Origin of the sequence: Citrobacter rodentium NBRC 105723 = DSM 16636, assembly GCF_021278985.1 — a bacterium.
GTDB lineage: Bacteria > Pseudomonadota > Gammaproteobacteria > Enterobacterales > Enterobacteriaceae > Citrobacter_A > Citrobacter_A rodentium.
Genome location: NZ_CP082833.1, coordinates 461,374 through 519,044, shown reverse-complemented (window position 1 = coordinate 519,044; position 57,671 = coordinate 461,374). Strand labels below are relative to the sequence as shown.

The following is a 57,671-nucleotide window of genomic DNA, read 5'->3' as shown; positions in this document are numbered from 1 at the left end:
ACCGCACCCCGGTGCTGAACGGTACGCTGGCGACTGCCCTGCAGACCGGCGAACAGGTGCGCATTTACAGCGCGGACGGAACGCTGCTCGGCGAAGCGGACGTCAACGGCACGGACTGGAGCTATCAACTGAACGTGCCGCTGGTCGATGGCGATAAAGGGGAGTTCTACGCGGTAGTCGTCGATGCCGCCGGCAATGAAGGCGCACATTCGCCGGTGTTTGATTTCACCGTTGATCTGAAAATGTATGCCGATGCCCAGAATACGCTGGATACCACGCCGATCGTCACCGGTCGCGTGGACTTTGAAATCCTGCCGGGCGAATACGTCGAAGTAACGATCAATAACGTGGTCTACAGCTCGCGTAACGGCGCGGTGGTTATCGACCCGAAAAACAGCACCTGGTATGTGCAGATCCCGGACAGCGATGCGCTGGCGCTGGGAACTTATGAAGTGAAAGCCGTCCTGTATAAAGCCGATGGTACCGAAATCACTCGTGACGACACCACCGGCGAGCTGACAGTGTCGCCGACGCCGTCCATTACCTTTACCTCAACCGCGGCATCGTCGGAAGATACCGGCACCGCGCTGACGCTGGGTGAAGACGGTACGTGGCGTATCCTCAGCAACTCGACGGTGTTCACCCAGAACGCCACCGATTCCACCACCCTCGGGTCGTTTAACTCGGTGGCGATTAGCGGTCCGGACAAACAGCAGCAGTCGTCGTTTATCGATTTCGACCGCGATGGCCTGATGGATATTCTCGGCGCCGACACCAGCTATGCCAACGGTCAGCAGTCGTTCAAATACAACGCCGACGGAACTTATACCTCTTTCCAGGTGGGCGCTTACGGCGTGTCGGGGCAGACTAACGATCCAAACGGCAACGTCTACGGCTGGTACGGCGGCGCGATGGGGATCGATATCAACGGCGACGGCTATGTTGATATGGTCTATGGCGACGAAACGCCAAACGACTCTGAAGGCCGGGGCGGCTATGACAGCGGCTTTGTGCTCAATACTGATGGCACCATCGTCGGCTTTGATAAGACCGGCTCCTATGTCTATACCAGTAACTCGCAGGACGGCGTGGCGTCGACCAACAGCGGCAACCCGACGCCGGACCGTGAAGTGTCGGGCGTTGACCTGAACAACGACGGTTACGTGGATATTACTTATCACGGCACCTCCGGTACCAACACCACGGCAGGGGGCGGCTCCAGCAGCTCAAGTTCTCGTCTGGCGGTGGTCACTAACGGCGTGGACGCCAACGGCAATATGACGTTGACCAACACCCAGATTGTGACGGACGTGTTTAACGGCGATAACGCCTCTGATAACCACTACACCACCCTGACCTGGGCCGATCTGAACGGCGACGGCTATATGGATCTGTTTGTCGCCGGGTTGACCGCCAAAGGCGACGCCACCAGCGCCATCTTCTATAACGACGGCACCGGTAAGCTCACCACGGCGGCCAATGGCGCGGGCACAGGGTCAAATGTGCAGACGCTGGGCGACAGCGTTAACAGTATGTCCTCGCTGGCGGTGGACTGGAACGGCGATGGTCGGATGGATCTAATCGAAATCGCTGGCGCGGCGGGTTCGACCACCGCGACCAACACCAGCAACGTGGGGCTGCTGTGGACCAACAACGGCGTGAACGGCAGCAACCAGGTTGACTGGTCTTCCCGGACGCTGTTAACCGGCGCCAACCAGGGCAGCAGCAACATCACCACCGGCGCGCTGACGCTGGATCTGGATTATGACGGTGACAAGGATCTGGTGGTATTCCGCGCCGCAGGCGGTAAAACGGAGTACATCGAGAACACCAGCTCCATCAGCAACGGCACCAGCATCATCCTGCGTATTTCGGATGCGAACGGCGTGAACACCTTCTACGGCAACACCGTGCTGCTCATTGATGAGAGTACCGGCAAGGTGGTCAGCTCGCAGGTGATCAACCCGCAGGGCGGGGTGAACATGAACGACTCGTCTGGCCTGGTTTACTTCTACGGTCTGGACGCCAGCAAGTCGTACAGCGCGGTGCTGCTGGCGAACGGTCAGGACTACGGCGGCGTGTCGTCGGTGACGTTTGACTCCTCCGGCGTGGTGAACACGGTTGAGAACGTCAACGCCTCCTGGGGCGGCCTGATGGCGGTGGAGAAGAACCATGCGTATAACCTGACGGCGGAAGACGGGGCATCGGCGGCGAACAGCGCGCTGGCGGCCAGCGACGGCAGTAATACCGTGGGGATTGTCGGTACCGGCTACAACGACACCCTGAACGCCACCGCAGGCAGCCACATCTACAACGGCGGCGGCGGTAGCCGCGTGGTGTCGGATGTTGACGTCTGGAGCGCGCAGGGCGGGATGGATATCGTCGACTACAAGCTGGCGGGCAGCACCGCGCTGAACATCGACCTCAGCAACGGCGCTATGCAGAGCACCGGCTTTGGCAATGCGCAGTTTGTTAACGTTGAAGGGATCGCGGGCGGCAACGGTAACGACACCTTTACCGGCAGCAGCACCGAGAACTTCTTCGAAGGGCGCGGCGGTAATGACACCTTCAATATTGGCAACGGCGGTCAGGATACCCTGCTGTACAAGCTGATCAACGCCTCTGACGCCACCGGCGGCAACGGCAGCGATGTGGTCAACGGCTTTACCGTCGGCACCTAGGAAGGGACGGCGGACACCGACCGTATCGACCTGCGCGAACTGCTGTCCGGCAGTGGCTACACCGGCAGCGGCTCAGCCACCTACGTCAACAGCGTGGCGACGCTGGATGCCCAGGCAGGGAATATTGAAGACTACGTCCGCGTGGTTCAGAACGGCAGCAACACCGAAATTCATGTGGATCTCGACGGTGCGGGCGGGGCTTCCGGCTCCACCACCGTGGTCACCCTGAACGGCGTGCAGACCGATCTGGCCACCCTGCTGGCAAACCATCAGTTAGTGATTATGTAATACCCACGTCCGGGGGAATCGCTTCCCCCGGCACACCTCGCGTCAAATACGCACTAGACTAAAAAATGAACAGCGCAGAGCGGGTAACGCGTTTATCTTTCTGCGGCAGAAAAGAGTATGAGCACACAATCCGTTATTGATAACGCCATTCCGTTACGGCGCCATGTCGCACAACAGGAACCCAACTCTATGAACACGCAGTCGCAATACGAACCCTGGTTACAGGCAATGATCGGTGTGGCGCAGCATTATCGTCTCGACTTCTCGGCGGAGCATGTTCGGGTGGCGGTAAATTATGAAAGCGACTCTCCGCGCGAGCTGGTGTTAAAAGATATGGCGCGTCAGCTGGGGCTGGGGCTGCGCAGCGTCGCCGCGAAAGTCTCGCATCTCGATCCGTGGCGTCTGCCGCTGATTGCCGAGTTCAGCGAAGGGCAAATCGCCGTCATTAACCGGATGGACAGCGAAGGCAACATCAGCCTGCAGTTCAGCGGCGACGAAGGCCTGGAAACGGTATTAACCCGCGATGAAGTCAGTACGCGTATTAAAACGTTATATGTTTTGCGTCCGCTGGAATCCACTCCCGACGCCCGCGTCGACGATTATATTAAGCCGTACAAAAAAAACTGGTTCTGGCGGCTGGCGTTAAAAGACTGGCACCGGTATATCGATATTATGGTGGTTGCGCTGGTGGCGAACGTGCTGGCGCTTTCCGGCATGATCTTCTCCATGCAGGTGTATGACCGCGTGGTGCCGTCGCAGTCTGAAACTACCCTGTGGGTGCTGTTTGGCGGGGTGATGCTGGCGATCCTGTTTGAATTTATTATGCGAATGCTGCGCGTCTATATCTCCGACGTGGTGGGTAAGCGCGCTGATTTGCGGATCTCGGAGCGCATCTTCGCCCATGCCCTGCGGATTAAAAACGGCGCGCGTTCGAAATCCACCGGCTCGTTTATCGCCCAGATCCGCGAGCTGGAGTCAGTGCGTGAGCTGATTACCTCCACCACTATCGCCGCGCTCTCCGACCTGCCGTTCTTCCTGCTGTTTGTATTTATTCTGTGGATGACAGGCGGCCCGCTGGTGCTGGTGGTGCTGATGGCGGTTCCGCTGCTGCTGATCCCCGGCCTGCTGGTACAGCGTCCGCTGGGGCGGCTCTCCACGGAAGGGATGCGCGAGTCGGCTATCCGTAACGCCACGCTGGTCGAGGCGGTGCAGGGCATTGAGGACATTAAGCTGATGCGCGCCGAACAGCGTTTTCAGAACCAGTGGAATAACACCAACTTTGTCGCCGCCGGGGTCGGGATGCGCCAGCGCTGGCTGACCAGTCTGCTGCTCACCTGGACCCAGGAAGTGCAGTCGATCGTCTATGCCGTGGTGCTGCTGATTGGCTGCTATCTGGTGATTAACGGCGATATGACCACCGGCGCGCTGGTCGGGACCTCGATCCTCGCCTCGCGCACCATCGCGCCGCTGTCGCAAATTTCCGGCGTCCTGTCGCGCTGGCAGTCGGCGAAGGTGGCGTTACAGGGGCTGGACGACCTGATGCAGCGCCCGATCGACGAACCGCTACAGGGTAAGAAGGTGCATAAAGCGCATCTGCGCGGCCATTATCAGCTGGAGAACGTCACCTTCTATTATGACGAGGAAGAGAAAGTCAACGTCCTGACGGTGCTGGCGCTGAACATCAAAGCCGGGGAGCGCGTGGCGCTGCTCGGACGCAATGGCTCCGGGAAAAGTACCTTGTTACAGGTACTGGCGGGAATGCAGGAGCCGCAGCAGGGATCGGTGCTGCTCGACAACATCGCGCTTAACCATCTCGATCCGGCGGATCTGCGTCGCGATATGCAGCTGCTGAGCCAGCAGGCGCGCCTGTTCTTTGGCTCCATTCACGACAATATTACGCTCGGCAACCCCACGGCGACCGATGACGATATCCAGCAGGCGCTGGCCATCAGCGGCGCGCTCGAATTTGTGCGCAAGCAGAAAACCGGGCTGAACTATGTGATCAGCGAAGGAGGCGCCGGACTGTCCGGCGGCCAGCGTCAGGCGCTGCTGCTGGCGCGCGCGCTGCTGACCTCGCCGACGATACTGCTGCTCGACGAACCGACCGCCTGGCTGGATGAAATTGGCGAACAACAGCTTATCCGCCAGTTAAAAAACTGGCTGGGCAACCAGCGCACGATGGTGGTGGCGACGCACCGCCTGCCGATCCTCGAACTGGTGGATCGCATTATCGTGCTGGATAACGGACGTATTGTGATGGACGGTCCGCGTGACGCCATTCTGCATAAACACGGCATGACGCAGCCGACGGCGGCGCAAAGCAACGTGTCACACCTCAACACGCCGCCGTCGAACCACTCAGGGAGATCGTGAAATGCGCGATATCAACCGTTTTAACAGTCGCCTCAGCGAGCCGAAGCTCCCGCGCTCTTCACTGGTCGCCTGGTTTCTGTTTGCCCTGCTGGCGGCATTTGTCGGCTGGGCGAGCTACTTTCATCTTGATGAAGTGACCACCGGCAGCGGCAAAGTGGTGCCCTCGTCCCATGAGCAGGAGATCCAGTCGCTGGAGGGGGGAATTATTTACAAACTGCACGTCCGCGAAGGCGATATCGTGGAAAAAGGCCAGGTGCTGGCGCAGCTGGACCGGACGAAAACCGAGTCCGGCGTGCAGGAGAGCGAATCAAAACTGCACGCGGCGTTAGCCACCGCCGCGCGGCTGACCGCCGAAGTGAACGGCGGCGAGCCGGTGTTTCCGTCGGAGCTGAATAACGAGACGGCGCTGGTTAGTCAGGAGCGCGCGCTGTTCCAGTCCCGCCGCGAAAGCCTCGAGAAAGGCGTGGCGGGGCTACGGCAGGGGATTGCGCTGATCGAAGGCGAACTGGCGATGACGCAGCCGCTGATCAAGCAGGGCGCCGCCAGCCAGGTGGAAGTGCTGCGCCTGCGTCGGCAAAAGAATGAGATGGAAAACAAGATCGCCGAGCTGCAAACCCAGTACTACGTGCGCGCCCGTGAAGAGCTGGCGAAAGCCAATGCCGAAATCGAAACCGAGCGTTCGGTGATGCGCGGGCGGGAAGATTCGCTGACGCGTCTGACCTTCACCGCCCCGGTACGCGGCATTGTCAAAGATATCGACGTGACCACTGTCGGCGGCGTTATCGCCCCCGGCGGCAAACTGATGAGCCTGGTGCCGTTAGACGATCAGATCCTGATTGAAACAAAAATCCTGCCGCGCGACGTTGCGTTTATTCATCCGGGGCAGGAGGCGATGGTGAAGATTACCGCTTACGATTACTCGATTTACGGCGGCATCAACGGCGTGGTGACGCTGATCTCGCCGGATACCATTCAGGATGAGGTCAAACGCGATCTCTACTATTACCGGGTCTATATCCGTACCGACAGCAATCAGTTAGTCAACAAGCAGAAAAAAGCCTTTCCGGTATTTCCCGGCATGATCGCCACGGTGGATATTAAGACCGGCAATAAAACGGTGCTTCAGTATCTGCTTAAGCCGTTGAACAAGGCCAAAGAGGCGATGCGCGAACGGTAATTTATTTTACGCGGCAGGATAATAAGCGCCGCTGCTTACAGAGCTGCGCGGCGCTGATGAACGCGGCGATAAACAACGCCAGCGCGCCGCACAGGGTGGCGTCGGTAATAGCCTGCGTTCCGCTTCCCAGCAAAGAGGTGAGCAGCGGACCGAGGATCTGTCCAATGCCATAGGTCAGGGTGACAAATCCCAGCAGGTTCAGACTTCCCGGTACGCTCAGCTGGCGGGCGAGGGTCATGACCAGCGACGTGGCGCCCATAAAGGTCGCGCCGAAGCCTGCGCTGCTCAATACCAGCAGCAGCGGGGAGTCGCTGGCGAGGGTGAGCAGCACGCAGACGCCCTGAATCGCCAGGTTCGCCGTCAGACAGGGCAAAACGCTCCAGCGTTTTGCCGCCCACAGCCAGCCGAAGCAGCCCGGCACTACCGACAGGCCGACCAGCGTCCACAGATGCGCCGACAGCAGCGGCGAACCGGCGTTTTTCGCCATCAGCGGCAGATAGGTGGCGACAATGATGTAGCCAAATCCCGCCAGCCCGTAGAGGATCGCCAGCAGCCACCAGCGCATTGGCTGGCGCTCTGCTTTCGCCAGCGGCGCGGGAGGCGCGGCGTGAGCGCGCGCAGGCATCAGTAACGCCAGCAGAATCACCAGCCCCCCGGAAAACGCGGCCGCCCAGGTCCATAACGCCTGCGAAGAGAGCGCCAGGCGTATCCCGGCGATGACGTACTCGTTGCCCAGCGCGATGCCGACGCCGACGCCGGAAAACAGCGCGGCCGCGACAAACGGATGGCGGGTGTGTTGCAGGATCAGCGTCGAGCCAAAGATCAGCATCCCGGCGCTGGCGATCCCCGCCAGAAAACGCACCAGCATCACCACCGCCGGATGAGCGAACAGCGCCATGGCGAGGATCAGCATGCCGGTGGCGACCGCCGACGTCAGCAGCAGCGGGCGTAGCCGGGAAGGCAGATGAAAAAGAGCAAAGGAGAACAGCAGGCTACCGGCCAGATAGCCCGCATAGTTGACGCTGGCGATCCAGGAGAGTTCGCTGAAGGTGAAGCGCCCCTCAGCGAGTAAAACCGGCAGCATTGGCGTATATAAAAAGCGGCCAATTCCCATGCCGAGCGCCAGCACCATCATGCCAAAAAGCGCGGTGCTCAGCGAAAAACGATCGGTGACGTTATGCGGTTGCTGGCTCATGCCGAACCCTGATTGTTACATAATTAAAACTCACAATAACAAATTTGCAACAATCAGGTAAGGGTTATCGTCGAATTATTCTCCGCCGTCGGGCGTAAAGCGGTAAAACAGGTTAGGCTCCGCGACGATAAAAATGGTCCCCTGGTCATCCATGGCGATGCCCTCAGGCTGACGGATATCTTTCGCCAGCCCGTGGCGGCCTTTTTTCAGCGACAGCGTGCCGATAATCTCGCCGTCCCGGGTGACCTCCTGCAGTCGCTGCGATTCATGGGAAAGGATCAGCAGGGTATTGCTGCGCGGGTTAAACTCCGCGCCGGAAATGTCCTTAATATGCAGATGGCGCTGCAGCGTGGCGTCTTTGCTGATCGACAGGTCATCATTGCGTAAAAGCCCGCGCACCTGGTAAATCTCAATGGGTTTCCACTCTTTAAAAAACCAGAACGTGCGATCGTGGCGTGACCAGGCCAGCCCTTCAAACCCGCTGTTGGTGGGCGTGTCCTGCAAAGCGAATTTTACCTTTTTGACAATATTCACCTGCGACTGCGCATCCAGCGTAATAACGTAAATGGTGTAGTCGCTCTCGTCGCTGACCACAAAGGTGTCGTTGCCAACGTATTCAATCGTTTCCATATCACGCACAAAATCGACTGGGATGGCGCGCAGCAGTTCACCCTCTTTGGTCAGTTCAAGAATGGTGGCGGGTTTGTTCACGGTGCTGAAAAGCGTATCGCTTTTTTCCGACCACGTCAGCGAGGAGATATTTTTCGTGACGCCGGCAATCGCCTTGCCGTCCAGCGTGACGCGGTAGTGGCGCAGAGAAGAGTCTGCCCGCTCACGGTCCGCCATCGCCCCGGCGAGCAGCGTACAGCCCACGCCAGCCAGCAGGAGAATGAGCATGGTCATCCCGACCAGCGGGCGCTTTAAAGTGCTGATAATCCTTTTCATTAACATTCCATTTTATAACCCTGATGATTTTGTGGGCAGTATATAAATGAATCTTAACAAATGCTTAAACCCTTCAAAAACCGATTGCATTTATTGAGGAGATCGTGCTGTCCGTACGCACAGCTTTCTTATTCTGTGATATCTATAGCCGCGTTAACTGAAGGGGCAGGAGCAAGAGAATGTGGCAGACGCGCGCGCTGGAGCTGAATAATCAGGCTTACTGGAACTGGGAAAAAGCCTGCGAGCTGGTGGCGTGGGCGGTGAGCCATGACTTTAACACGGTGATTGTTGGTCAGGCGGATCTGTTCGATATGCTGGTTTCGCCGAAAGGTTATACCCCGCATCAGTATAACGACCGCCTCTCCAGCCAGCAGCGCGCCCGCTGCGTCCACCTCAACCGGCTGGGGCTGTTATGCCAGCAAAAAGGGCTGCGTTTTTATCTGCAGGCGAAAGAGTTCAACTTCCCGACCGATCTGCTGCTGGCGCATCCGCATCTGTTCGAAGCGGGGCGCAGCGTCCGTTTTGACGTCGATTTCTGGTGCGGCTATCTGGCGGATAAAGTTTCGCTGATCTGCCAGCGCATTCCGGCGCTGAGCGGTCTGCTGATTGCTATCTCCAACACCGACGGCCTGCTGCCGGTTTCGCGGCCAAACTGGGAGCTACCGGCGCCGGAGCAGCCCCTCCAGCCCCAGCGCGACGAGCGCAGTTTCGCCATTTACAGCCGCTGTTTTAATACCCTTTCGCGGGTGATGCAGCAGGAAAATAAGCATCTGGTGCTGCGGGTGTTTCCGGCGGGCAATCACGATCTCGGCAACGTGCTGGAAGCCATTCGTCCGCTGCCGGAGAGCGTCGGCGTCTCCATTAAGCTTACGCCGGAGCGCTTCTGGCCGTCGTTTCCCAATAATCCGGCGCTGCTGGAAGTTCGCGAGCGCGAGGTGTGGGCGGATATCGATCTGGTGGGGGAAGAGGTCGGCTGGGGCGTCTTTCCTTTCCTGCGCGTGGATGAACTACAGGGACGGCTGCTGTGGTGTCGCCGTAACCCGGCGATTCGCGGCGCGGTATGTAAAGCGAGCTGGGAAGGGGTGGATAATCATTGGGTTATCGGCACGCTCAGCGCCTGTAATCTGGTGGCCTGTAGCCGTATGTTGACCGCCGACAGCGTCCCGCAGACTCAGAACCAGCTGATCCGCTACTGGCTTAATGAAACCTGGGGCTGGCTACCCGACGACGCGACGCTGACGACCTTTTGCTCGCTGCTGGAGCAGGCCGCTCAGACCCTCTACTGCGCTATCTACGTGCGCGACCATGTATTCCACCGCCACAGTCAGGTGCCGGAAAGCTACGGCCAGGCGGTGTGGAGCCTCTACGGGCAGCTCAATCGCAACCACTGGCTGCCGGGGTCCGAGCGGGACATCAGCTTTAGCCGCAGCGACATTGAACGCTCTGCCGCCAGCCTGTCGCGGATCGCCAGCGAAAAAGATGAAGCGGGCGTGGCATCGGTGGCTCTGTGCGAAGAGGCGCTGCGCTTTGCGCAACGCGCGGCGTTTCCCTTTGCGCTCAAAGCGCGCTGGCTGGAGGAGTGGCAGGGCTTTGCGCTTTACTGCCGTCTTTTCCTGCACGCCCAGAAGGCGTTTTTCACCCTGCGCTTCGCCCATGAGGCGGAAAACAGCTGGAGCATCCGCGAGATTTGCCAGATCAATATTCAGGAGCTCTACCGCTGCGCGTTTGAACTTGACGATTATTGTGCAAAACATCCGCAGGCCTCGCCGGGCCTGCACGTGCTCTTTGACGCCTCCCGGGTACGCGCGCTGGCCGACAGCCTGAGCGCGGAGCTGAAGGGGTTAAAAGGGTGATGCATCTCACATAAAATGTGCCAGTGAGCAAGATTGTGTGATGAATATCACGATGAGACGATTTTTACCGCAATCGAAAGTGATCTTCATCACACTAAAAAGCCCGCCGTCGCCCGGATTGTGAGTTGCCGGGCATATCCCCTTTTTCCTTAACCTCGCGCGCTCGCTCCCTCCGGCGAATCCCCGGATGATCGCCGCATCACGCAATCAGGCGAAGGTGGAAAAAGAATGTCACAGAGTGATCAACAGCTAACGCAGGGTGATGCCATCCGGCGTTTTTTGTTTTCAGCGATAAAGAAAGCGCGGTTCGCCGAGTTTTATACCGGCGAGGGGGCAGAAGAGGGCAAGGAAAGCGCCTTCTGCCGACGCACTTTTTACCGGACGATGGCGCTGCGGGAGGTGGACCCGTCGCAGGCGCTGCCCTGTCATTCGCTTGCGCACGCCGACGAGCGGGGCATCGTCGCTTTTACGGCGTTTGGCGCCCTGCCGTTTCATTTGCAGCGCTGGCTGCGGGTCGATCTGATAGCCGGGCAGAGCGGCGAATTTCCTTTTCAACTCGGCGTTTGCGGCGGCGTGCGTCTCTGGTGTGAGGGGAAAAACGTCGCGCAGTTTACCCCGTTTACCCGCAATCAGATGCAATACTGCCAGGCGCGCCTCCCGCTACAGAGGGGAAAAAACAGCCTGCTGATCCATCTGGATGAGCTGGCCGAGCGCGAAACGCGCTGGGGGCTACGGATGACATATTCCGGTACGCAAACTCTCGCCGCGGCGTTGCCGAATGAGCGAATTGACGAAGAGTATCATGGCGATCCTCACTCCCCGCTAACGCCTTCGCATAATGACAGCGCCCGCCAGCTGCTGGCGCTGATGCAGCGGCGGGAATACGGCGCGCAGGCTGACGCCCTGTTAGTCAGCGCGTTACGCCACGTCAGCGCGCGCGAAGCCGGCTCGGTTTTCTCGCTACTGCCGCTGCTGCAACTCTGGCAGGCGCATCAGGGTGAATACTTTCCATTACCGCTCTGGCGGCGGGTGAGATCGACGCTGCTCGGCTATCGCTACGGCGCGGATGAGCGCGGCTGCGACGCGATGTGTTTTGACGATGAACGGCACGCGCGGGAATTTTGCCAGGCGCAGTATCTGGCAGGGCAGCTCTTTCCGGACGCGCTGTTTGTCGCCTCTGGCCGCAGGGGCCGCGAGCAGCAGGCGCTGGCCCGAATGAAGCTTCTAAAAAACGGATGGACAACGGAGGCGCTGCATGACGCGAAATGATCTGATGAGCACCCTGGACCGCGTGGTGCGCGGCTTCTGTCGGCTGAAAAACCTTGATGAAGTCGGCGCCAGCGACGGGTTCGCCATCCATTTTGAAGAGTGGGAGTGGGAAATTGGCGTCGGGCTGTATGGCTTCTGGCGTTTTGCTGATTTTCAACAGGACGCTGCGCTACAACGGTCGATCCTCAACTGGTACGACGCGCAGATCCGTAAGGGGCTGCCGGAAATACAGATCAACACCACCGCGCCGATGATCGCGCTGGCGCTGGTGGCCGGGAAGCAGCGGCGTGCGGATCTGCTTAGCGTGGTGAATGACTGGGCGGACGCGCTGCTGCGCGATCTGCCAAAAACCGAGGAGGGCGGTTTTCAGCACGTGGTGAAAGAGCAGGCCAACACTGGCCAGCTCTGGGATGACACGCTGTTTATGACCTGTCTGTTTCTCGGCGTGGCCGGGCGCGTGCTGAAACGACAGGAGCTGATCGCCGAGGCCAGCTATCAGTTTCTGCTGCATACCCGCTATCTCAGCGAGCCGGCGAGCGGGCTGTGGTATCACGGCTGGACGTTTGTCGATAAGCACCATTTCGCCGGCGCGTTCTGGGCGCGGGGCAATGCGTGGATCACCGTGGCGATCCCGGAGTTTCTCGAACTGATGGGCGACAATCTTGATGACAGCGTGCGGCGTTTTCTGGCGCAGGCGGCGGCGCGCCAGGTTCGCACCCTGTGTGAACTGCAGGCGGAGAACGGCATGTGGCATACGGTGCTCGACGATCCGTTCTCGCCGCAGGAGTCATCCGCCACCGCCGGAATTGCCTACGGGATGCTGCGCGGCGTCCGGATGGGGATCTTTGATAAATCAGTCAGCGCAGCGGCGCTGCGCGCCTTTGATGCGATAATGGCGCGTATTGATGAGGAGGGGCTGGTGCAGGAAGCGTCGCGCGGCACCATGCTGGGTCAGGACATTCAGTACTACTGCGATATTGAGATGGCGCCCGTACCGTATGCCCAGGCGCTCACCATGCTGCTGCTGCTGGAGATGGAGCGGGGAAACTGGCTGAGTTAAACAACACCCGCCGCCCGATCCGGCTCTGCCTCAACGTTTACCGCTTCAGAAGCCGAGCAGGGCCGGGGCTTGCGACAGCAGATAGAGCAGCAGCCCAATGGTGCCGCCGACCAGCGTGCCGTTGACGCGGATAAACTGCAAATCTTTGCCGATGTTGAGTTCGATCTGCCGCGACATATCGCGCGGATCCCAGCTTTTTACCGTGTCGCTGATATGGCGGGTCAGGAAAGTGGCGAATTCCGGCGCTACCCGATGCGCGGCCTGTTCGAGATGACCGTTAAGCGAGGCGCGTAGCGCCTCGTCGGCGATCAGCGTTTCGCCAAACCACTGTCCGGCATTGGCAATCCGCTGCTTCACCCGGGAATCGTCGGCATTGATATCGTTCTTCAGCCACTGACGCAAATCGTCCCACAGCTCGCCCAGATAGCGGTTGAACGTCTCATCTTCTTTCAGGTAATCCTTAATGCTTTCGGCGCGGGCCGCCATGTCCGGATCGCTTTTCAGCTTATCGATAAGTCTGAACGTGGCGCGGTCAAAGGCATGGCGGATCTGATGAGCGCGATCCAGACTGATGTCGTCAAGCAGCGAATTGACCGCATCGGAAACCAGTTCGGCGCTGTGCTCGCCCAGCCATTCGGTGGGCAGGATCTTCGCTTTCAACGGATGCTCCGTTTCCAGCCAGTGGACGATCTGGCGAGCGATAAATTTGCGCGACGTGTCGCGCTGGAGCAGGGCGATCAGCTGGGCAATCAGCGTGTCGAGCAGCGCCTGGTGACGATCGTTTTTGGTCATGCTTTCCAGCATCAGGGCGCCGGTGCCGGAGAGATCGACCTTATCAATGGCCTTATGCACCGCGCGTTTGAGCAGCCGCTGAATGCGGGCGTCGTCGGTCAACTCAAGGAAACCGCTCATGATCTGCAGCAGATGCTGGCCGATCCGCCCGGCGTTCTCCGGCTGACTGAACCATTTTCCAATCAGCAGCGCCGGTTCGTGGCGGCGGATCAGCGCCACCAGCGACTGGGTATCGAGAAATTTCTCCTGAACGAACTGCCCGAGATTCTCGCCGATCCGATCTTTATTGCGCGGGATGATCGCGGTATGGCGGGAAATAAACGGCAGCGGTACGCGGCGAAACAGCGCCACCACCGCGAACCAGTCCGCCAGCGCGCCGACCATCGCCGCTTCGGCAATGGCCTTTATCCCGCTGACCCAGAAACCGGGCGGCAGGAAAAGCGTGACGACGAACGTGCTGGCGGCGATCAGCAGCAATGAGAGCGCCAGCAGCTTGGCGCGTTTAAGCTCAGCGATTTTATCCATAGGCTTAAGGATAGAGCCTGACGGGGGAATTGCGCAACGCACGCTTATCCAGGGATCCAGTTATCCCATGCCGGGAGGGGGCCGAGTTCCGCAACCAGAAAATCGATAAACGATCGTACCTTCGGATTGCTGTATTTGCTGGGAAAGTAGAGCGCGTACAGGGCGTGGGTTTCGCAGCTCATCATGCCGTCGAGCATCAGCGGGGTGATCTCCTGTTTCTGAATATGATCGCCAATCAGGTAGGTGGGCAGATACGCCACGCCCTGATCTTCCAGCACTGATTTCAGCAATACCAGACTGCTGTTGGCCTGGATGGGCGCGGGCAGTTTGAGCTGATGCAGCCGATCCTGTTCGTCGGCAACTTTAATAACCGGCGTCAGGCCGGGATAAATCAGACAGTCGTGATTCACCAGATCGGCGCGCCGCAGCGGCATGCCTTTTTTGGCGAGATAGCCCGGTGAGGCGCAGTACGCCCAACGGATCGGCACCAGCTTACGCATCGCGTAGTTTTGCGGCGGCGCGGTAGAGATGCGCAGCGCAATATCAAAGTCGGTATCGTTAAGGTTAACGAAGTTATCGTTGAGATCGATATACAGATTGACGTCGGGAAACTGGCTGCGATATTTATCCACCAGATTAACCAGTCGGGAATAACCGAAGGCAATGGAGCAGGTAATACGTAATTCGCCCTGCGGATTATGATAATACCCCGAGGTGGTGTTCAGCGCCTCATCGAATTCATGCAGTAATTTATTGGCGCGATTAAATAAATATTGTCCGGCGTCGGTCAGGGTAATACTGCGGGTGGTGCGCTTAATTAACGTTGTACCCAACGACTCTTCCATTGCCGCCAGACTTTTACTCACCGCCGACGGCGAAACGTTAAGCTGCGACGCGGCTTCGGATAATCCGCCGCAATCGACAATCCGCACAAAGAACTCTAAATGTTTGAGAGAAACCGGCGCGCTCATTATTTCCTTTTCTTCATAATTGATTTGCAAAAACGGTACGAATGGCCCGTTACATTCGCCTTTGAAACATGCAACTATTGAATCACAGGAAATGACCTGCTGACAAAATGAATAAATAACAACTTAAGTGAGTTACATCACAAAGTATCAGGAAGAAAATTCGGAACGTCGCCAAATTGTGAATTTTATCTCATTTACTCTTTTATTTTAATGAAAGGTGCCTCTTATGTGGTCACGACTTGAACCCTACAAATCGTCAATCATTTTATTACTCGCACTGGTTGCCGGGGGCCTGCTGGGTATTTACGCACCAGCGTTTGCCAGTCAACTCCAGCCGATAGGGCAGATTTTTCTTAACCTGCTCTTTATGATTATCGTACCGCTGGTGGGAATTAGCGTGATGTCGTCCATTGCCAGTATGACCGACCTGAAACGCCTGGGGCGGATTATGGCGATTATATTTATCGTATCCATTGCGATGGCGTTTATTCCGGCCGCCGGGATCGTTGCCTTGGCCCTCTGGTACAACCCGGCGCAGGGCGTCACCATCGATCTGTCGCAATCCGTACAGGCAGGCAGCGGCAAGATGGATTTCGTCAGCATGATCACCACCAACGACTTTATCGGCCTGTTTTCGAAGTCGAATATTCTGGCGCTGATCGTGATGGCGATCATCGCCGGGATCGCTATCGGTCAGTCTGAGCAGGCGGGTAAACGAATCGCCTCGCTGCTGGAAGACGCCAACGCCGTGATCATGAAGATCGTGTCGATCATCATGAAGATCGCTCCGGTCGGGCTTGGTTGCTACTTTGCGGCGACGATGGCCAGTCAGGACTCTGGTCTGCTGTTGACCTTTGCCCGGGCGATTGGCCTGTTTATGGTCGCCACGCTGGTGTATTACATCTTTGGCTCGATACTTTATTCCTGGATCGGCGGCGGCCTCCCGGCGGTGAAAGCCTTCTGGCGTCACGCCATTGAGCCTTCCGTTACGGCGTTAGGCACCTGCTCTTCGCTGGGCACGCTGCCGGTGACCCTGCGCGCAGGCAAAGCGATGGGCATTAATCCGGAAATCGTCGATGTCTCCGTGCCGCTGCTGGTTAACCTGAATAAGGGCGGCGTGGCGATGATTGCGGCGCTGAAGATTGTCTTTATCTATTCGGTACTGGGGATGGAATTCACCACCGAGACTTTCTTTTTAACCATGCTGATTGCCGTGCTGTCGGCGATTATCGTCGGCGGCGTGCCGGGCGGGGCGTTCCTCGGCGAGATCTTTATCGTCACCACGCTGGGACTGCCGATGGAGGCGATCCCAATGCTGGTGGTGCTCGGCACCATTACCGACGCTCCGGCGACGCTGATTAACGTCATTCACGATTTAAATGCGACGCAGATTGTTGAGCGCTTCGCGGGAAAGAAACAGGCCAGTGTCGGGATTAACCCTGGTGCGGCGACGGTATAAATTTGCGTACGGATTAAGGATAAAAATATGAAAGATTCAGTGAAGCTCGAAACGCAGTTAGTCATCGCCGGGCGTGATAAGCGCTACACCCAGGGGGCGGTAAACCCGGTTATCCAGCGCGCCTCTTCGCTGGTGTTTGATAGCGTGAAGGATAAAAAATTCGCCACCGCTAATCGCGCTAACGGCGAACTGTTCTACGGGCGTCGCGGCACTTATACCCACTTTGCTTTTCAGAAGGCGATGAGCGAACTGGAAGGGGGCGTCGGCTGTGCGCTCTACCCGTGCGGCGCGGCGGCGGTCACCAATGCGATCCTTGCCTTTGTTCAGGGGGGCGATCATCTGTTGATGACCGGCGCGGCGTATGAGCCGACCCAGGATTTCTGCAATAAGATCCTCAGTAAATTCAACGTCGAAACCACCTATTACGATCCCATGATCGGCGCGGACATTGCCGGACTCATCCGTCCGGAAACCAAAGTGGTGTTCCTCGAATCACCCAGTTCGATCACCATGGAGGTGCAGGATGTGCCGGGTATGGTGAAGGCGATCCGCGCGGTCAATCCGGAGATCGTTATTATGATCGACAACACCTGGGCGGCGGGCGTGCTGTTTAAGGCGCTGGATTATGGCGTGGATATTTCGATTCAGGCGGGGACCAAGTACACCATCGGCCATTCGGACGGTATGCTGGGTACGGCGGTCTCGAACGCCCGCTGCTGGGAGCGCCTGCGCGAGAACTCTTATCTGATGGGGCAGACGCTGGACGCGGATACCGCCTATAACGGCAGCCGGGGGCTGCGTACGCTGTCGGTGCGCCTGAAACAGCATCAGCAGAGCAGCATTGAGATTGCCCGCTGGCTGTCGGCGCGTCCTGAAGTGGCGCGGGTGAACCATCCGGCGCTACCGGAATGCCCGGGACACGCGTATTTTATCCGTGATTTTACCGGCAGCTCCGGTCTGTTTTCTTTTGTGCTGAAAAAGCGCCTGTCAGATACGCAACTGGCCGCGTTCCTCGACAACTTCTCGCTGTTCCATATGGCTTACTCCTGGGGCGGCTTTGAGTCGCTGATTCTGGCCAACCAGCCGGAGGAGCTGAACAGCATCCGTCCGGCGGGGGAGGTGGATTTCAGCGGCACGCTGGTGCGGGTGCATATCGGGCTGGAGGATGTGGGCGATCTGATTGCCGATCTTGAGGCCGGGTTTGCGCGCATTGCGTAAATGCGCAACATTACCGGATGGCAGTGCCTGCACCGCCATCCGGCATGGCTTATTTCTCAAGCGCCAGTCCGGTTTCTCCGTGCTGACGTACGCGCTGCAGCAACCGTCTTAAGGTGAACACCACCACGATGCCTGCGGCCACCGCCAGCAGGTGAAACGGTATACGCCCGCCGTTAAACCACAGCCAGCGGCCAGCCTCGACGGAAACGGCCATCACCAGCAGGATCACCATATTCAGCGATGCCGAGACGGTGCCTTTGGGCAGATTGTTGGTAAACAGCGTAAAGCGAAACATCGTTGGGAAGATCATGCCGATGCCAAACGCGTACAGGCTGGTGCCGATCACCGACCACAGCCAGACGTGCGGCCAGAGCAGGTTTCCGGCGATCAGCGCTGCCAGTCCGCTTAGCTGAATCGGCACGGCGCGCCAGATAAACCGCGGCGCGGTGGGATCTTTTACAAAGCGCGCGACGATGGCGTTAGCGACGATCACCGCGCCAAACACCGGCACCTGCGTCCAGGCAAACTGCGCGGTGGACATGCCGCCTGCATCAATCAGGATCACCGGTGAAACGGCGACCCAGCTCATCATCGGGATGTAACTTAACGAAATCGTCGCTGCGCCAGCGAGAAATACCCGGTTGCGAAACACATCGCGGAAGTCGCGCAGCACGCCGACCGCGCTGAACGGCACTTCGCCGCGTCTGACCGTTTCCGGCATCGCCAGCAGCAGGCCAAAAAAGGCGATAAAGCCCATTCCCCCGACGATGCCAAACAGTACCTTCCAGTGCACAAAATGCATCAGCGCCGCGCCGGAAAGGGGGCCGACAATCGGCGCTACCAGCACGATAGAGGTGATTACCGCCATCAGCCTGATGCCCTTCGTCTCGCCGAACGCCTCCTGAACCGTAACGTAACCGACCGTGGCGATAAAACAGATGCTGGTGCCCTGTACCACGCGTGCCGCCAGGAACTGCGTCATTGAAGTGGTAAACAGCGTGGCGGTACAGGCGAGGGCGAAGATCAGCGCGCCGGTAATCAGTACCGGCCTGCGGCCTATGCGATCCGAAAGCGGCCCCAGCAGCCACTGCAACACCATCCCGCCGGTCAGATAGAGACTGACTGCCGCGGGCGCGAGGCTGACGTCGGCATTAAAATCACGCACGACGTTGATGATGCCCGGCTGGATCAGGTCCGTCGACAGATAGGCGGCAAAGTCGTAGATAATCAACGCCATCGGGAAGAACAGCGAGGCGGCGTGGCGGGTAAAAAACTGAGAAATCCGTTGCATAGTAAAACGCACTCCGTGTGGAGAAAGCCCGTAACGGGAACAGCGAAATTCAATACCGTCGCAGGGACGTTGGGCAGAACAGGAGAAAAAAACAGACTGCGGATGTACCGAATTTCATGTAATCAAAAGTGCTGTCCGCGCCTGAACACAGACAGGTATCACGACCCGACCTGCGTCAGAACGTGTGACGATTACAGATGACCATCAGCACATCACACCTCAGGGAAAGTAAGTTGAGTAGAAAATATACACGTTAAGTGTAATTAAAATTTGATATTTATCAAAAGTGTTTCCCGGTTTACGTAAGCATAGCGGCAATGAGCGGCCAGACAAAACGCCCGACGATCCCGGCGCCAAAGGCGATCAACACACCGCCAGCCAACCGTTCGATCCACAGGATCCAGCGGGTAAACCGCCGCCGGACAGCAGGCAAGCCGATAACCGTGACGATCAGCAAGTCCCACAGCAGTACGACGCTGGTCATCCAGACGCCGCAGACGGCCTGCTGCGCCACGGTGACGTCAGTTCCCAGCAGGGCGGTCATCAGCGCCAGATAAAACAGCGCGTTTTTCGGGTTAAGCAGCGCCGAACCCAGCCCCAGCAGCAGCTGTTTGCGCCACCCCGGACGAGCGCTTCCGGCGTCTGAACCGGTTAACGCCTGCGGGCGGCTGCGGACTAACAGGCTGCCGAGCCACAGCAGATACAGCGCGCCGGTCAGTTCAATCAGGGTAAACAGCAACGGTAGCTGACGCGCCATCCCCCAGCCGACAATTGCCAGCACGATATACAGCCCGTTGCCCGCGGCGATACCGATACATACGCCCGCGCTGCCGCGCAGACGATAGCGCGCCGCGTAGCCCACCAGTAAAAAGAAGTCCGGCCCCGGGCTCAGCAGCGCCACAAAATGGGCCAGCGCCAGCGCCGGGAAGGCGGACGGGAAAAGAGCGGATAAGCGTTCCATAGTGACCTCAGCCTGTGCATCTGCGATCACGCTACGCCCGGCGGCGGATTATTTATTGTCTGATATTGATCGCCCGGCGGCATACTGGCGCGGCGTCGCCGCGGTATAGCGGACAAAAGTACGGTGGAAGTGGCTCTGGTCGGCAAAGCCGCTCTGATAGCCGACGTCAGCAATAGCCTCTCCGGCGCGCAGACGCTCGCGGGCGTAATCGATCCGCGCGATATTCAGATAGCTGCCCGGCGTCAGGCCGGTATCCTGCCTGAAAGTGCGGATCAGCGTCTCTTTACGCAGGCTGCACTCCAGGGCTAACGCCTCCAGCGACGGTGGGGCAACGAGATCGCTTTGCAGGCGCGTCAGCAGATGACGACTGCTGGCGCGTTGCGGGTCCGCTGCGCCAGTCCGGAGCGGGAGCTGGCACAGTAGCTGGCTAATGGCGTTCGCTAGCTGCGCCGTCTGACGATGCTCTATTAACGCCGCCAGGTGCAGGAAATGCCGGAAAAGCCGCGGGCTGCGGATCGCTGGCGCGGGGGCGATAAGCCGCGCGTTAGCCTCAACGTCGGGCCAGTGCGCCAGACACCATGCGGCGTCCAGATACAGCATATGGTAGCTGCGAAAGCATCCATTCACCGGGTTACAGCTGTGCGGCTGGTAAGGGGGGATGACGATAAGATCGCCCGCCTGTAAACGGTATTCCCTTCCCGCGCTGACGCAGCTGGTTTCCCCTTCCAGAATCGCGCCGATGGAAAGCTGCGGGTGGTAATGGCGCTTATAGGCCTGACGACTGCGCCAGGTGCTGCGCCATTCCAGCCACGGAAGCTGTGCGTCGCGCCAGAACGTTTGGGGAATGTCGCGGGTGTGGGTCACGTTTGGCGCCTCCGGGTTAATGATGATTCGTTATATCACAGGCCGGGCGCTGAAAAAGCTCTGATGATGGTCGACGTTGCGACTTTGCGTAACGCGTTGCGGAAAAATGAGACTGTTGCATTAACGGTGATTTTTCTCGGAAGGCGTCCCGCAGCGCAGCAAAATGCCACATGAAGTCGCGGATGCGGCGCGGTAACGTGGCGCAAACTTTTTTCAGGTGACGGAACGCCATGAGCAAATCGACCACATCCACACCGCATGACGCCGTGTTTAAGACCTTCCTGCGCCACCCGGAAACCGCCAGGGATTTTCTGGATATCCATCTTCCGGCTTCGCTGCGCAAACGTTGCGATTTGCAGACGCTGAAGCTGGAGCCCACCAGTTTTATTGAAGACGATCTGCGCACGTATTATTCAGACGTGCTGTGGTCGTTAAAAACCGGGGAGGGCGATGGCTATATCTATGTGGTTATTGAACATCAGAGCACGCCCGATGCGCATATGGCTTTCAGGCTGATGCGCTATGCCATCGCAGCGATGCAGCAGCATCTGGACGCCGGGCATAAGCGGCTGCCGCTGGTGGTGCCGATGCTGTTCTATCACGGTGCGGACAGTCCCTATCCTTTTTCACTTAACTGGCTGGATGAGTTTACCGATCCGGCGCTGGCGCATCAGCTCTATAGCGCGGCGTTTCCGCTGGTGGATATCACCGTTATCCCGGACGATGAAATTATGCAGCACCGGCGGGTAGCGCTGCTGGAGCTGATCCAAAAGCATATCCGCAGACGGGATCTGCTGGGGTTGGTGGAACAACTCGCCTCGCTGCTGATTAGTGGAGGCGCTAATGACAGACAGTTGAAATCGCTGTTTAATTATCTGCAGAGACAACATGGACATACGCCCCGCTTCAGCATGTTTCTGGAAGAAGTGGCGGAGCGCGTGCCTCAGCATAAGGAGCGATTAATGACGGTTGCAGAAAGATTTCGCAATGCGATCCTCAGAAAAGGGATTCGGCAAGGGAAACAGGAAGGCAAAGAGGAAGGATTGATTGAAGGACAGCGTGCTGCCGCCCGGCGCATTGCCCGCACGATGCTGGAGGAGGGCATCGACCATCAAACGATACAGCGGCTGACCGGGCTTTCCGCAGAAGAGATGCATAATGTGATGCATTGAGAGTCCTGATGTGGGCGACTGCCCGGTCGGCAAAGCGTACCGGGCGTCATGGTTTACTCCATCGCTACCTTTATCGCTTCCCCGAGCTTTTGCATCACCTGCCGGTGCTTTTCATCAGGCGGCAGGGCGCAGTTGCGGTGGAGTAAGATCAAAACATGGTAAACACTACTTTATTTTTACTGGGTTCGTTTTTACTTTTAAAATCCAGACTCCTTTTGACCAGGCAGACTAACTATTCCTCGCACACTGCTTATATGTTTCAATAATGTGGTCGCACAAAGTCCCGTTTCCGTGCATGGTTACCAGAAGATTCTGGCGTGCGCGGGTAAAGCCGACATACAGACGTTTAATATCATCACTGAGATCCGAGTCGTCCCGTACTTTAGCGGCATCCATAACGGCAACCGATTGAAATTCAAGTCCTTTGCTGCTGGGTAACGGCATGACGCATAATAGATCTTTGTCGGGTGACCACTTTTTTTTATCTTCACCAGAAACAATGATTTGGTAAGGTATTTTTCGTGCAGTTAACCGGGGCTCAAGAGTGCTCGCAATACTATAAGTGGATGGACACAAGATGGCGATTTCCGCCCATGGAACTCCCTGCTGGCGTTGTTTGACAACCCAATCAAGAACATGAGTCATTTCCTCGTCCTGATTGTCAAAACAGGCTAAATCAGGATAAATTCCAGCTATGCCACCTGCATCTGGTTGTTGGTATTTAAGAGTATCATCAATGTGATTGTTAAGGTAATTGAATGCAATACTACTGGCAAAATGGAGTATTTGTCTGGTGTTACGATAATTAATATTCAATATAGTCGTACGACCAATAGCCTTTATATCGACGCTTGATAAAGTAAAGTCGAGAGATTTTTTCTTCTGATAAATTGATTGCGTATCATCATACAAAAAAAGAAGTGCATTATCTTTTTTATCCGGCATCTGAGCAAGAATTTTTAACCATTCTTGTTTAAAGTCATGCCCTTCGTCTATGAGTACAGCGCTGTACTGTTCTGATTCGATAATTCCATCTTCAAAAGCCTGTGAAAGGGTATTTTCCATCTGACTAATATAATTTTTACCCGGCGGGGGGAGTAAATTATGATTGTTCAACTGTTGATAACACCAGGAGTGAAAATGAGTAACGATAACCGGCAGACGAACATTATGCTGCTCAATAAGTGGCTTCAGTTTTCTTGCGAGAGTAATGTTGTAGCAAATGACCAGAATGGGTTTATCATTTTCGATATTATTTGCAATTTCTATACAGCGATGCAAAAGAATCAGCGTTTTTCCGGATCCAGCTACCCCATGAATAACACGATGCCCTCCTCCCATACTTCTCGCTAATTGTTCTTGCTGCCTGTCCATAATAGATATAATATCGGGCGTGTTCAGGCTAAAATTACCAGCCGCAGATTGCGTTGCAGATTTATTGATACGAACGTCAGGATAGAGATGCCATCTAATACGATCCAGCTGTTGTGGCGTAGGTTTGTAGGAAAACTTATGTTTAATAAGCTTGTTCAGGCGTAAAGATATTTTTTCCCGCGGCATGAATTCATTAATTTCATCTTTACAGATTATGTGTTCAGAAGGAAGTATTTCATTTAATTTATCAGCAGGAAAAGCCTTCTCCAGCTGCGTGCGAGTAATATTTGTAAAATAGACTCCGTAGCCGTAAGGTAATATGAAACTGCCCTGATAATCTCCGTTCTGTTGACAGAGTTGTCGATCTTTTTTTAGGTTGTCGATAGTATCAAAAGTATATTGTCGTACTTGTTCTATCGGGTTCTTGAAAGACTCAGTCCCATTTGGGGTTTCATATTGAATATTTGTCTTATTAGCGGATTTTATTTTTGTTATAAACCAATCTTTAACTTCAATGAACATTAGACCTTTATCCGGAGCGAGTATGACAAAATCTGGATGGTTATGTTTTTTACCCATCGGAGTGTCATACCAGCAGGTACAACTGTCACTGAGGCCCCCTTCGAGCAGCCTTGCCAGGCGCTTTTCGCCAGCGGTCATTTTCTCGCTACAACTATTAATCGTTGGAATGATGATTGCCATACTATGCCTATCTATTGATGTAACTAATAAATCCGGTTATGTATAATTAAAAAACTAATAAAATACGAAGCCTGCTTTTAATAATTATTTGAACCTTAACAGACAATACGGAAATGAGAAAGTAGTAGCGGGATCATGGAACGCAGGAATACATGCGCTCCCCTAATAATAAAGGGAGCGGAAAGGATTACTTCTTCAGCCCCGCGAACGCGGCTCTGATCTTCTCTTCCGGCAACTGAATGCCGATAAACACAAGCTGGCTGTGCGGCGTTTCATCGCCCCATGGTCTGTCCCAGTCGGCGCTATAGAGGCGCTGTACGCCCTGAAACAGCAGGCGGTTTGGCTCGCCTTCAATCCATAACATTCCTTTATAGCGCAGCAGCTTGTCGGCGGATTCCAGCAGCAGGTTTTCCATGACGCGGGAGACGTCGCCGATGTCCACCGGGTAGTCCAGCTCCACCACAATGGAAGAAATATCGTTCTGCTTGTCGGCGATAAAGTGAAAGCGGGGTTTAGCGCTGACTACGTTCTCTTCCAGCATAAAGCCGTTGGTGTCGAACAGCAGAGAGAGGTCAATATCACCGTGCGTCACGGTATAAACCGGGGCGCGGGCGTTGATGCGCGCCAGACGCTCGCGCAGCGCTTCGCTTTCGCCCGCGACGTCGGTTTTGGTCAGCAGGATACGATCGGCGTAGCCCACCTGCGACTGGGCGATGGTGAACTGGTTCATCTGCTCATCGGCGTGTACCGCATCGACCAGCGCAATCACGCCGTCCAGCAGATAGCGCTGGCAAATCACCTCATGGGAGAAAAAGGTCTGCACGATCGGGCCGGGATCGGCCATGCCGGTGCACTCAATCACCAGGCGGTCGAAGCTGATATTGCCCTGGTCAAGGTTATCGAGCAGATCTAACAGCGCATCTTCCAGCTCGTTAGAACGGGTGCAGCAGATGCAGCCGTTGGTCAGGGTTTTAATTTGCGTGGCGCGATCGCCAATCAGTTGATCGTCAACGGAAACTTCGCCGAACTCGTTTTCGATCACGGCAATCTTATAGCCGTGCTGCTCGTTGAGAATATGGCGCAGCAGGGTGGTCTTACCCGCGCCAAGAAAACCGGTGAGCAGGGTGACTGCAATCGGGGTCATTCACGTCTCCTTTTAACAGCAGCGCATGCCGCCTTTACCGTCGCCGCCGTAGCGCGCCTGCTGGCGCTCGCGGAAGAACTCTTCGTAAGTCATGTACGGCTGATCGGGATGGTTGGTCTTCATGTGCCCGACATAGTTGTCGTAGTCGGGAATGCCAATCAGCATCTTCGCCGCCTGACCGAGATATTTTTTTGCCTGACCTAAGTTACCAAACATTGTAGGTTCCAGATAGAAAAAGCCCGGCGGCGCTACGCTGACCGGGCCTACAGCATCGTACAGGGCGGGTCAGCGTAGCGCCACCCGGCAAAGGTTAGTGGTGCGAAGAGGTCTTCACGCCGCCTTCCGGAACCGGAACGTACGGGGTTTCTTTATCGGTACGTTTGTCGGCGTTGCGCACTTTCATCCAGGTTCTGAAACCGTAGAAGATGATGCTGTACACCACCACCAGGAACAGAATGCTCAGACCTGCGTTGGTGTAGTTATTGACCACGATGTGGTTCATATTGGCAATCTGCTGTGCGGTCAGCTCGCCGCCGTTAGCAATCTTCTCTTTGTACTGATTAGCCATATAGAAGAAGCCTTCCATCTGCGGGTTGGCGCTGAACAGCTTCAGGCCCAGCGCCCAGGTGGTGCAGATCAGCAGCCATACTGCCGGAACCACGGTCACCCAGATATATCTGGTGCGCTGCATCTTAATCAGCACCACGGTGCCCAGCACCAGCGCCACGGCGGCCAGCATCTGGTTAGAGATACCGAACAGCGGCCACAGGCTCTTCACGCCGCCCAGCGGATCGACCACGCCCTGATACAGCAGGTAGCCCCACAGGCCGACGCAGCCCGCCGTACCGATGATGCCCGCCAGCAGAGAGTCGGTTTTCTTCAGGAACGGCACGAAGTTGCCCAGCAGATCCTGCAGCATAAAGCGGCCGGAACGGGTGCCTGCATCCAGCGCGGTAAGGATGAACAGCGCTTCAAACAGAATACCAAAGTGATACCAGAAGCCCATATCCGCCATCGGCAGCACTTTGTGGAATACGTGCGCGATACCCACTGCCAGCGTCGGCGCGCCGCCAGCGCGGTTCAGAACGGACGGTTCACCGATGTCCTTCGCGGTTTGCAGGATCTGCTCCGGTGAAATCACAAAGCCCCAGGAGCTGACGGTCGCTGCCGCATGGGCGGTAACGTCTTTTAGCTGCGCCATAATCAGCGGCGCGTTTTCGCCGCCCATCTCATGCAGGTTCGGCATGGTAATGCCCAGCCCTGCCGGCGGCGTGTTCATTGCGAAGTACAGTCCCGGCTCGATGATGGAGGCCGCAACCAGCGCCATAATCGCCACAAAGGACTCCATCAGCATTGCGCCATAACCGATGAAACGGGCGTCGGTTTCACAGGCCAGCAGTTTCGGCGTGGTGCCGGAAGAGATCAGCGCGTGGAAGCCGGATACCGCGCCGCAGGCGATGGTGATGAACAGGAACGGGAACAGCGCGCCTTTCCACAGCGGGCCGGTGCCGTCGATGTACTGGGTCATCGCAGGCATTTTCAGTTCCGGATTGAGGATAACAATCCCCAGTGCCAGGCCGACGATAACGCCGATTTTCAGGAAGGTCGCCAGATAGTCGCGCGGCGCGAGGATCAGCCACACCGGCAGCAGCGCGGAAACAAACGCATAGCCGATCAGCGCGAAGGTAATGGTGGTATCTTTAAAGGTCAGCGCCGGGCCCCAGTACGGGTCGTGGGCAATCACGCCGCCGAAATAAATAGAAGCGACCAACAGCACAATGCCAATCACCGAGACTTCACCCACGCGTCCCGGACGCAGGAAGCGCATGTAGATGCCCATAAACAGCGCGATAGGCACGGTTGAGCAGACGGTGAACACCCCCCACGGGCTTTCGGCCAGCGCTTTCACCACGATCAGCGCCAGCACGGCGAGGATAATGATCATGATCAGGAAGCAGCCAAACAGCGCCATGGTGCCCGGCACCGGACCCATCTCTTCTTTGATCATCTCACCAAGAGACGCGCCGTTGCGGCGGGAAGAGATAAACAGCACCATAAAGTCCTGCACCGCACCGGCGAGCACCACGCCCGCCAGCAGCCACAGGGTGCCCGGCAGGTAGCCCATCTGCGCGGCGAGTACCGGGCCGACCAGCGGACCGGCGCCAGCGATAGCGGCGAAGTGGTGGCCGAACAGCACATAGCGGTTGGTCGGCACATAGTTCAGGCCGTCGTTATTAATGACCGCAGGCGTCGCGCGCGTCGGGTCGAGTTTCATCACCTTCTGGGCGATGTACAGACTGTAGTAGCGGTAAGCCACCAGATAGACCGACACGGAAGCGACCACGATCCACAGGGCGCTGACGTGTTCACCCCGACGTAAGGCCACTACCGAGAGGCAGAAGGCCCCGATGATCCCGAGGATCACCCAGGGTATGTGCTTGAATATCTTTTTCGTATCCATAGTAAAACCTGGTTTTTTTAGATTAATCACAGGCCGAAGCCGTTTGGTTTGGGTTGCGGTTGAAGAGGTAAAGTGACTGCTATGCTGGAGCGATCTTGCCAGAGGTACGCGCGCGTAAAGTAAGGTAAATAGATAAGCGGTCAAATGTAGAGTTAAGCGGTCAGAAGTGTCAGTAAGCGGTAAAGAGGATCGGCGGGCAGAGAATATTATGTGACTGAGATCACCATGATAAATCCTGTGTCCCTGCGCGATTACCGTCTACGCTTATTGCCGACAACATCAGAAGGAGAAGAACATGGAAACGGTCACCCTCGCATTATCTGAGGCTTACGCACTGTCACGCGAACTGCTGTGCAGAAATGGCTTTAGCGCCGAACACGCGGATGCCATCGCGCGTAACGTCACGGCGGGTGAACGCGACGGCTGCGCGTCACATGGCCTGTGGCGCCTGCTGGGGATTGTCGATACCCTGCGCAAAGGGAAAGTCTCCGCCGATGCGCGTCCGGCGATTACCGACCAGGCGCCCGCGATTGTCAAAGCCGACGCGGGCGGCGCCTTCTCGATGCTGGCCTGTGAGCAGGCGCTGCCGCTGCTTATCTGTAAAGCGAAAACGTGCGGCATTGCGGCGCTGGCGATTAACCGCTGCGTCCATTTCTCCGCCCTGTTTGCCGATATTGAACCGCTGACCGACGCCGGGCTGGTCGGCTATGCCTGTACGCCAGGCCACGCTTGGGTCGCCCCGGCTGGCGGCACCCGCCCGCTGTTTGGCACCAACCCGATCGCCTTTGGTTGGCCGCGCAAAGGCAAACCGCCGTATCTGTTTGACATGGCGACCAGCGCGGCGGCGCGAGGGGAAATCCAGCTCCATTTACGCGCCGGAAAGCCGATTCCCGAAGGCTGGGGCATCGACAGCGAAGGGCAACCCTCCACCGATCCGCAGGCGGTACTGGACGGCGCGATGCTGCCCTTTGGCGGCTATAAAGGCTCGGCGTTTGCCGCGATGGTGGAACTGCTGGCCGGGCCGCTGATTGGCGATATGACCAGCGCGGAATCGCTGGCCCGGGACGAAGGCGCAGGCGGTCTGCCCTACGGCGGCGAACTGATCCTGGCGCTCGATCCTGCCCGCTTCCTCGGCGAAGAGGCCGACAGGCATCTGGATCGCGCAGAGACGCTGTTTGCCTCCATGCAGGCGCAGGGGGCGCGGCTGCCCGGCGAGCGCCGTTTTCAGGCGCGGGAAAAGAGCCAGAATGCGGGCGTAACGATCGACCGCAAGCTGTTTGATGACATTTCTGCGCTGATGTAAATTTTCAGGCGAGGCCGCCTCGCCTGCCTGCTGCTTATCAGAACAGGGTATCCAGCTCTTCGAGGACGTTATAGTCATCGTCTGCCAGCAGCAGCGTTTTCCATTTATCAAAGGTCAGGCAGGGGTGAGAGGTGCCGAAAACGAGAATATCACCTACCTGAATGTCGCTTCCCGCCTCCAGCTGCAACATGCAGTGCTGATCCATAATTCCCACGCTTGTCACTTTTCGCGCATCGAAAGCGCGCGCTTTTCCGTTACGGTAGTGGGCAACCGGCTGTGGTAAACCCGCATCGAAGGCGCAGTCTCGTTTGCCGAAATTGACGATGGCGCGCCGGGATTCCGGCACGGATTGCACCAGCGCGATCAGTTCCAGCGCGGAGGTGAGATCGCCACCCAGATCGCAGGCGATACGGTCGCGAGCCTTCAGTTGTTGCTGCGCTTCAGCGTAAATGCCCTGGTCGTGGGTGATATAACAGCCCGGACGTATGACAATCCGGCAATTTGCCGGTTTATTCGCCGCAAGCCAGATATTACATACCACGTCATACCAGACGGTACCTGCGCCGGTAAGAATAAATTCGCCTTCCACATACCCTGCCATTGCGCAGGCCAGGCTTGCCGCTTCACGCAGAAGAGCTTCAACCTGCGGCTGCGGATTGTCGCCGTGTAATACGCCCTCATACAGCTCCAGCCCGCGCAGGCGCAGGGAGGGGAATTGCGAGACCTGCCGCGCCAGCGTGAGCGCGGCATCCGCCCCGCGACAGCCGCAGCGTCCGCCCTCTACGCCAAGCTCGATCATCACGTCGAGCGTCTGCTGGCGTTGCGCGAAAAAGGCCGCCAGTTCGCGAACGTTTTCGGGGCTATCGACACAGCAAATGAAATCTGCGGCGGGATAGTGCGCTTTTAATTGTGAAATCAGCAGCATATTGGCTTTACCGACTAACTGATTCACCATCAGGACGCGCTGGATCCCGCTTGCCATCGCGGCGCTTGCCTGCCACGCGCTCCCGACGCCAATCGCCCACGCGCCTGCTGCCTGTTGCGCCTGAAAAATCCACGGCGTCATGGTGGTTTTACCGTGCGGCGCTAGAGAGACGCCGCGGGCGTCCGCATAGCGTTGCATCCAGCCAATATTATTCTCAATGGCCGATTTTTTGACGATCGCCGCAGGCAGACATATGTCCTCGTTGATCACGCAGGCGGGGGTTTGCATCAGCGCGGATTTATGGGCAACTAACGTATCGGAATGATATTTCATAACATTAACCTTTTTGGTTTTCACGTTGTGAGGGTATGGGTATCATTTTTAATTTATTGAAAAATAATGATTATTATATTTTATTTTCATCTTTATGAATAAAAGTATCATAAATTTATATGGATTTTGCGTAGTTTTCCACTGTTTTGCTCGTCTGTAAATGGTTTACTTGTTGCCATAGCAGAAAGGGAGCAATGAGAAATGAAGGTTGACTGGCTATTCAAAAATGTGACGGTAATTGATGGCAGCGGGGGGCCTCAGTATCGCGGTGATGTTGCGATTACAGGCGACAGAATTGTTGAGATCGCTCCGTCGATTAACGCTGAGGCAGACCGGACGATCGATGGCGAGGGTCAGGTGCTGGCGCCGGGTTTCATCGACGTCCACACGCATGACGATATCAACGTTATTCGTATGCCGGAATATCTGCCGAAAATCAGTCAGGGGATCACCACCATCATCGTGGGTAACTGCGGGATCAGCGCGGCGGCGGCGAAAATGAAAGGCGATGTTCCCGATCCGATGAATTTACTGGGTGAGGCGGAACACTTTATCTATCCGACCGTGGACGCCTACGCCCGCGCCGTCGAAGCGGCTCAGCCCGCGCTGAACGTCGGGACGCTGATAGGCCATACCGCGCTGCGTAATAATCATATGGACGATCTCTTCCGTCCGGCTACCGCCGCTGAAATTAGCGCCATGCGTCAGGACTTGCGCGCGGCGCTGAAGCAGGGGGCGCTGGGGATGAGTACAGGTCTTGCCTACGCCACGGCATTCGAATCCACAACGGAAGAGGTGATGGCGCTGGCGGAAGAGCTTTCCGCAGAGAGCGGTCTTTATACCACTCACTTACGTTCAGAGTTTGAGCCTATTCTGGATGCGCTGGATGAAGCCTTCCGTATTGGCCGACATGCGCAGGTGCCCGTTGTGGTTTCTCACCATAAATGCGCCGGGGCGAAAAACTGGGGACGTACCGTTGAAACGCTGGCCTTCTTCGACAAAATGCGCCAGCGGCAGGACATTGGCTGTGACTGTTACCCCTACTCGGCAAGCTCCTCCACGCTGGATTTAAAGCAGGTCACGGATGAGTTCGACATCGTCATTACCTGGTCTGAGCCCCATCCGGAGCAGGCGGGGAAAAAGCTGCAGCGCATCGCCGATGAGTGGCGGATGAGTATGCCGGAGGCGGCGAAATTATTGATGCCAGCCGGCGCGATCTACTACAACATGAGTGAACAGGATGTACGACGCGTCCTGCGCTATCCGCTGACGATGATTGGCTCTGACGGCCTGCCCAACGATCCCATGCCTCACCCGCGCCTGTGGGGCGCATTTCCCAGGGTGCTGGGGCATTACTGCCGGGATGAAAAATTGTTTCCGCTGACGACCGCGATCCACAAAATGACCGGCCTTTCGGCTGCGCGTTTTCAGCTGCCCGAACGCGGCCTGATAAAAGTGGGTTACTACGCCGATGTCGTGCTGTTTGACCCGGCCGCCGTGCGGGACGCCGCCAGTTTTACCGATCCCAAACAACCCGCCGAAGGCATTAACGCCGTTATGGTCAATGGCGTGATGAGTTACGGAAAAGACAAACATATCACTGGCCGCGCAGGCCGTTTTCTGCGACGCCAGCCTCAGTCTGGCAAGGAGTAAAAATGCATATCAAACGTTATGGTACAGAGGGTGGAACAGGCACCGGCGGGCAGCATCTGCCGTTTGCCAGGGCGGTCGAAGCGGGGGGATGGCTGTATGTCTCCGGCCAGACGCCAATGAAAAATGGCGAAGTGGTCGAAGGGGGAATCGTTGAGCAATCGCGTCTGGCGATACAGAATTGTATCGATATTATGACCGAAGCCGGTTATACCCTCGCAGATGTCGTCCACGTTAAGGTGATTCTGACTGACTCACGCTATTTCCAGTCGTTCAATAAAGTCTTTAGGGAATTTTTTGGTGAACATCCTCCGGCGCGAATTTGCTGCGTGGCGGATCTTGTCGTCGATTGCAAAGTTGAAGTTGATGTAACCTGTTTTAGCGCGACGCGCGGATAACCAGAAAATTAAAAAAGCAGAACATTACTGAGCGCTGAATTCATTCAGCGCTCCTCGTACCCTTACATTTTTTTTACTACTGGCAGGATGTGAATTATGAACAGTCATATCTTTTTAGTCGGCTTTATTATTTACGCCATCGCGATGATTTGGCTTGGCTGGTATGTCTCGCGTAATCAAAAAAGCGGCGAAGATTTTTTACTGGGCGGTCGCTCTTTACCCTTATTTCTGACCCTGGGTTCCACCGTGGCGACGATGGTGGGGACTGGCTCCAGTATGGGCGCGGTAGGCTTTGGTTATACCAACGGCTGGGCGGGAATGCTCTATGGTCTTGGCGGCGCGGTTGGCATTTTGCTGGTGGCCTGGCTGTTTGCGCCGGTGCGTAAAATGCGTTTTATGACCATGAGCGAAGAACTTTCTTATTATACCGGCGGCAGTCACTTAATTAAAAATATTGTCGGTCTGATGATATTTATTGCCTCTATTGGCTGGCTCGGCGCCCATATTTTAGGGGGGAGCATGTATCTCGCCTGGGCGACGGGAATCGATCTGACCCTGGCGAAATTAATTATCGCGCTGGCGTTTGCCATTTACGTCATTATTGGCGGCTATTCGGCAGTCGTCTGGACGGATACCATCCAGGCGCTGATTCTGTTTTTTGGTTTTATTCTTATGGCGGTTCTCGCGGTGATGCATGTCGGAGGATGGAGCGCCATTGAGCAGTCGATGGACCCCAAAGCGATGAGCCTGTTCGCTATCGATAAAATGGGCGCGTTGCCAGCCTTATCCCTGGCGCTGGTGATCGGCGTCGGCGTCCTGGCGACCCCCTCTTATCGGCAGCGTATTTATTCGGGTAAAGATATTCCGTCGGTCCGTCGCTCATTTATTTATACCGGCGTGCTGTATCTGTTCTTTTCTATTCTGCCTGCCATTATCGGGATGGCGGCCTATACCATGAACCCGGAGCTGGAGAACAGCAACTACGCGTTCCTGTTTGCCACCAGCTTTCTGCCGCCGCTGCTGGCCCTGGTGGTGCTGATTGCCGGGCTGTCGGCCACGATGTCTTCCGCCAGTTCTGATGCCATTGCTGCCGTCGCCATCATGATGCGCGACGTTTACACCATCGTAACCGGCAGAATGCCGCCGGAACATCGGGCGATTACCCTGTCTCGTTGGATGCTGACCTTTGTCATTGGCCTGGCGCTGATATTCGCCCTGACCTCAAACGATATCATCAGCTATATCACCAAAATGATCTCCATGCTGATGTCCGGTCTGTTTGTCTGTTCCATTCTCGGTCGCTTCTGGCTGCGCTTTAACTGGCAGGGGGCGCTGGCCGCGCTGGTCTGCGGCATGCTGGTTTCTTTACTGATTCTGCTTAACCCGACGTGGCTGGCGTACTGGGGAAATCCCTGCATTCCTTCCGTGCTGGGCAGTCTGGTCTCTGCTGTGCTGGTGACGCTACTGACGCCAGCCAACAAAATCAGCCGCGAAGAAGCGCTGGCGATGATTACCCATGAGCGTGAAAACCAGAGCATCCCGGTAACCGGCGGAAAGGCGGAAAAAGCATGATGCAAAATGAGTATATCGCCGTTGACTGGGGCTCTACGCATCTGCGGGCATGGCATATCCGGCATCAGACCATCGTGAATCGCCTGCAACTGCCGATGGGGGTGACGCAATGGGGAACATTAACTGCGGCGGAGGTTTTTAGCCAGCATATCGCGCCGTGGCGCAATAACGCAGCGGTGCCGGTGGTGATGGCCGGAATGATTGGCAGCGAGGCGGGATGGCACCCTGTTCCGTATGTTGCTTGCCCGGTCCGGCTCGCCTCTTTACGCCAGCAGCTTTGCGCGGTCGGCGACAGAGTGTGGATTGTACCGGGCCTGAAAGTCGAGCGTGCAGAGAGTTGTAGCGTCATGCGCGGTGAGGAGACACAGCTGCTGGGCGCGATGCAACGCTTACCTTCAGAGTGTTATGTGATGCCTGGCACCCACTGTAAATGGGTGCAGGTGCGGGAGGGGCAGGTCAGCCATTTTGAAACCGTGATGACCGGGGAGTTGCATCATCTGCTGCAGCGCTATTCGCTGCTGGGGAAAGGTTTACCCGCGCAGCGGCCTGACGAGGCGGCATTTAGCCAGGGTCTGGAGAAGGGGATGCGCTCGCCGTCGCTGCTGCCGGAACTGCTTGAAACCCGCGCCGCGTGGGTGCTGAACAGGCTGCCGCGGGAATCGGTGGCGGATTATTTATCGGGCCTGCTGATTGGCGCAGAGGTCGCGGCGCAATGTCGCCTCTGGCAACCGGCTTCGGTAACGCTGGTGGGGAGCGAGTCGCTGAATGAGCGTTACCGGCAGGCTTTCGCCCGCAGAGGGATCGAGGTCTCCGTCTGTGACGGCGATGAGGCGTTTTTACAGGGCGTAAGGAGTCTTCTTCATGCAGGATAATAAACTGGTGGCGATTCTGCGGGGGATTACCCCGGCGGAAGTCGATGCGCACATTGATGCTTTACTCGCCGCGGGGTTTCGCTATATCGAGATCCCGTTAAATTCACCCGACTGGCAGGAGAGTATTCCGCGGGCGATCGCGCGGGCGGGCGAAAAGGCGATGATTGGCGCCGGTACCGTGCTGCGGCCTGAGCAGGTGGACAGCCTGGCGAAAATGGGGGCGAAGCTGATCGTCACGCCGAATATTCAGCCGGCGGTGATCCGCCAGGCGGTAAGCTACGGCATGGTGGTCTGTCCGGGGTGCGCAACGGCAACGGAAGCCTTCACCGCGCTGGATGCGGGGGCGCAGTGGCTGAAAATATTCCCTTCAGCGGCTTTTGGCCCTGCTTATATCAGGGCCCTGAAGGCGGTGCTGCCGCCCGCAATACCCGTGCTGGCCGTCGGGGGCGTCACCCCCGATAATCTGGCGGATTATCTGGCGGCAGGCTGCGCCGGTGCGGGAACGGGCAGCGATCTCTATCAGCCGGGGCAGAGCGTCGCCCGGACGCAGGCGCAGGCGGCACGCTTTATGGCTGCCTGGCGGGCGGCGCATTAATCGCCAAGCGGTTGGCGATTTTCGCCGCCGCGATGGCTGTCTAACGCCAGTTTGATGCGGCGCAGTCGATCTTTCGCCTGCGCTTTATTGGTCATCGCCAGTTCGGTGGCGAGGACATCCACCATCGCCAGCATGGCATAACGGGAAGGGCTGGGTTTAAAGATATAGTCATTCTCTTCGACGATCAGCGGCAGCACCAGATCGGCCTGTTCGGTCAGGGGCGTTTCCGGCGGGGTAATGGCAATCACTTTTGCGCCATACTGTCTGGCTATCGCGGCGCTTTCAAGAATTTCAGGCGTATAGCCGCCAAGCGACAGCGCAATAACCACATCCTGCGGCGCGACCGCTGAACACATCATTCTCATCATCAACGCGTCGCTTTGGCTCACTACCGGCAACCCGAGGCGGAACAGCCGGTACTGGATTTCCTGCGCGCAGATGGTGGAGCCGCCGCCGGTGCCGATGGCGAGGATTTGCCGCGCCTGGTTGAGCCAGCTTACCGCCTGGCTGATGGATTTTGTCTGCAACGCCCGGCGATTGGTATCCAGTACGCTGATAATAGATTCGTAAATTCCCTGCACTCCATCGAGATCGGGCACATCGAGGATAAAACGTTGCCCAACGGCCAGGGATTGCGCCAGCTTAACCTTCAGCTCCCTGACATCTTTACAGCCCAGCGCTCTGGCGAAACGGGTCACCGAGGCCTGGCTGGTTTCCGTCAAACGCGCCAGCTCGGCAATCGGCAGTTCTACCGCCGTCGCCACATCATCAAGAATGAATTGCGCAATGCGTTTTTCCGTGGCGGTTAGCGCCATAAAGCGCTCTGTAATGCAGGAGATGATATCGATGGTATAGGCCATAAGGGATCGCATGGTTATAAATCATTGGTACTTTGTACCATAAAAATCGCGTTACGTTGCGTTTCCTGTGATACCGATCGCGATTGCATAAAGTTTTCTTTTTCCAGGCCGAAAACCAGAACATCTATCTAACGGAAAGAGAAAAAATGTTAAAACGTATAAGGATTGTCACTAGTTTGTTACTGGTTCTGGGTCTGTTTGGCCTTTTACAACTTACCTCCGGGGGGATTTTCTTCAGTGCATTGAAAAATGACAACGAGAACTTCACCGTTTTACAAAACATTCGCCTGCAACAATCCACCCTGAATGACAGCTGGGTGGCGCTGCTGCAAGCGCGAAATACGCTTAACCGTGCGGGCATCCGTTACATGATGGATCAGAATGATATCGGCAGCGGGCCTACCGTTGACGAACTGATGCATGACGCGGCGAAATCTCTCAAAGAGGCGGAAAAGTTCTGGGCCGACTATGAAGCGCTGCCGCACGACCCGCGCCAGAGCGAAGCGGCGAGTGCCGAGATCAAACGCAATTATATTACTTTCCATAATGCGCTAACTAAGCTGAACCAGTTGGTCGGCGCCGGTAAGGTCAATGAGTTTTTTGAGCAGCCTACCCAGAGCTATCAGGACAGCTTTGAAAAACATTATGACGCCTATCAGGCGGATATCGATCACCTGTATCAGCTAGCGGTAAGCGACAACAATCACTCCTACGGCCAGGCGATGTGGGTGCTGTCGATCATACTGATTGCAGTGCTGGCGGTGATTATCGCCGTCTGGTTCGGCATTAAGGTATCGCTGATCGCGCCGCTGAACCGTCTGATCGACAGCATTCGTCATATCGCCAGCGGCGATCTGGTGAAACGTATCGAGGTGGAAGGGTCCAACGAAATGGGGCAGCTGGCGGAAAGCCTGCGCCACATGCAGGGTGAACTGGTGCGCACCGTCGGTGACGTGCGTAACGGCGCTAACGCCATCTACAGCGGCGCCAGCGAGATCGCTATGGGCAATAACGATCTCTCCTCGCGTACCGAGCAGCAGGCCGCATCGCTGGAAGAGACCGCCGCCAGCATGGAACAGCTGACCGCTACCGTGAAGCAGAACGCCGAAAACGCCCGTCAGGCCAGCCATCTGGCGCTGAGCGCATCTGAAACGGCGCAGAAGGGCGGTAAAGTGGTGGACAATGTGGTGGAGACAATGCGTGATATCGCCACCAGTTCGCAGAAGATTGCCGATATTATCAGCGTTATCGACGGCATTGCCTTCCAGACCAACATTCTGGCGCTGAACGCGGCGGTGGAAGCGGCGCGCGCCGGCGAGCAGGGCCGCGGCTTTGCGGTGGTTGCCGGGGAAGTGCGTAATCTGGCGCAGCGCAGCGCCCAGGCGGCACGCGAGATTAAGAGCCTGATCGAAGACTCCGTAAACCGTGTGGATGCTGGCTCTACGCTGGTGGAAAGCGCGGGTGAAACGATGGATGAGATCGTCAGCGCGGTAACCCGCGTAACCGACATCATGGGAGAGATTGCCTCTGCCTCTGACGAGCAGAGCCGCGGTATTGACCAGGTTGGTCTGGCGGTGGCGGAGATGGATCGCGTTACCCAGCAAAACGCCTCGCTGGTGGAGGAGTCCGCCGCCGCTGCCGCCGCGCTGGAAGAGCAGGCCAGCCGCCTGACCCAGGCCGTTGCCGTGTTCCATATTCAGCAGGAGCAGCAGCGCGCCCGTAACGTTGCGAACGTCAAAGCCGCCCCGAAGCCGGTTCAGACGCGTAAAGCGGTAACTGCCGATACCGGCGACAACTGGGAAACGTTCTGATCGGTCATCCCTCTGGTCGGATAACCCGGCCAGAGGGAGTTGCCAACCGGACAGGGCGTCACGCCTTACGCGGATCGCTTATCGGTTGACGGACCAGCAGGATGTACGCCAGCGCGCCTGCCGCGGTGACGCAGCCGCAGATAATCAGCGCCAGGCGGAAAGAGTGGGTGGTATCGACAATAAAGCCGGTAACAATCGGCGCGAACGAGGCGCAGATAAAGCTGGCGAAATTCTGGATGCTGCCCACCGAGGCGGTCATGCGCGAGGCGACCGCCACGTGAATCAGGCCCCAGCAGGAGGTGCCGGCAAAATGGATGCAGAACAGCGCCATGCCGATCAGCAGTACCGCGCTCATTGAGGTCGTGGCGTTTGGCACCACGAAGGTAAAGGCCGCTGAGCACAGCATTCCGGCGATAATGCAGATTTTACGGCTCCTAATCGGCTGCATTCCGCGCGTCACCAGCCAGTCGGTGACGTAGCCGTTGATCAGCATTCCGGCCGCACCGAACAGGAACGGGATCGCCGCCATCAGCCCGGTGCTTTTTAAATCCAGACTGTAGGCGGTCTGCAGATATCCCGGTAGCCAGGCCAGATACAGCCACGCGGTGTAGTTGATGCCGCTGAAGCCCAGCATCATCCCCCACATGGTGCGGTTGCGGAACAGGCTGCGCCATTCGGCGAAGCTCAGCGGATCGCGGCGCGCATTGACGCTGCCGGCGTTCAGATACGCCTGTTCGACGGCGGTCAGCGCCACCTGTTCGCGGTTGCGGTACAGCATATACCAGCCGATGGCGAGGAAGATGCCGAGTATGCCGATGGTGATAAACATGCCGCGCCAGCCCATTATCAGCATCATCGCCGCCAGCACTGGCGGGCTTACCGCCACGCCAATGGTCGAGGCCGCGTTAAAAAAGCCCATCGGCCGCCCGCGCTCTTTAATGTTGAACCAGTCGTTAATCACCTTCACCCCGCACGGATTCATCGGCGCTTCGCCAATGCCCATCCCGATGCGCACCAGCACAAACTGGGTAAAGCTGTGCACCATGCCGGAGAGCGCCTGGAACAGCGACCAGAAGAACATGCCGAGGCCGAGCATGATGCGCGGGCCTTTGCGATCCAGCAGCGGGCCGCAGGGCAGCTGCGCGATGCCATAGGCCAGTGAAAATACGGACAATAGCGCGCCGATCTCGGTGGCGCTCAGCCCAAGCTCTTCGCGGATGGTCAGATTAGCGACCGAGAGCGAACTGCGATCCAGGTAATTAATCACCGCCGCGAAAAATAACAAAATCATTGCCGTAGTCTGAATACGTTTTATTCGGCTGCTGCGCTGCACCATTCCTGCGGGCGGAACGGTAATATCCGCGGGCGCCGGTTTGTCAAATGAAGAACGCGGGTCGAGGGTAATATTGTCTTTTTCCACGCCGGACTCCTGATTCATAAAAGTTATAATTCTGTGCAGACTTTAACCGCACCGTATTGTCCTGACAGACCAGTGGGTAATTAATTTTTACGGCACTGCTCACGAAGCTTTTTAAATGTCGTCGACTGTTCGTGAGCATAGTGAGGCGATATTTTTCGCGGCTTTTTATTTTGATAAAAGCGTGCGGTGGGTTGCGGAATCCTGTTTTTAATCGGTCTTTAATGCCTTTCCTGCACGCTCTGATTAATTGAACGAATCATGGATTGTTTCGCGGTATGCAGGTGGTTACGCAGCGCCAGCGTGGCGTCCAGATCGCTGCGGCAGATCAGCGCGCTGAGAATGGTCATGTGCTCGTCGATGGCGATAATGTTGCGCTGCTTCAGGTCGCTTTCGTCCCACTGATAATGGAAGTGGAAGATCACCGAGATAATTTCAAGCGACTGATTGAAAAAGACATTGTCTGCCGCAGCGAGCAGCAGGGCGTGAAAGTCGCGGTCCAGTTGGGAAAACATGCGGAAGCTGCTGCCGATGCGGTCGCGTAGCGCGCGATGCCGCTCCAGCAGCGTTCTGGCCTGTAGCCAGCGCGGGTCGCCGTCGGGCAGATTGAGGAAGTGCTGAAGCGCGTGGGTCTCCAGCATTTCCCGCAGCTCAAACAACTGTTCCGCCCAGGACTGGTCGAACTGCTTCATGCTCCAGTAGCCGCGCTTTTCGCTGTGAATCAGGTCGTAACGGCCGAATTTTAAAAGATATTCCCGCACCACCACCGGGCTTACGCCCGCCGCGCGCGCCAGCTGTAACTCAGAGAACGTTTCGCCCGGGCGCAGCTGGCGCTGGTTGATCATGGTGAAAAACGCCTGCTCAAAAATGCGGTTTTGCTCGGCCATCGAGGCGCTGGTGCAGGCGAAGCCATCGCCCGGCTCCGGGCGGCGGACAATGACGTAATCGCTCGCCACCTGGGTCAGCACGCCGCAGGCGCAGAGGTGGCGAAGAATATGGCGTACGGTGGTGCGGCTGATGTTATACATCTCCGCCAGCGCGCTTTGTGATGGCAGGGGCGAGGGAATATGGCCCCGCGCCATATCGTCTATCACCTGGTTAATAACATTGTGATGTAAATTTTGTGAACGGCTCATTATTCGCTCCTTTTTTCGGCATTAAAACCCGATTTAAAACATTTTAATGCGCAGCGTTTCACAAATTAGCTTTTCGCTTACGCCGTTATTTCTCGTTTCATCAATATCTGAAGCATCGAGGAAAACAGGAGTCAGAAAAAATGACCACAATGACCAGAGTGATTTGCCCGGAACATGGAAAATTAATTCATGAAAAAAAAGAAATTCCGCTGCCGGATAAACACGAAGCATTAATTAAGATTAAGGCCGTCGGCATCTGCGGCACAGATATTCATGCGTGGGGCGGCAAGCAACCTTTTTTTCATTATCCGCGCGTATTAGGCCATGAAATATGTGGGGAGATAGTCACACCGGGCGAGAATGTGACGCATCTGAAGGCAGGGCAGCAGGTGGCGGTGATCCCTTACCTGGCCTGTCAGCAGTGTCCGGCGTGCCTCAGTGGTCGCACCAACTGCTGCGAGAATATCTCGGTGATTGGCGTTCATCAGGACGGCGGTTTTAGCGAATATCTCAGCGTCCCGGCGGCCAGTCTGTTACCGACAGAAGGGATTGATCCGCAGGCGGCGGCGCTGATAGAGCCTTACGCCATCAGCGCTCATGCCGTGCGGCGGGCGGCGATCGCTCCCGGCGATCAGGTGCTGGTGGTGGGGGCCGGGCCGATTGGCCTGGGCGCCGCGGCAATCGCCAGCGCCGACGGCGCGCAGGTGGTGGTGGCTGATACCAGCCCGGCGCGGCGCGATCATGTCGCCAGCCGTCTGGCGCTGCCGGTGGTGGACCCCTCCGCCGCCGACTTTACCGACCAGTTGCGCGCGCAGTTTAACGGCGCGCTGGCGCAGAAGGTGATTGACGCCACGGGCAACCAGAGCGCGATGAACAATACCGTTAATCTGATCCGTCACGGCGGCGCTATTGTCTTTGTCGGGCTGTTCAAAGGCGAATTACAGTTTTCTGACCCGGAATTTCATAAAAAAGAGACCACCATGATGGGCAGCCGCAACGCCACGCCGGAAGATTTTGCTAAAGTCGGCGCGCTGATGGCGCAGGGCAAACTGACGGCGGAGATGATGCTGACGCACCGTTATCCCTTCAGCCAGCTTGCGGATATTTTTGAGCGCGAGGTCATTAATAACCGCGCGTTAATCAAAGGGGTAATCACCTTCTGACGATTGCCATACGGCGTCCGGGCAGTATGGGGCGCCGTTTTTTTATGCCAGGAAGTTGTGCGGTTAGCCACAAAACGGGAATAAAGCAGAGAGGGAGCGCGTTAAGGAGGGTTTATTCGCGGCATCATAATCGCCCCGGTGACCATCCTGAGAGAATACGATGCGTAAAGATGCCCTGCTTGCATTTCTGGCCAATCAGACCGATTTCTTCGATCCTGAAAACGTTAGCGAGGTCTTCACCGCCCGTTATCTGGCGCAGCGTTTCGCCATGCAGCGCAATACCGCCAGCCACTATCTCAACCAGCTGGTGGCGCAGGGCACGCTGGTTAAAATTAACACCCGCCCCGTTTACTTCCTGCATAAACAGGCATTCAGCCAACAGTTCTTTGCCTTAAGCCGTAACGAGTACGTCAGCGTGACCGAACTGCTGGCTGAAGGGGAGCAGGCGGACGAGACAGGCGACCATTTCTCACTGCTGATCGGCCATAACGCCAGCCTGAAAAAACCGATTGAGCAGCTCAAGAGCGCGCTGTTCTATCCGGACGGCGGGCTGCCGCTGTTAATAACCGGCGAGAGCGGCACTGGCAAAAGCTATATGGCGCAGCTGATGCACGAATACGCCATCGCGCAGGGGCTGCTGCCGCCTGACGCGCCGTTTATCCGCTTTAACTGCGCGCAATACGCCAGCAATCCGGAACTGCTTGCCGCTAACCTGTTCGGCTATGTGAAGGGGGCGTTTACCGGCGCGCAGAGCGACAGGCCGGGAGCGTTTGAGGCGGCCAATGGCGGGATGCTGTTTCTTGACGAAGTGCACCGGCTGAACGCCGACGGCCAGGAAAAACTCTTTACCTGGCTCGACAGCGGCGAAATTTACCGGCTTGGCGAAACGGCGCAGGGGCACCCGGTATCGCTACGGCTGGCGTTCGCCACCACCGAAGAGTTGCACAGCACCTTCCTGACCACCTTTTTGCGGCGCATTCCGATCCAGGTCAGCCTGCCGGATCTTCAGCATCGCAGCCGCGAGGAAAAAGAGGCGCTGATCGTACAGTTCTTCTGGTCAGAGGCGAAAAAGCTGTCGGCGACGCTGAATCTCAAACCTCGCCTGCTGCAAATTCTCAATCAGTACCAGTATCGCGGTAACGTCGGCGAACTGAAGAACGCCGTGAAGTATGCGGTGGCGACCGCGTGGGCAAAAAAACCGGGCAGCGAACCGGTCACCGTGTCGCTGCACGATCTGCCCGATGCCATGCTGACCGCGCTGCCGTCGCTCAGCGACTCGTCAGTGGCAGACGACGCGGTTATCATCACGCCGCAGACCAGTCTGCCCTGGCTACTGCGCGCCCGTGACGCGATGCAGGCGCAGATCCACGATACCCTCTCTCTGGTACTGGCGCTGTACGCGTCGGTACGTGACGGAAAAGCGGGCTGGGAGACGGTGCGCAAACGGATCGGCGAGGAGATCGAAACCCTGTTCGATCGGCTGATCTTTAGCGGCGACGACCGCGGGCATTCGCAAAGGCTGTTGCTGATTACAAGCCAGGTACGGGAAGAGTTCTACCGGCTGGAAAAGCGCTTCAATATGCAGCTTAACGGCAACTGCATTTATGCGCTCAGCCACTATTTGATCCATCGCACTGCGCAGACCCCTTCGCGTCTTAGCCGTGAGCAGATACGGCAGATGGAGGCTTTTCTGGCGCAGAAATATCCCCTGCTGTACAGCTTTTGCCAGCAAATTCTCGATACCCTGGCCCGCAAGCTGGATCTGGAACCGCAGCCTGTAGATATGCTGCTGCTGGTGCTGTGGCTGAATAAACAGGGGGTGAACAGTCAGAAACAGGTGGCCCATGCGGTGATCCTGGCGCACGGTTACGCCACCGCCAGCAGTATCGCTAATGTCGCCAACCGGCTGCTCAAAAATAACGTGTTTGAATCGTTTGATATGCCGCTGGATGTCACCCCGGAGGCGATCGCCCAACAGGTTATGCGCTATCTCGAAGAGCATCCGCTGGCCTCCGGGCTGATAATCCTGGTGGATATGGGCTCCCTGCGGGCCATTCATCAGCATTTTGACCGGGCTATCCCGACGCCGGTGACTATCGTCAATAACGTTTCGACCAGCATGGCCCTGTACGTGGGTGAGCGGATCTTACAGGGGCATCTTATCGAGGAGATTGCCCGCGACATTGCGCAGGATCTGCCGACTGAGCATCAGCTTTACTGGCCGACAAGCGGCAAACCGAAAGCGATACTGACCACCTGCGCGACCGGCATCGGCGTGGCGACCAACCTCTGCTCGCTGCTACAGGCCAGCATTCCCGAGTCGCTGGAGATTGAGGTGGTGGCCTGCGATTACGCCATGCTGGCGCAAAACAAAGCCCAGGAGCCGGTGTTTACCCGCTATGAGGTGCTGGCGATTGTGGGCACCCTGGACCCCTGTCTCCGCCACGTTCCGTGGATCTCGCTGGATTCGCTGATCTCCGGCGAGGGAAATCAGCAGCTGATGCGCCTGCTGGGGGCGTTAACCACCCCGGAGCAGGTGGCGGAGATCAACAATCTGTTGCTGAAAAACTTTTCCCTCAGAAGAGTCATTGAGTCGGTCACCATCCTGGATACCAGTAAAGTGATTAACCACGTCGAGCAGTTCCTGCTGCGTTACGAACACCTGTCGGGACAGAGCATGACGAATGAGCGCAAGGTGGCGCTCTATGTGCACATCAGTTGCCTGATTGAGCGCCTGATTCGCCATGCCGGGATTACGGTCGACAGCGGCCAGCAGTGTCCGGAATATGAGCTGAATATGCTGCGCGAGGCGTTTAGTGTCATTGAGAGTAACTATAGTGTCAAAATCCCGCGCGCCGAGCTGACCTACATCCATAACATCCTGGCCTTCGAAACGGAATTTATCGAGCAGGATCAACAGTTTTAACCCCGGCAGACCCTTCCTTGCGTTCTCTTCCCGGCGCGCCACTTTTTCTGGCACGCCGCTTGCTCTGTATATGGCTGTGGAGCCTGTATTCAGAGGTAAGGATGAAGAGACAGTATATTTTCGCCAGTCACGGCACGCTGGCCAGCGGAGTATTAAATTCCGTCGAACTGATTCTGGGTAAACGCGACAACATAGAGACGCTTTGCGCCTATGTCGAAGAGGGCGTGGATTTAAGCCAGCAGGTGGATGCGCTAATGGCGAAGATTCCGGCGGAGGATGAGGTGATCGTCCTGACCGATATTTTTGCCGGCAGCGTCAATAACGAATTTATCCGCTATCTGCACCGCCAGCATTTTCATCTGCTGGCCGGGATCAACCTGCCGCTGGTTATCGATCTGCTGATGTCTGAAGAGGAAGAGGATGCCGTACAGGCGATCTCGGCCGCGCTGATCAATTCCAGAGAGAATATTCAGTATTGCAATCAGACCATCACCAGCGCCATTCACAGCGATAAAGATTTTTAAGGGGAGGGGAAACCATGATCGTATTTTTACGCGTGGATCATCGTTTATTACACGGCCAGGTGGCTTTTTCATGGACGCAGTATGTGGATGCCGACTGTATTTTAATTGCCAACGACAGCGTACCGAATGATGAATTGCGCAAGACCACCATCAAAATGGCGAAGCCGCCGGCCGTGAAGCTGGTGATTAAAAATATTAACGATTCGATTGAGGCGATTAAAAGCGGCGTTACGGATAAATACCGGCTGTTTATTGTAGTGGAGTCGGTAAACGACGCCTGGCGGCTGGCGAGCGCGCTGCCCGAAATAACCAGCATTAATCTCGGCGGCACCAGGGTGCGCGAAGGCAGCAACAATATTTCGAAAGCGGTCAATCTGTTAGATGAGGAAATGACTCAGCTCCGGGCGCTGAACGCCGCCGGGGTGGAGGTCGAGATCCGTCTGGTGCCAAACGACCGCAAACAACTCTTTACCTGAACGGAACAACTCCTGAGGACAAATTATGGTAGAGGCACTTTTACTCGGGCTGGTGGCGTTTATCGCCCAGTCTGAATATGCGCTGGGCACCTCGCTGATTTCCAGACCGATTGTGACCGGATTACTGACGGGGTTGGTGCTGGGCGATATGCAAACCGGCATCGTGATGGGGGCGACGCTGGAGCTGGCGTTTATTGGTTCATTTTCGGTGGGGGCGTCTTTGCCGCCGGATGTGGTCACCGGCGGTATTCTCGGGGTGGCCTTCGCCATTAACTCCGGGGCAGGCGCCGAAACGGCGCTGTTACTGGGATTACCTATCGCGACCCTGGCGCTGATTGTCAAAAATATCTACAACGGGATGTTTATTCCTCTGCTTTGCCATAAAGCCGACGCCTATGCCGAAGCGGGAAATACCCGCGGCATTGAGCGTATGCACTTAATTTCCGGCATCGGGCTTTCGCTGACCTTAGGCATTATCGTCGCCGTTTCCTATCTGGCGGGCGTTAACGTGGTGAAAGGTTTTCTGGATGCTATTCCGGAATTTATTAAGCACGGCTTAAGCGTGGCCACCGGCATTATTCCGGCGCTCGGTTTTGCGATGCTGGCGCGGCTGTTAATTAATAAAAAGGTCGCGCCCTGGTTTTTCCTCGGCTTTGTGCTGATGGCCTATTTAAAAATACCGGTTACCGGTATTGCGATCCTCGGCGCAATTGTCGCCGTGGTGATGGTGAATATCCCGAAGATGACGCCAGCGCGGACGGCGCAGGCACAAGGAGCGTCTCATGACGACGAAGATGATTTCTGAACAAAACCGCCCGCAGGCGGACAATCCGCAGGGGGTGACCGCGCGTGACTTACGCCGCGTATTCTGGCGCTCCTTCCAGATGGAATTTTCGTGGAACTATGAACGACAAATGAATCTCGCGTTCGCTTACACGCTGATTCCGGTATTAAAAAAGCTCTACACCCGTAAAGAGGAGCTGGCTGAGGCGTTGAAGCGCCACCTCGCCTTCTTTAATACCACGCCGCATATCGTCACCCTTATTCTGGGCATTACCGTGGCGATGGAGGAGAAAAACAGCCAGCAGCAGGAGATGGATGCCACCTCGATAGATAACGTCAAAGCTTCGTTAATGGGGCCGCTGGCGGGGATTGGCGACTCATTCTTCTGGGGCACGCTGCGTCTTATCGCCACCGGCATCGGCACCAGTCTGGCCCTGAAAGGCAATATTCTCGGACCGATTCTGTTTCTGCTGGTCTTTAACGTGCCGCATATCCTGCTGCGCTGGCTCTTTACCCGTTGGGGATACGTGCTGGGCACCGGCGTGCTACAGCGGATCCAGCAGAACGGCATGATGGAAAGCCTGACCTATGGCGCTTCCATTATCGGTCTGATGGTCGTCGGCGCCATGACCGCTTCGATGATCGACATCACTATTCCCATCGCCTTTGGCACCGGCGATGCGAAAACCTAGGTTCAGGACATTATCAACGACATCATGCCCAGCCTGCTGCCGCTGCTGAGCTTTGCCATCGTCTACTGGCTATTGGGTAAAAAAGTGAAGCCGTTAACCATTATCGGCGGCATTGCGCTGGTCGGTATTTTCGGCTCCTGGATCGGCCTGTTTTAAAAGGGGAAAAGCATGACGCCTACGATGCTGACGTACATTGATGAAGAGTCTGAAACGCTGTCGGGTATTTTGCGCCAATATCGCCGCTCGCTGGCCGCGATTTCGCAATTTGCCGAAAATCACAACATTAAGCGGATCATGATCCTGGCGACGGGATCGTCGCTTAATGCGGCATTTTGCGCCCGTTATTTTTTCGAACAGTGGGGCGTGAATATCGAGATTAAAGAGCCTTCTACTTTTACCCATTATGAAAATCTCGATCCGCAGGTTGATATGGTGATTGCCATATCACAGAGCGGCAAGAGCGCCTCCACGCTGGAGGCGATGGGAAAAGTGCAGGCTCAGGGCGTCCCGGTTTTCGCGCTGACCGCCGATCGGCAAAGCCCGGTCGGGCTGGCCTGCGATTATTTGCTGGATATCCTGACCGGCATTGAGACAGTGGGGTTCGTGACCCGCGGATTCAGCGCCACGGTTCTGAACCTGCTGCTGATCGCGCTGATAATCGCCCGCCAGCAGCAGCGGGTGAGCGAGAGCCAGCAGGCCGATTACCTGGCGCAACTACAGCATATTGCGACGGCGATTCCCGAGGTGATTACGCGCACTGAGGCGTTTATCCAGCGGAATGAGGATGTTCTGCGGCAGGGCAAGCGCTTCGTGGCGATCGGCTATGGCGCGCTGGTCGGGGTGGCGAAAGAATTTGAAACCAAATTTACCGAAACCGTTCGCGTGCCTTCCTCGGGCTTTGAGCTGGAAGCCTACATGCACGGCCCTTATCTGGAGGCCAGCGTAGACCACGTGATGTTCTTTTTTGAAGATCGCGCGGATGCCCGCTCGCGCCTGCTTCGCGAGTATATGGAATCGGCGGTGGATCGTGCGTTCACGGTCACGCTGGCTGCGGCGGAGCGCAACGCCAGTACCCTGGCGCTGGGCGTTGCGGTGGATCATTACCTGTCCCCGCTCCTGTTGATCGTACCGGTGCAACTGCTGGCCTGTCATATCGCCTCGCTGAAAGGTATCGATCTTTCTGTCCGTATTTTTGATGATTTCGATCGCGTTTTAAAAAGTAAAATCTGATTTATCAGGAGAAAATTTATGTTGGGTTTTAATCAGGACGAGTACCTGACGAGTGCTCGTGAGATCGTTGCTGCGCGCGAGAAAGCGGAACAGGTTGCCGATGAAATATTTACCTCGGGCTTCAGTTCATTATTTTTCGCCTCCGTGGGCGGCTCTTTAGCGCCAATGATGGCAATTAATGAGTTCGCCAAAGAATTAACCGGGCTGCCGGTATATATCGAGCAGGCGGCGGAATTAATTCATAAAGGGAATAAACGCTTAAATAAAGAGTCGGTGGTGGTGACGCTCTCTAAATCGGGCGATACCAAAGAGTCGGTCGCCATTGCCGAATGGTGTAAAGCGCAGGGGATCCGCGTGGTCGCTATCACCAAAAACGCCGACTCGCCGCTGGCGCAGGCGGCGACATGGCACATTCCTATGCGCCATAAAAACGGCGTGGAATATGAGTATATGCTGTTGTACTGGCTGTTCTTCCGGCTGCTGTTCCGTCATGGCGACTTTGCCGACTATGCGCGTTTTGCCAGCCAGCTGGAAACCCTGCCGGAACATCTGCTGCAGGCGAAACAGACCTTTGATCCGCAGGCTGACAGCATCGCCAGCCGTTATCATAACAGCGACTATATGATGTGGGTGGGCGGCGCGGAGATGTGGGGCGAAGTCTACCTGTTCTCAATGTGTATTCTGGAGGAGATGCAGTGGAAGCGCACGCGCCCCGTGACCTCCGCGGAGTTCTTCCACGGCGCGCTGGAGCTGCTGGAAAAAGACGTTCCGCTGCTGCTGGTGAAGGGCGAAGGGAAATGCCGGGCGCTGGATGAGCGCGTGGAGCGCTTCGCCGCGAAGATAACCGATCATCTGGTGATTATCGATCCGGCGCAATACCCGTTGCCCGGCATTGATGAGGCGTTCCGCTGGATACTGGCGCCGTGCGTGGCGTCGACGCTGCTGGTGGATCGCCTGGCGGCGCACTTCGAGAAATACACCGGTCATAGCCTGGATATCCGTCGCTATTACCGTCAGTTCGACTACTGATTGTCAGCCTGCGCCGATCGGCAGCGGCGAGTCGTCGTTGCCGATCGGCGTATCGCCTTAACTCTGCGCGTTGACCACTTTGATCTCCACCATGCCGATGCCGAGCTTACGCGGCGAGTGGCCGAGGATATTGCCTTCGTTGGTGGCGATCGGTTCGGGTGGCACGATGACCAGCGTCGACGCCTCCGTCGGGTTATCGAAATGCAGGGTGGTGGTGGTGACTTCGTGGCCCAGCATCAGCGTCTGCTCTTGCTGACCTACGCGAACCGGAATGGGCCGGTTGGCGTTATCGCCATACGCCTTCGCGGTGATCACCAGATCGAATTTTTTCGGCAACGGCTGTTTGTACTCGATTTTCACTTCTTCGCCGAGCTGCGCGTTGGACCAGCGTCCCCACGATTCCAGACGGGAAATGCCGCTGAACTGCTTCACTTCCTCCGGCGCGCCCGCCACGTTAAAGATAAAGCTGTCGGCTTTATAGCGAATGTCGTTATCGACAATCTTCAGCGTATCGACATTGCCTTTGTAGCGCTGCATGTCGATTACCGTCTCTTTAAAGTCGGTTTTTCCTTTCCACTGCGCTTTATCGACGTGCTGTACGGTTTGCTGGCCGCCAAGCTGCCCCTGAGACACGCACCAGTCGGTAGAGAGCGCCAGCTCCGGCGCCCACAGCTGGCCCATCTTGTAGCAGCGATCGACCCAGACGAAGTTATCGCGCGGGGCGAAATCGGCCAGCTGGAAGCGCAGCGGAGCGGAGTATTCGCTTTCCGGCAGCGGCTCAACGCGCTTGTCAGAGACCCGCAGCAGCAGCGGCAGACGGAAATGGCTGCCGGAGAAAGCGATCATGTTTTTCTCGCCGTCAACGGTAAAGGTCTTCATCTCTTTCGGGAAGTTCCACAAGCGGATGATATCCGGCTTCATGGCGAGGATTTTTTCTTTGCTGTTGAGGAACACCTCCGACAGCGACTGACCAGACAGGCTGCTGCGGCCAAGGCCGATAAAGTTGTCGCCGCCAAGAATATCCAGCACCGTGGCGCCGTTATCCATCGTGTTACGCTTGACCGCCAGCGTCTCCTGCTGCGGCTTGTCGCCGCGCAGCACAAAGAACAGGTTATTGCGATCCTGCTTGTTCAGATACTTCCAGGCGGTATTGTTCATCGCCAGATGGTCGGAAGAGACCACGATCACGGTATCCTTAAACCACGGCGACGCCTTGATTTTATTAATAAAGGCGGCAATGTTTTCCTGGCTACAGCTGACGGCGCTGAATGACTGGTTCGGCTTGCCGTCGAAGTCGTAGCGCTTGCGGTTACAGGTGTGCGAGATAAAGCCATCCGGGTGATGGGTATCGACCGTCAGCGTAAACAGCGAGAAGCGCTGGCCGGAGCGGGAGAGCTGCTCGAATTTCTTCCACGCCTCATCCAGCACCGTGTCATCATAGAAGCCCCAGTCGTTGCGGTAGTGCGGGTCGGCAACCACGCTTTTTAACTCTTCCGCGCCATACAGATGGTCGAAGCCGTGGGACTTCAGGAACACATCCTTACCGGCGAAACGCAGGTTCGCGCCCTGCACAAAGTAGTTCTGATAGCCGGAATTTTTCAGGATATCGCCAAGGCAAATATTCTGCGGGAAGAAGCTGGAAACCGAGGCCGACGCGTTCCCTTCAAATGGGGCGAACAGGGGAATGCCGCACTGCGAGGCGACCATACCGGCAATGGTATAATCCGTACCCGGCAGCTGCTGGGTATGGCTGAAATCCAGCCCTTCGTTTTTCAGCGCGCCAAGCTCCGGCGTTAAGTCAGGAAAGGCGTTATTATCGAAATAGGTGCGTTCGAGGCTTTCACCGTAGATATAGACCAAGTTCAGCTTTGGATTGGGAATACGCTTCGCCGGTTCTTTGTAATAGCTCGCGAAGTCGGGATCGCCGTCGCGCGTCTGGGATTTTACCAGCTCGGTGATCTGGCGAAATGCCGGACTGGCATCCACGGAGCCCAGCGCCAGCAGTAGCGCCAGCAGGCTGTAACCAAAATGATGCGGATGGTGACGGCGACGGCGCAGCACCCAGCCTAACGCGCCGAATACCGCGACTAACGTCAGCGCAATGCCGACGCCCGGCAGAACATACTTACCCACGCCTGCGCCCGTCAGACTGTTGGTCAACGTGTAGAGCACCGCGTCGTTAATGCCGTCACCGGTAAAATAGTCGCTGGCGTATAAGGTGATATTTAAAATCACAAACAGCCCCAGCACGGTTAACGTCGCGGCAAACCACCAGACATTGCGCCCCGCTTTCGACGCGTAAACCAGTACGGACGCGAGAAACAGAGCGATGGAAAGTAACTCAGACAACAGACGATCCTCACGAAAAGCCTTGCGGAAAGGTCCTGAATCAGATGCCCGGCGGGCAGCTAATCTTTTTTCAGGGAGTACAATGTAATGGGCTTGTCACTTAGCTGCAATTCTAGTGTCATCGTTTTGCGATGTGATTCAGAATTGGTTTAGAAATAGACTTTTTTGATCGCCGTCACTTCCCGCCGTACGGGTGGACAGGAGAAGAAGAGGGCAATAAAGAGGCTGTAAACGCCGCACTCGCCGGGAAACGGCTAAAACGCGGCGTCGGTAATCAGGAAATGAAGTTCATGCCCTGTTTAAGCACCAGATCGCAGGCTTTGGTTTTCACTTTTTCCGCCAGCGGCGTGCTGCCGATATTATTGAGATTAAGCTGCTGGCCGTCTTTGGTATTCAGCAGGCCCTGAATGCCGTCGAGATAGTTGTTGTCCTGCTTTTGCTCCGTCGCGCCGAGGCCCAGTTTATCCAGCACCTGATTTTTTACGCTTTCCGCGTCGGTCACCGAGGCCAGTTTCTGCTTTGCGCAGTACTGTAAAATACCGGCGGCGTTATTCATATTACTCGCGCTCAGCGCCTGATTGCCGCCGTTGAGCAGGCTGCCCAGGCTGGCGAGCGTGGTGCCGCTCTGCGACGAACCGGCGCTCTGCTTGCTCAGTTCGCTGGCGGCGCTGGACAGGGACTCCTGCCATGAAGCGGCGAAGGCGCTGGTGGCGAACAATACGCTGGCGGTCATTGCGCAGCCCAGAAGACGTTTAGCTGTTTTCATAATCGTGACTCATGTAATGAAGTTATCGGCGTACCGGCTTATCCGCGCCTGAGGACGGAGTCTGCGCAGTATAGCGTCGAAAAGCGCCGGAATGGTCTTAATACTCCTTGCCGGTCACCCGACTGCGGTAGCTTTCCCAGTTGAATATCACCCACAGGCTGTTGCCGAGGCGCATCCGGTCCATCACCCGCTCGCCCAGCAGCTTGGTCATCTCCTCCATATTGCTGTTGGTGAGCATACCGGTCGGGCGTTTTGAGGAGGAGCGCCGGTCGACGATCTGATTAATAATCACCTTTTCATAACGCGATTCGGTCTGCACGCCGATCTCGTCAATCACCAGCAGATCGACGTTGCTCAGATCGTTCAACAGCTGTTCTTCACTGGTTTCGCGATTACTGAAGGTCTCTTTCATCGCCGACATAATATCGGCCACGGTGATAATCAGCACCGACTTGCCGCGCAGCAGCAGTTCGTTGCAGATTGCCGCCGCCAGGTGGTTTTTTCCCGTTCCCGGCTTGCCCGAGAAGATAAAGCTGGCGATGTTGCCGTCAAATTCTTCCACGTACTGACGCGCTTTGCTCAGCGCGTTCATCTGTCCTTCACACTCAACGCGATAGTTATCGAAGGAGCAGTTTTGATGCAGGGGCCGGATGCCGGAGCGGTTAAAAGTGCGCTGCATTTTCATCGCCCGGTTTTCGCGGGCCAGCGCCGCCGCGCGAATTTCACCTTGTTGTTTCTGCCAGGCCAGCAGCTCTTCACCGGTCGTGAACGCCGGTTTGATATGTGCTGGCATCATTTTTTGCAGACGTTTCATCAGATCGCCAACGTTTTTCATTGTTACCCTCTAAAACCCGGTGGAATTTGGTTGTCAGGTTCGCTGACCGTATTGACGTCGCGCTTCGGCAGGCCGCCGTTGCTGGCGCGCCCAATCTGCACGCTGCGCGCCAGTTTTTGCTGCCACTGCACGTGGTGAAATACCTTGCCTTCCGCCTGCCAGTAGGCCACGAATGCGGCTAACTCTTCGGCAGTGACCGGTTCGCGCAGCGCCACGCCCCATAACGCCGCCTGGCGCTGAAAGTCGGCGTCCGGCTGCCAGTCGGGATACATGGCGAATTTCCCCAGCGGCACGCTGACCGGCGTCGGCTGCGGTTCGTCATACAGCTGCGCGTCCAGCGTCACGTCGCATCCCGGCCGGGCAAGCTTCTCTTCGAGCGCCAACAGCTGTGCCAGGCGCGCCGGGGTCACCGCGTAAAAGGCCGGGGCGTTATTGGCGAATACCGCCACCGCGCCGCCTTCCGCCTTCGCCAGCACCGTCTGGTAGTTGTCTGATAAGGCGTCAATAGCAATGACGTCCGGGGTTAAAATTCTGGATGACATAACAGCGTTTCTCAATACGGACTGCAACCGGGAAGGGACTCTGTTTCTATAGTAACACACCAAAGAGGAGCAGCGGCAGGGATGCGCCTGCCGCCGGAATTACACGCGCGGGCGCTTGCGGTACAGCCACAGTCCGGGCACCGACAGGCCGATAGAGAGCGCGCCGACAATCGACGAGGCCTTCAGAAAATTGGTCAGCAGCGTGATCATCAGCGCTTCGCTATAGCCAAAGTGGCTGATTTTTACCGCGGAAATCATCGCCGTATAGGCCGAAATACCGGGAAACATCGGGATCACCGCCGCGACGGTAAAGACCTTCGGATGGGCCAGATACCAGCGCGACCACTGAATGCCGATGCTGCCGATCAGCAGCGAAGCGATGAACGTTGACCATTCAATGTTAAATCCGGCGCTCATCATCACCATGCGCGACCCGTGACCTAACGCGCCCAACAGCGCGCACCACGGCAGCGCGCGGTGAGGAACGTTAAACACCATCGCAAAGCCCAGCGCAGGAATAGCGGACAGGATCATGTCCTGTATCAGCGCGAGAATAAAATCGATTATACCCATCCGCGAAGCCCCCATACCGTTAATGCCATCACCACGCCGACGCAGGTCGCCAGCGTCAGCAGGCTGGCGATGGCCCAGCGCGCCAGTCCGGTGTTGATGTGCCCTTTAAACATATCCGCCACCGCGTTGATCAGCGGGAAACCGGGAACCAGCAGCAGAACGCTGGCGGCCATCGCCACGGTTGGCGTCTGGCGAAAGGCCGGAAGATGCAGCAGCAGACCGGAAATGGTGGTGGCGACAAACGCGGTGACGCAAAAGTTAATCTGCGGATGTAAATGGCGGTTCGCCAGCAGCTGGCGAATATACATTGCCACCATGCTGGCGAAAAAGGTAATGACCGCGCCGTCCCAGCCGCCGTTGTTCAGCTTACAGAAGCAGGCGCAGGAGAAACCGACCATCAGCGCGACCAGCCAGCGCGGATAGCGTAACGGCCTGAGCTGACTGAAGCGTTTTTCGACGTCTTTGTAATCCAGCAGCTTATGTTCGGCGAGAATGACGATATGCTGAACTTCCGTCACCACATGCATGTTAATGCCGCGATCCTGATTTTTACGCGTGGAGGTCAGGCACTGCCCGTTCTTAATGGTGGTCAGCACAATGGCATTGGAGGAGATGGCGCTTTCCACGCTGTCCATGCCCAACGCCAGCCCGAGGCGGGTGGAGAGTTCATCAACCAGCGCGCTTTCCGCGCCGTGTTGCAGTAAAAATAGCCCGCACTGAATGCACAACCGTGTAACCGTTCGCTGAAATGACTGCTCTTCTTGCATGACTCGCCCTGACTGAAAAGACGCGTTGCGTACTATCTGATGACGAAAGACCCCCTTTTTATCATGAAGCGTACATTTTCTGGCTCCGGCTGAGATCAATCTTTGTGTTGAAAAAAGAGCCAGCCGCCGCGAAAGCAGAATTTGAACTGCGCCACACTTTTGCTAAATCGGTGAAAAGTGCAATTTTTGGCCCCGTTTTGACCTTCTTTTTCTGGTGCGGGTTATCAAAAATGCAATATGAAACTTTTAAACAACATTATTTAAACAAATAATCAACCGTGCGGGGTGTGGAAGCGATGAAAACTCAGGTTGCCATTATCGGCGCAGGCCCTTCAGGCCTGTTGCTGGGACAGTTACTGCATAAGGCCGGGATCCGCACGTTCATCATTGAGCGCCAGACCCCGGAATATGTGCTGGGGCGGATCCGTGCGGGCATTCTCGAAAGCGGGACGACCGATCTTCTGCGTGAGGCGGAGGCCGCCCGGCGCATGGAGCAGGAAGGCCTGCTGCATCATGGCGTCGAGTTTATTTTTGACGGCGAGCGCATCCCGGTCGCCCTGAGTGAATTAACCGGCGGTAAAAGCGTGATGGTGTACGGACAGACGGAAGTGACGCGTGATTTGATGCAGGCGCGTAGCGACTGCGGCGCGCCGACGATTTATGGCGTACAGCAGGTAGAAATTCATGACGCAAAAAGCGATCGGCCCTATATCACCTTTGAAAAAGAGGGGGAGAAGTGCCGCATTGACTGTGACTTTATCGCCGGATGCGATGGTTTCCACGGCGTGTCGAGACAGAGCATTCCGCGCGATGTGATACGTGAATATGAAAGCCTCTGGCCATTTGGCTGGCTGGGGTTGCTTTCCGATACGCCGCCGGTCAATCCGGAGCTTATCTATGCCCACCATGAACGCGGGTTTGTACTTTGTAGTCAGCGCTCACTAACCAGAAGCCGCTACTATTTGCAGGTTCCCCTCAGCGAGCAGGTGGAAGAGTGGAGCGATGAGCGCTTCTGGGGCGAGCTGAAACGACGGCTGCCCGAGGCGTTAGCGACCAGGTTAGTGACGGGTCACTCACTTGAAAAGAGCATCGCGCCGCTGCGCAGCTACGTTGTGGAACCGATGCAGTATGGTCGGCTCTATCTGGTCGGCGATGCGGCGCACATTGTGCCGCCGACCGGCGCGAAAGGGCTAAACCTGGCGGCTTCGGACGTGAACTATTTGTGGCGCATTCTGGCGCAGTATTACCGGAACGGGCGTGCTGACCTGCTTGATACCTATTCTCGCCTGGCCCTGAACCGGGTATGGAAAGGGGAAAGATTCAGCTGGTTTATGACCCATCTGCTGCATGACTTTCCGGAAAAGAGCGCGTTCGACCGCAAAATGCAGGCGGCGGACAGGCAATATTATCTGCGCTCCCGTGCCGGCCTGACGACCATTGCGGAAAACTATGTCGGGCTGCCGTATGAAAAAGTGGGCTGACGATGAGGAGTACTCATGCCATTTGCTGACGCGGTTCCTGTTTTTAAACTGTATGGCGAACAACAGGGCTGGCCGACGCCGGATCTGCTGCACTGCGAGTCGATTCACCAGCGCAGCCGTTTATATGAATGGCATATCCGGGCGCATCAGCATGCTGAACTCGTCCAGCTTCTCTATCTGCACCAGGGAGAGGCGACCATTGAGATTGAAGGGCGGACAACGGTTATGCGCGACGCCTGTATTCAGATCGTTCCGGCGCTCTGCGTGCACGGCTTTCGCTTTTCACCGGGCACCCAGGGCTATGTGCTCTCTCTGGCGCTGCCGCTGTTGAGTCGGCTGGAAGCGCAGTTTCCTCAGCCGCTGGCATTATTGAATACGCCGCAATGCGTGCCGGTGGCGCAATCCCGTCGCCATATCCGTACGCTCTTTTCGGCATTGCGCCGGGAGTACCAGACGGATAACGAGGCGCGGGATATGATGTTATTTTCGCTACTCAGCGCGCTGTTGGTCTGGCTTCGCCGTCAGCATCAACCGGCGATGCGACAGGATGATAAACTGGCGCGTCGGCGCAGCGCGATGCGTCTTTTTGCCCGCCAGATTGAGCGTCACTACCGCGAACATCTTCCGCTGACGGAATATGCGCGACGGGTAGGGCTCTCTGCGAACTATCTCAACCAGCTATGTCGTGAATTTCATAATTGCAGTGCATTATTCGTATTACATCAACGCTTAATGCTGGAGGCGAAACGGAGCCTGCAATATACCTGTATGACAGTAAATCAAATCTCTGATTACCTTGGTTTCAGCGACGTGACTTACTTTTCGCGCTTTTTTAAAAAACATCAAAAGATATCACCTAAAGCATATCGGGAAATTATAAAAAAAAAC

At 56.6% G+C, this 57,671-nt stretch carries 49 protein-coding genes and 2 pseudogenes (2 of these 51 only partly in view); 28 read left to right on the top strand and 23 right to left on the bottom strand.

Annotated elements, in window-relative coordinates:
- The 4 genes from K7R23_RS02385 to K7R23_RS02375 form a co-directional block, all read left to right on the top strand.
- Window positions 1-2,681, top strand: partial view of an Ig-like domain-containing protein gene (locus K7R23_RS02385; protein ID WP_374952010.1) — the final stretch only. Its footprint begins 14,974 nt before the window's first position; 2,681 of the gene's 17,655 nt are visible here — the last part of the coding sequence; the start codon falls outside the window, past its left edge; its stop codon occupies window positions 2,679-2,681.
- A 24-nt stretch (window positions 2,682-2,705) separates the two neighbouring features.
- Window positions 2,706-2,969: a type I secretion C-terminal target domain-containing protein gene (locus K7R23_RS25900; protein ID WP_082050668.1), complete on the top strand. Its 264-nt coding sequence runs from the start codon at window positions 2,706-2,708 to the stop codon at window positions 2,967-2,969.
- A 189-nt stretch (window positions 2,970-3,158) separates the two neighbouring features.
- A complete protein-coding gene (locus K7R23_RS02380) occupies window positions 3,159-5,342 on the top strand; it encodes a type I secretion system permease/ATPase (protein ID WP_012908678.1) in 2,184 nt (727 codons plus the stop codon).
- Between the two features lies 1 nt (window position 5,343).
- Window positions 5,344-6,519 (top strand): HlyD family type I secretion periplasmic adaptor subunit, encoded by a 1,176-nt coding sequence (locus K7R23_RS02375; protein ID WP_012908679.1) that lies wholly within the window; start codon window positions 5,344-5,346, stop codon window positions 6,517-6,519.
- Window position 6,520: 1 nt separating this feature from the next.
- On the opposite strand, the gene K7R23_RS02370 is transcribed toward K7R23_RS02375, so the two are convergent.
- Window positions 6,521-7,714 (bottom strand): MFS transporter, encoded by a 1,194-nt coding sequence (locus K7R23_RS02370; RefSeq protein ID WP_012908680.1) that lies wholly within the window; start codon window positions 7,712-7,714, stop codon window positions 6,521-6,523.
- A 75-nt stretch (window positions 7,715-7,789) separates the two neighbouring features.
- On the bottom strand, window positions 7,790-8,665 hold the full coding sequence (locus tag K7R23_RS02365; protein ID WP_012908681.1) for an SdiA-regulated domain-containing protein: 876 nt from the start codon (window positions 8,663-8,665) through the stop codon (window positions 7,790-7,792).
- A gap of 173 nt (window positions 8,666-8,838) precedes the next feature.
- On the opposite strand from K7R23_RS02365, the gene K7R23_RS02360 reads away from it, so the two are divergent.
- The 3 genes from K7R23_RS02360 to bglB all read left to right on the top strand — a co-directional run bounded on the left by K7R23_RS02360 (window position 8,839) and on the right by bglB (window position 12,841).
- Window positions 8,839-10,512 carry a hypothetical protein gene (locus tag K7R23_RS02360; protein WP_012908682.1) on the top strand — a complete coding sequence of 558 codons (1,674 nt, stop codon included), beginning with the start codon at window positions 8,839-8,841 and terminating at the stop codon, window positions 10,510-10,512.
- Between the two features lie 228 nt (window positions 10,513-10,740).
- Window positions 10,741-11,781, top strand: coding sequence for a hypothetical protein (locus tag K7R23_RS02355; protein WP_012908683.1), 1,041 nt, complete (start codon window positions 10,741-10,743; stop codon window positions 11,779-11,781).
- Window positions 11,768-12,841, top strand: coding sequence for a beta-galactosidase BglB (gene bglB / locus K7R23_RS02350; protein WP_012908684.1), 1,074 nt, complete (start codon window positions 11,768-11,770; stop codon window positions 12,839-12,841). The genes K7R23_RS02355 and bglB overlap by 14 nt, the downstream gene beginning before the upstream one ends.
- Before the next feature lie 45 nt (window positions 12,842-12,886).
- Here the strand turns inward: bglB and K7R23_RS02345 are convergent, their stop codons facing one another.
- Together K7R23_RS02345 and K7R23_RS02340 are read right to left on the bottom strand one after the other, a co-directional pair.
- On the bottom strand, window positions 12,887-14,158 hold the full coding sequence (locus tag K7R23_RS02345) for a DUF445 domain-containing protein (protein WP_012908685.1): 1,272 nt from the start codon (window positions 14,156-14,158) through the stop codon (window positions 12,887-12,889).
- A gap of 44 nt (window positions 14,159-14,202) precedes the next feature.
- Entirely contained in the window at window positions 14,203-15,129 is a 927-nt protein-coding gene (locus K7R23_RS02340; RefSeq protein WP_012908686.1) for a LysR family transcriptional regulator, read from the bottom strand.
- A gap of 226 nt (window positions 15,130-15,355) precedes the next feature.
- Here K7R23_RS02340 and K7R23_RS02335 point away from each other — a divergent pair, with 226 nt between their 5' ends.
- Entirely contained in the window at window positions 15,356-16,588 is a 1,233-nt protein-coding gene (locus K7R23_RS02335; RefSeq protein WP_012908687.1) for a dicarboxylate/amino acid:cation symporter, read from the top strand.
- Between the two features lie 27 nt (window positions 16,589-16,615).
- On the top strand, window positions 16,616-17,806 hold the full coding sequence (gene metC, locus K7R23_RS02330) for a cystathionine beta-lyase (RefSeq protein ID WP_012908688.1): 1,191 nt from the start codon (window positions 16,616-16,618) through the stop codon (window positions 17,804-17,806).
- 49 nt (window positions 17,807-17,855) lie between these two features.
- Here the strand turns inward: metC and mdtM are convergent, their stop codons facing one another.
- The 4 genes from mdtM to K7R23_RS02310 all read right to left on the bottom strand — a co-directional run bounded on the left by mdtM (window position 17,856) and on the right by K7R23_RS02310 (window position 21,175).
- Window positions 17,856-19,088 carry a multidrug efflux MFS transporter MdtM gene (gene mdtM / locus K7R23_RS02325; protein ID WP_024133088.1) on the bottom strand — a complete coding sequence of 411 codons (1,233 nt, stop codon included), beginning with the start codon at window positions 19,086-19,088 and terminating at the stop codon, window positions 17,856-17,858.
- A gap of 307 nt (window positions 19,089-19,395) precedes the next feature.
- Window positions 19,396-20,058: a LysE family translocator gene (locus tag K7R23_RS02320; RefSeq protein WP_012908690.1), complete on the bottom strand. Its 663-nt coding sequence runs from the start codon at window positions 20,056-20,058 to the stop codon at window positions 19,396-19,398.
- A 48-nt stretch (window positions 20,059-20,106) separates the two neighbouring features.
- Window positions 20,107-20,922 carry an AraC family transcriptional regulator gene (locus K7R23_RS02315; RefSeq protein ID WP_012908691.1) on the bottom strand — a complete coding sequence of 272 codons (816 nt, stop codon included), beginning with the start codon at window positions 20,920-20,922 and terminating at the stop codon, window positions 20,107-20,109.
- A gap of 16 nt (window positions 20,923-20,938) precedes the next feature.
- On the bottom strand, window positions 20,939-21,175 hold the full coding sequence (locus K7R23_RS02310; protein WP_148222126.1) for a hypothetical protein: 237 nt from the start codon (window positions 21,173-21,175) through the stop codon (window positions 20,939-20,941).
- On the opposite strand from K7R23_RS02310, the gene K7R23_RS02305 reads away from it, so the two are divergent.
- Window positions 21,153-22,094 (top strand): Rpn family recombination-promoting nuclease/putative transposase, encoded by a 942-nt coding sequence (locus K7R23_RS02305; RefSeq protein WP_012908692.1) that lies wholly within the window; start codon window positions 21,153-21,155, stop codon window positions 22,092-22,094. The genes K7R23_RS02310 and K7R23_RS02305 overlap by 23 nt on opposite strands.
- Window positions 22,095-22,147: 53 nt before the next feature.
- Here the strand turns inward: K7R23_RS02305 and K7R23_RS02300 are convergent.
- The 5 genes and pseudogenes from K7R23_RS02300 to btsT all read right to left on the bottom strand — a co-directional run.
- Window positions 22,148-22,228 (bottom strand): annotated as a pseudogene (locus K7R23_RS02300) (hypothetical protein); the annotation flags it as partial.
- Window positions 22,229-22,322: 94 nt separating this feature from the next.
- Window positions 22,323-24,170: a UvrD-helicase domain-containing protein gene (locus K7R23_RS02295; RefSeq protein ID WP_012908693.1), complete on the bottom strand. Its 1,848-nt coding sequence runs from the start codon at window positions 24,168-24,170 to the stop codon at window positions 22,323-22,325.
- Between the two features lie 187 nt (window positions 24,171-24,357).
- Window positions 24,358-25,314 carry a GTPase gene (gene yjiA, locus K7R23_RS02290; protein WP_012908694.1) on the bottom strand — a complete coding sequence of 319 codons (957 nt, stop codon included), beginning with the start codon at window positions 25,312-25,314 and terminating at the stop codon, window positions 24,358-24,360.
- A 12-nt stretch (window positions 25,315-25,326) separates the two neighbouring features.
- Window positions 25,327-25,530 carry a YbdD/YjiX family protein gene (locus K7R23_RS02285; protein WP_012908695.1) on the bottom strand — a complete coding sequence of 68 codons (204 nt, stop codon included), beginning with the start codon at window positions 25,528-25,530 and terminating at the stop codon, window positions 25,327-25,329.
- Between the two features lie 94 nt (window positions 25,531-25,624).
- Window positions 25,625-27,775 carry a pyruvate/proton symporter BtsT gene (btsT, locus tag K7R23_RS02280; RefSeq protein WP_012908696.1) on the bottom strand — a complete coding sequence of 717 codons (2,151 nt, stop codon included), beginning with the start codon at window positions 27,773-27,775 and terminating at the stop codon, window positions 25,625-25,627.
- Between the two features lie 295 nt (window positions 27,776-28,070).
- Between btsT and K7R23_RS02275 the strand changes: the two genes are divergently transcribed.
- Complete coding sequence (locus K7R23_RS02275) at window positions 28,071-29,078, top strand: Ldh family oxidoreductase (protein WP_012908697.1); 1,008 nt, start codon at window positions 28,071-28,073, stop codon at window positions 29,076-29,078.
- A 37-nt stretch (window positions 29,079-29,115) separates the two neighbouring features.
- Here the strand turns inward: K7R23_RS02275 and K7R23_RS02270 are convergent, their stop codons facing one another.
- A complete protein-coding gene (locus K7R23_RS02270; protein WP_012908698.1) occupies window positions 29,116-30,336 on the bottom strand; it encodes an amino acid deaminase in 1,221 nt (406 codons plus the stop codon).
- A 201-nt stretch (window positions 30,337-30,537) separates the two neighbouring features.
- Here K7R23_RS02270 and K7R23_RS02265 point away from each other — a divergent pair, with 201 nt between their 5' ends.
- The 5 genes from K7R23_RS02265 (at window position 30,538) to K7R23_RS02245 (ending at window position 35,423) form a co-directional block, all read left to right on the top strand.
- Window positions 30,538-31,989 (top strand): N-acyl-D-amino-acid deacylase family protein, encoded by a 1,452-nt coding sequence (locus K7R23_RS02265; protein ID WP_012908699.1) that lies wholly within the window; start codon window positions 30,538-30,540, stop codon window positions 31,987-31,989.
- 2 nt (window positions 31,990-31,991) lie between these two features.
- Window positions 31,992-32,384, top strand: coding sequence for a RidA family protein (locus K7R23_RS02260; protein ID WP_012908700.1), 393 nt, complete (start codon window positions 31,992-31,994; stop codon window positions 32,382-32,384).
- A 96-nt stretch (window positions 32,385-32,480) separates the two neighbouring features.
- Entirely contained in the window at window positions 32,481-33,956 is a 1,476-nt protein-coding gene (locus K7R23_RS02255) for a sodium:solute symporter family protein (protein ID WP_012908701.1), read from the top strand.
- Window positions 33,956-34,828: a 2-dehydro-3-deoxygalactonokinase gene (locus K7R23_RS02250; RefSeq protein ID WP_012908702.1), complete on the top strand. Its 873-nt coding sequence runs from the start codon at window positions 33,956-33,958 to the stop codon at window positions 34,826-34,828. The genes K7R23_RS02255 and K7R23_RS02250 overlap by 1 nt, the downstream gene beginning before the upstream one ends.
- Entirely contained in the window at window positions 34,818-35,423 is a 606-nt protein-coding gene (locus K7R23_RS02245) for a 2-dehydro-3-deoxy-6-phosphogalactonate aldolase (protein ID WP_012908703.1), read from the top strand. Before K7R23_RS02250 ends, K7R23_RS02245 begins: the two co-directional genes overlap by 11 nt.
- Here the strand turns inward: K7R23_RS02245 and K7R23_RS02240 are convergent.
- Window positions 35,420-36,283, bottom strand: coding sequence for a MurR/RpiR family transcriptional regulator (locus K7R23_RS02240; RefSeq protein ID WP_012908704.1), 864 nt, complete (start codon window positions 36,281-36,283; stop codon window positions 35,420-35,422). The two genes, K7R23_RS02245 and K7R23_RS02240, sit on opposite strands and share 4 nt — an antisense overlap.
- Window positions 36,284-36,429: 146 nt before the next feature.
- Between K7R23_RS02240 and tsr the strand changes: the two genes are divergently transcribed.
- Window positions 36,430-38,094, top strand: a complete 1,665-nt coding sequence (gene tsr, locus K7R23_RS02235) for a methyl-accepting chemotaxis protein (protein WP_012908705.1) — start codon at window positions 36,430-36,432, stop codon at window positions 38,092-38,094.
- Window positions 38,095-38,152: 58 nt separating this feature from the next.
- Here the strand turns inward: tsr and K7R23_RS02230 are convergent, their stop codons facing one another.
- Complete coding sequence (locus tag K7R23_RS02230; protein ID WP_012908706.1) at window positions 38,153-39,514, bottom strand: MFS transporter; 1,362 nt, start codon at window positions 39,512-39,514, stop codon at window positions 38,153-38,155.
- A 218-nt stretch (window positions 39,515-39,732) separates the two neighbouring features.
- Window positions 39,733-40,647, bottom strand: coding sequence for a GntR family transcriptional regulator (locus tag K7R23_RS02225; RefSeq protein ID WP_012908707.1), 915 nt, complete (start codon window positions 40,645-40,647; stop codon window positions 39,733-39,735).
- 140 nt (window positions 40,648-40,787) lie between these two features.
- Here K7R23_RS02225 and K7R23_RS02220 point away from each other — a divergent pair, with 140 nt between their 5' ends.
- The 8 genes and pseudogenes from K7R23_RS02220 to K7R23_RS02185 all read left to right on the top strand — a co-directional run bounded on the left by K7R23_RS02220 (window position 40,788) and on the right by K7R23_RS02185 (window position 49,470).
- Window positions 40,788-41,810 (top strand): zinc-binding alcohol dehydrogenase family protein, encoded by a 1,023-nt coding sequence (locus K7R23_RS02220; protein WP_012908708.1) that lies wholly within the window; start codon window positions 40,788-40,790, stop codon window positions 41,808-41,810.
- A gap of 160 nt (window positions 41,811-41,970) precedes the next feature.
- Window positions 41,971-44,736, top strand: a complete 2,766-nt coding sequence (locus tag K7R23_RS02215) for a sigma-54-dependent transcriptional regulator (RefSeq protein WP_012908709.1) — start codon at window positions 41,971-41,973, stop codon at window positions 44,734-44,736.
- Window positions 44,737-44,837: 101 nt separating this feature from the next.
- Entirely contained in the window at window positions 44,838-45,260 is a 423-nt protein-coding gene (locus K7R23_RS02210; RefSeq protein ID WP_012908710.1) for a PTS sugar transporter subunit IIA, read from the top strand.
- Window positions 45,261-45,274: 14 nt separating this feature from the next.
- On the top strand, window positions 45,275-45,736 hold the full coding sequence (locus K7R23_RS02205; protein WP_012908711.1) for a PTS sugar transporter subunit IIB: 462 nt from the start codon (window positions 45,275-45,277) through the stop codon (window positions 45,734-45,736).
- Between the two features lie 25 nt (window positions 45,737-45,761).
- The gene (locus K7R23_RS02200; RefSeq protein WP_012908712.1) at window positions 45,762-46,541 is read left to right on the top strand and encodes a PTS mannose/fructose/sorbose/N-acetylgalactosamine transporter subunit IIC; all 780 of its coding nucleotides are present in this window, start codon (window positions 45,762-45,764) and stop codon (window positions 46,539-46,541) included.
- Window positions 46,519-47,367, top strand: a pseudogene (locus K7R23_RS02195) (PTS system mannose/fructose/sorbose family transporter subunit IID). Before K7R23_RS02200 ends, K7R23_RS02195 begins: the two are co-directional and overlap by 23 nt.
- Window positions 47,368-47,379: 12 nt before the next feature.
- Window positions 47,380-48,441 (top strand): SIS domain-containing protein, encoded by a 1,062-nt coding sequence (locus K7R23_RS02190; RefSeq protein ID WP_012908715.1) that lies wholly within the window; start codon window positions 47,380-47,382, stop codon window positions 48,439-48,441.
- 18 nt (window positions 48,442-48,459) lie between these two features.
- A complete protein-coding gene (locus K7R23_RS02185; protein ID WP_012908716.1) occupies window positions 48,460-49,470 on the top strand; it encodes an SIS domain-containing protein in 1,011 nt (336 codons plus the stop codon).
- A gap of 57 nt (window positions 49,471-49,527) precedes the next feature.
- Here the strand turns inward: K7R23_RS02185 and opgB are convergent, their stop codons facing one another.
- From opgB to K7R23_RS02155, 6 genes are all read right to left on the bottom strand, one after another.
- The gene (opgB, locus tag K7R23_RS02180; RefSeq protein ID WP_024133090.1) at window positions 49,528-51,819 is read right to left on the bottom strand and encodes a phosphatidylglycerol--membrane-oligosaccharide glycerophosphotransferase; all 2,292 of its coding nucleotides are present in this window, start codon (window positions 51,817-51,819) and stop codon (window positions 49,528-49,530) included.
- 274 nt (window positions 51,820-52,093) lie between these two features.
- Complete coding sequence (locus tag K7R23_RS02175) at window positions 52,094-52,588, bottom strand: YjjA family protein (RefSeq protein WP_148222127.1); 495 nt, start codon at window positions 52,586-52,588, stop codon at window positions 52,094-52,096.
- A 94-nt stretch (window positions 52,589-52,682) separates the two neighbouring features.
- The gene (dnaC, locus tag K7R23_RS02170) at window positions 52,683-53,420 is read right to left on the bottom strand and encodes a replicative helicase loader DnaC (protein WP_012908719.1); all 738 of its coding nucleotides are present in this window, start codon (window positions 53,418-53,420) and stop codon (window positions 52,683-52,685) included.
- Between the two features lie 2 nt (window positions 53,421-53,422).
- Entirely contained in the window at window positions 53,423-53,962 is a 540-nt protein-coding gene (dnaT, locus tag K7R23_RS02165) for a primosomal protein DnaT (RefSeq protein WP_024133091.1), read from the bottom strand.
- A 99-nt stretch (window positions 53,963-54,061) separates the two neighbouring features.
- Entirely contained in the window at window positions 54,062-54,535 is a 474-nt protein-coding gene (locus K7R23_RS02160) for a threonine/serine exporter (protein WP_024133092.1), read from the bottom strand.
- On the bottom strand, window positions 54,526-55,302 hold the full coding sequence (locus tag K7R23_RS02155) for a threonine/serine exporter family protein (RefSeq protein WP_012908722.1): 777 nt from the start codon (window positions 55,300-55,302) through the stop codon (window positions 54,526-54,528). The genes K7R23_RS02160 and K7R23_RS02155 overlap by 10 nt, the downstream gene beginning before the upstream one ends.
- Before the next feature lie 104 nt (window positions 55,303-55,406).
- Between K7R23_RS02155 and K7R23_RS02150 the strand changes: the two genes are divergently transcribed.
- The 3 genes in view from K7R23_RS02150 to K7R23_RS02140 are tightly spaced (at most 24 nt apart) and all read left to right on the top strand, a layout consistent with a single transcriptional unit that may run on beyond the window.
- Window positions 55,407-55,574, top strand: a complete 168-nt coding sequence (locus K7R23_RS02150; RefSeq protein WP_012908723.1) for a hypothetical protein — start codon at window positions 55,407-55,409, stop codon at window positions 55,572-55,574.
- A gap of 24 nt (window positions 55,575-55,598) precedes the next feature.
- Window positions 55,599-56,783 carry a 4-hydroxybenzoate 3-monooxygenase gene (pobA, locus tag K7R23_RS02145; RefSeq protein ID WP_012908724.1) on the top strand — a complete coding sequence of 395 codons (1,185 nt, stop codon included), beginning with the start codon at window positions 55,599-55,601 and terminating at the stop codon, window positions 56,781-56,783.
- A 15-nt stretch (window positions 56,784-56,798) separates the two neighbouring features.
- On the top strand, window positions 56,799-57,671 hold the 5' portion of the coding sequence (locus K7R23_RS02140) for a helix-turn-helix domain-containing protein (RefSeq protein WP_012908725.1). The gene runs 12 nt beyond the window's last position; only the first 873 of its 885 coding nucleotides appear in the window; it begins with the start codon at window positions 56,799-56,801; the stop codon falls past the right edge of the window.

Excerpts from the sequence above, each read along its gene's own strand:
- K7R23_RS02185 (WP_012908716.1), top strand. The coding sequence starts at position 48,460 with ATGTTGGGTTTTAATCAGGACGAGTACCTGACGAGTGCTCGTGAGATC.
- bglB (WP_012908684.1), top strand. The coding sequence starts at position 11,768 with ATGACGCGAAATGATCTGATGAGCACCCTGGACCGCGTGGTGCGCGGC.
- K7R23_RS02190 (WP_012908715.1), top strand. The coding sequence starts at position 47,380 with ATGACGCCTACGATGCTGACGTACATTGATGAAGAGTCTGAAACGCTG.
- K7R23_RS02345 (WP_012908685.1), bottom strand. The coding sequence starts at position 14,158 with ATGGATAAAATCGCTGAGCTTAAACGCGCCAAGCTGCTGGCGCTCTCA.
- K7R23_RS02200 (WP_012908712.1), top strand. The coding sequence starts at position 45,762 with ATGGTAGAGGCACTTTTACTCGGGCTGGTGGCGTTTATCGCCCAGTCT.
- K7R23_RS02225 (WP_012908707.1), bottom strand. The coding sequence starts at position 40,647 with ATGAGCCGTTCACAAAATTTACATCACAATGTTATTAACCAGGTGATA.
- K7R23_RS02240 (WP_012908704.1), bottom strand. The coding sequence starts at position 36,283 with ATGGCCTATACCATCGATATCATCTCCTGCATTACAGAGCGCTTTATG.
- K7R23_RS02205 (WP_012908711.1), top strand. The coding sequence starts at position 45,275 with ATGATCGTATTTTTACGCGTGGATCATCGTTTATTACACGGCCAGGTG.
- K7R23_RS02220 (WP_012908708.1), top strand. The coding sequence starts at position 40,788 with ATGACCACAATGACCAGAGTGATTTGCCCGGAACATGGAAAATTAATT.
- K7R23_RS02265 (WP_012908699.1), top strand. The coding sequence starts at position 30,538 with ATGAAGGTTGACTGGCTATTCAAAAATGTGACGGTAATTGATGGCAGC.
- K7R23_RS02155 (WP_012908722.1), bottom strand. The coding sequence starts at position 55,302 with ATGCAAGAAGAGCAGTCATTTCAGCGAACGGTTACACGGTTGTGCATT.
- K7R23_RS02380 (WP_012908678.1), top strand. The coding sequence starts at position 3,159 with ATGAACACGCAGTCGCAATACGAACCCTGGTTACAGGCAATGATCGGT.
- btsT (WP_012908696.1), bottom strand. The coding sequence starts at position 27,775 with ATGGATACGAAAAAGATATTCAAGCACATACCCTGGGTGATCCTCGGG.
- dnaT (WP_024133091.1), bottom strand. The coding sequence starts at position 53,962 with ATGTCATCCAGAATTTTAACCCCGGACGTCATTGCTATTGACGCCTTA.
- K7R23_RS02340 (WP_012908686.1), bottom strand. The coding sequence starts at position 15,129 with ATGAGCGCGCCGGTTTCTCTCAAACATTTAGAGTTCTTTGTGCGGATT.
- K7R23_RS02210 (WP_012908710.1), top strand. The coding sequence starts at position 44,838 with ATGAAGAGACAGTATATTTTCGCCAGTCACGGCACGCTGGCCAGCGGA.
- K7R23_RS02335 (WP_012908687.1), top strand. The coding sequence starts at position 15,356 with ATGTGGTCACGACTTGAACCCTACAAATCGTCAATCATTTTATTACTC.
- K7R23_RS02295 (WP_012908693.1), bottom strand. The coding sequence starts at position 24,170 with ATGGCAATCATCATTCCAACGATTAATAGTTGTAGCGAGAAAATGACC.
- K7R23_RS02285 (WP_012908695.1), bottom strand. The coding sequence starts at position 25,530 with ATGTTTGGTAACTTAGGTCAGGCAAAAAAATATCTCGGTCAGGCGGCG.
- K7R23_RS02370 (WP_012908680.1), bottom strand. The coding sequence starts at position 7,714 with ATGAGCCAGCAACCGCATAACGTCACCGATCGTTTTTCGCTGAGCACC.
- K7R23_RS02320 (WP_012908690.1), bottom strand. The coding sequence starts at position 20,058 with ATGGAACGCTTATCCGCTCTTTTCCCGTCCGCCTTCCCGGCGCTGGCG.
- K7R23_RS02245 (WP_012908703.1), top strand. The coding sequence starts at position 34,818 with ATGCAGGATAATAAACTGGTGGCGATTCTGCGGGGGATTACCCCGGCG.
- K7R23_RS02250 (WP_012908702.1), top strand. The coding sequence starts at position 33,956 with ATGCAAAATGAGTATATCGCCGTTGACTGGGGCTCTACGCATCTGCGG.
- K7R23_RS02305 (WP_012908692.1), top strand. The coding sequence starts at position 21,153 with ATGAGCAAATCGACCACATCCACACCGCATGACGCCGTGTTTAAGACC.
- K7R23_RS02275 (WP_012908697.1), top strand. The coding sequence starts at position 28,071 with ATGGAAACGGTCACCCTCGCATTATCTGAGGCTTACGCACTGTCACGC.
- K7R23_RS02160 (WP_024133092.1), bottom strand. The coding sequence starts at position 54,535 with ATGGGTATAATCGATTTTATTCTCGCGCTGATACAGGACATGATCCTG.
- K7R23_RS02255 (WP_012908701.1), top strand. The coding sequence starts at position 32,481 with ATGAACAGTCATATCTTTTTAGTCGGCTTTATTATTTACGCCATCGCG.
- dnaC (WP_012908719.1), bottom strand. The coding sequence starts at position 53,420 with ATGAAAAACGTTGGCGATCTGATGAAACGTCTGCAAAAAATGATGCCA.
- yjiA (WP_012908694.1), bottom strand. The coding sequence starts at position 25,314 with ATGACCCCGATTGCAGTCACCCTGCTCACCGGTTTTCTTGGCGCGGGT.
- K7R23_RS02375 (WP_012908679.1), top strand. The coding sequence starts at position 5,344 with ATGCGCGATATCAACCGTTTTAACAGTCGCCTCAGCGAGCCGAAGCTC.
- K7R23_RS02360 (WP_012908682.1), top strand. The coding sequence starts at position 8,839 with ATGTGGCAGACGCGCGCGCTGGAGCTGAATAATCAGGCTTACTGGAAC.
- metC (WP_012908688.1), top strand. The coding sequence starts at position 16,616 with ATGAAAGATTCAGTGAAGCTCGAAACGCAGTTAGTCATCGCCGGGCGT.
- K7R23_RS02270 (WP_012908698.1), bottom strand. The coding sequence starts at position 30,336 with ATGAAATATCATTCCGATACGTTAGTTGCCCATAAATCCGCGCTGATG.
- K7R23_RS02215 (WP_012908709.1), top strand. The coding sequence starts at position 41,971 with ATGCGTAAAGATGCCCTGCTTGCATTTCTGGCCAATCAGACCGATTTC.
- K7R23_RS02260 (WP_012908700.1), top strand. The coding sequence starts at position 31,992 with ATGCATATCAAACGTTATGGTACAGAGGGTGGAACAGGCACCGGCGGG.
- pobA (WP_012908724.1), top strand. The coding sequence starts at position 55,599 with ATGAAAACTCAGGTTGCCATTATCGGCGCAGGCCCTTCAGGCCTGTTG.
- K7R23_RS02365 (WP_012908681.1), bottom strand. The coding sequence starts at position 8,665 with ATGTTAATGAAAAGGATTATCAGCACTTTAAAGCGCCCGCTGGTCGGG.
- tsr (WP_012908705.1), top strand. The coding sequence starts at position 36,430 with ATGTTAAAACGTATAAGGATTGTCACTAGTTTGTTACTGGTTCTGGGT.
- K7R23_RS02355 (WP_012908683.1), top strand. The coding sequence starts at position 10,741 with ATGTCACAGAGTGATCAACAGCTAACGCAGGGTGATGCCATCCGGCGT.